Raw genomic sequence first — 54,413 nt, 5'->3', positions numbered from 1 at the left:
CACCGACTTCACCGTCGGCGGCATTCTGTCAGGCGTCGGGCCGATGGCCGGTTCGGTCCTGCTGGTCCTGTTCGCCTTCGGCATCGGCAAGGCGGCGCTGATGCCGGTCCATCCCTGGCTTCCGAACGCCATGGTCGCGCCCACCCCGGTCTCCGCGCTCTTGCACGCCGTGGCCGTGGTGAAAGCGGGCGTGTTCTCGATCCTGAAAGTGGTCGTCTATATTTTCGGCGCCGATTACATGCAGACCCTGCCGGCCGCCGACGTGCTGGCCTGGGTGGCGGGCGGCTCCATCGTGGTCGCCTCGATCTTCGCCTTCACCAAGGATAATCTGAAGGCGCGGCTGGCCTATTCCACGGTCTCCCAGCTCAGTTATATCACGCTGGGCGCCATGCTCGCCAGTCCGCTGGCGCTGCTCGGCGCGGCGCTTCAGATCGTCATGCACGCCTATGGCAAGATCACCCTCTTCATGACGGCGGGCGGGATCTATACCGGCGCGAAAAAGTCTGAAATCTCCCAGCTCGACGGTCTCGGCCGCTACATGCCGGTGACGTTCGCCGCCTTCACCATCGGCGCCCTGTCGATCATCGGCGTGCCGCCCTTTGGCGGGGTCTGGCCGAAAGTCTTCCTGATGGAGGGCGCGGCCGAGGGCGGCCAGCCCTGGTTGATCGTCATGCTGATCGGCTCGACGCTTCTGAACATCGGCTATCTGTTGCCCATCGTTATCCGCGGCTTCTTCAAGCCCAAGCCTGAGCCCAGCCCGATGCGCCCTGGCCAGCCGCCGGCGCTCGCCTGGATCGCGCCGCTGATCACCGCGGGCGGCACCATCGTGCTGTTCTTCGCCATCGGCCCGCTGATCGACTTCCTGTCGCCTGTCTTCACCACGGAGATGACGCCATGACCGCGCCCCGCGACGCCAAATCCGATATCCATCCGCTGGTGCGTCCGATCACCGGGCTGACCAGCCCGCGGGCGGGTCTGATCACCGTGATCGTTCTGGCGGTTCTGGTGGTGGCGGGCTTCGGCCTTGAGACCGTGTTGTCTGAAGACGGCCTGTCCAAATACCCCGAGGTGTATGGCGCGTACGAGCTGCTGCCGCTGGCGGCGGGCGCTGTCGCCATTCTGGCGGGCTGGGCGCTGGTCTGGCTGCTCAGCCGTCCGGGTGATTTCTATTCTCGCGCCGCTGGCGATGTGAAGGAGGGCGAGAATGACTGACGCCCTGTCATTTCTGAACGGCGTCTCGCCGGCCTGGTTCCTCATTCTCGCTGGGATTCTGGCCTGGGCCTCGCCCCGGTCCGAGCTGCGCAAGGCCTTGATGCTGCTAGGGCCGATCGGCGCCCTGTGCGCCTGGTTCGCCACCGGCGAGACCGGCGTTTATGGCGTGATCGATCTTGGCCCTGTGGTGCTGGAGACTTTCCGTCTCGACAATCTGTCACGCGTCTGGGCGCTGGTCTTCATCCTGATCAGCTTCATCAACGGCGTGTACGCCCTGCATGACCGCAATCGCATGACTGACGGCGCGGCGCTGATCTATGCCGGCGCGGCGGTGGGCGCGGTGTTTGCGGGCGATCTGCTGACCCTGTTCTTCTTCTGGGAGCTGACGGCGCTGGCCTCAGCCCCGCTGATCTTCGCGGTGGGCACGCCGGAAGCGCAACGCGCAGGCCTGCGTTATCTGGCGATCCAGGTGCTGTCGGGCGTGGCGCTTCTGGGCGGCGCGACGATCTGGGCGAGCCAGACCGGTTCCTGGGCGTTTGACGCCCTCGGGACAGAGAGCTGGGCCGGGATCATCATGCTGCTGGCCTTTGGCCTGAAAGCGGGCTTCCCGCTGCTGCACATGTGGCTGCCGGACGCCTATCCCAAAGCCACCGGCGTCGGCTCGGTCGTCTTGTCCGCCTTCACCACCAAGCTGGCGATTTACGCGCTGGCGCGCGGCTTTGCAGGCGAGGAGGCGCTCATCGCCATCGGCCTCGTCATGGCGGTCTTCCCGATCTTTTTCGCAATGACCAGCAATGATCTGCGCCAGACCCTGGCCTACGCCCTGATCAACCAGCTCGGCTTCATGGTCGTGGCGGTGGGCGTCGGCGGCGATCTGGGGCTGAACGGCGCCGCGGCGAACGCCTTTGTGGGCGTCATCTACATGGCGCTGATGTTCATGGTTCTGGGCGCTGTGCTGCTGCGCACGGGCACGCTGAAAGTCAGCGAACTGGGCGGGCTCTACAAATCCATGCCGGTCACCGCGCTCTTCGGGATCATCGGCGCTCTGTCGGTGGTCGGTGCGCCATTGTTTTCCGGCTTTGTCGCCAAGACTTTGATCCTGTCCGCGACCCATCACGCGCACCATGACTGGGCCTATACGATCCTGGTTTACGCGTCGGCCGGCGTGATGGAGCTGAGCGTCCTGAAAGTCGTCTACTTCACCTTCTTTGGAACCGATCGCGGCATCCGGGTGAAGGAAGCGCCGCAAACCATGCATCTGGGCATGGCGCTGGCGGCGTTCCTGTGCGTCTTCCTGGGCGTGAACTACCAGGCCCTGTACGGCATCCTGCCGTTCGACATGGAGTATTCGCCTTACAAGCTGTCGAGCGTCTTCGGACAGGTCCAGCTGCTGCTGGGCGGTCTGCTGGTGTTTGCGCTGGCGCTCTATTTCAAGCTGTTTCCGCTCAAGGGCGACCGCACGATCCTCGATGCGGACTGGCTCTATCGCCGCTTTGGAGACGCCTGCGCGCGCTGGGGCGCCGCCATGGGGCAGCTTCTCTTTGACGCGATCGGCAAGGGGCTGAGCGCTGCGATCACGCGGATTCGCGGGCGATTGTTCAACCTGTTCAGCCCGGCGGGCGCCCTGTCCAAGGAATTTCCATCCGGTTTGATGGCGCTTTGGACGGCGATTATGCTCGCAGGTGTCGTTCTGGTGGCATACTTTTCCCCCAGTTAGGGTGCTGAACGCGGTTACCCACAACTAGCGTGATAAGGGAATTCACGCGCTCCCAATAGGAATGTTATCCTCACCCCGCAGCGCGATCCTATACTTCACAGAAGGATCGATAAGGGAGGGGATAACCCGATGCGTACCAACACGCTTGTTCTGGACCAGGCCCGCGCCCGGCTGGCGCAACAGGCCGCCGCTTACGCCTTTGGCGTGCCGGTCGAGGAAATCAGCAGCCCCACACGGGGACGAGCGCGCGCTGCGTTGGCGCGACAAGCCGCCATCTATCTGACCCATGTGGCGTTCGAGTTGAGCCTCAACCGGGTGGCGGATGCGTTTGGCCGCGATCGTTCCACCGCCGCCCATGCCTGTCACCGGATCGAGGACGCGCGCGACGACCCCGCCTTTGACGCGGCGATGGAGGATCTCGAAGCCTGCTTGCGCTCCGCGCCGGGGCCGGACCTCATTCCCTTCGGCATGACCCAATGAACGCCGCTGTTCCTGGCTGGCTGCGGCGTCTGGCCCGGCCGGGCGCCCGGCTGGCGCCTCGGAGCGGCGGGCGGTCGGGCTATGGCGTCTACGCCGGCGCCGACCGTCGCCGCCGGCCGTTGGCGAGCGTCAGCGACGCCGCTCTGACGCAGGCGCTGGAGCAGGGCTGGCTGGCCGAGGGGCAAGAGGGCTCATTCATACTGACGCAGATGGGGCGGCGCTGTCTTGATGAGGGCGAGGCCGCGGGCGCCCGACCCGCCCTGACCCTCGCCCGCAAGACGCTGCCCGACCCTGAGGGCGGGCTCAGGCTGCAGACGGTGAACCCGACAACGCTCGACGGCCCGCTGGCGCGCTATGCCCGGCCTCAGAACGGACGTCCCGCCTTGCTGGAGCCTGTGCATCTCAATGCGGCCGACAGCCTGATGCGCGATTATGAACGCTCCACCCTCACAAGCCGCGTCACGCAAAGCTGGAGCGGCGTGCCCGGCGGCGGCGCGCGTTCCGCGCCAAGGGACCGCAGCGAGGCGCCGATCCAGCGCCTGAACGCACAAGAACGCGTGATGGACGCGCTCGCTGCCGTCGGCCCGGGACTCGATCACTGGCTGGTGGAAATCCTGATCCGTCAAAGCGCCATGACCGAGGCCGAACGCCGCCTCAACTGGCCGTCACGGTCCGGCGCGCAAGCGCTGAAACTGGCGCTCGATCGGCTGGCGGTTCACTATCGGCTAAAGCCGAGGGGGGCGGGGGTGGAGTTGTTTGAGCGCTAAACGCGCGCCTGCGCCTCGGCCTGGATACGCTTGATCATCGAGGCGAGCCCATTGGAGCGTTGCGGCGAGAGGTGTTCGGCGAGGCCGATGCGGCCCAGAACCTCTTTGGGATCAATGGAGAGCGCCTCTTGCGGGCTGCGGCCGTCATAGAGCCGGCTTAGCAGCGCCACCAGGCCCTTGACGATATGGGCGTCGGAATCCCCGCGCAGCTCCAGCGCATGATCCGGGCCGTCATCAATCACCATCCAGACCTGGCTGACGCAGCCTTTGACGCGGGTGTCGTCGGTGCGCTCGGCCTCGGGCAGGCCGGGCAGGGCCTGGCCCATCTCGATGAGATAGCGGTAGCGCTCTTCCCAGTCGCCCAGGAAGTCGAACTCGTCAACAAGGGCGTCGATGTCAGCTTGAAGATCGGTCATGAACGCTGAGGTAAAGCGCACGCCGAGGCAGGGCAAGACCAGCGCCGCGTCTATCGCAGGTCAGAGGTCTCGCGGGTGACGTCCGCCAGAAGCGCGTCGAGGCTTTGCGCCGGAGCGTCTTGAGGCAGGGCGCCGGGGGCGAGGGGCGCCTGGTCGCGTTGATCTGCGGCCCAGGTCTGGGCGCGGTCAGAGACGACGCCCACCACAAGCGAGGAGAAGCTGGCGAGTTGTTGGCCGACGGCGCAGGCTTCAGACTGTTCGTTGCAGAACTCACGCGTCTGTTGACCCGCCTGGCGGGTCAGACCCCGAGAATTGTCCAGAGCATCAGTCGCTATGATCAGCTCGCGGGTTTCACGCGCAAACGCTCCATCCGGCGCGGCGCTAAAGCCGGCAGGGATGAAAGCCGCCGTCACGGCGGTCCAGAAAATGGCGCGTAGCACGGTGCGGAGCATGCCAGCCTCTTTTCAACTCACTTCAGGTCTTGAAGCAATTCTGAGGCTAGAAAATAGTTCCCGGAAATACCAGCCGATGTGCAATTAAGGGTAAAGTGTGTGTTAACGCTGAACACTTACCCTTAACTTCGGCTTACGTTACCGATCAAACTGTCTCAATTTGACACAGCTTCATCCGGCGCTCGCGTCGCGGTCAGGCAATCGGCCACGTCATTGAGCGCATGTTCGGCGATGCAGAAGCTGTCTTCATACTTGAAATGCCCCGCCGCCACGCACTGGGCGAGATCCAGACGCACCCATTGCATGCAGCGCTCCACAGCCGGATCGTCGAGCAGGCGGTCCATGAAGGTCATGTCGCCGTCTTCAATGGCGTCCAGCGCCGCCAGCGACAGCATGCGGCCCACACGGCGCTCATCGGGCTGGAGCTGGCTCTGGCCCACTTCCACGCTCAGCTCAGGCAGGTTCAGATCCACGGTTTCAGGTTGGGCGAACAAGGTGGATGCCGATCCCATGGGGGCAGCGGCGGGCGAGTCAGGCGCGCGGAACTGCACGTCCAGTCGCTCCGAGGCGCTTTCCAGCGAGGACAGGCGTTCCGCCCGGTCGCGGGCGCGGGTTTGGGCCCAGCGCTCGTGCTGTAGATCATAGGCGGCCTGGCGATAGCGGGCGCCGACTTCGCGGATTTCAGTGACATCGCCGTCAATCGCCTGGGCGACATCCTGCCCGGCCGTGTCCGCACCCATGAAGCCGGTCACATACATGGGGTCATGGGTCAGGGCGGCGGCGGCGGTCTCGGTGCCGTAATAATCGGCGACGGCGCGAACGGCGTCGATGAATTCGGGATTGCGCGCCGCGACGAGCGCCGCATAGGCGATCTGTGCGTTCACCAGCCGATCGCCGTCATAATAGCGCGACAGCGCGTCCATGGTGGCGTCGAGATCGGCGCCGGAGAGAAGCTCGCGCTCCCCCGCCAGGGTCACATCGGAGCGATAGGCGGCGTAGGTCTGCGCGTTCAGCAGAACTTCGGGCTCGGTGGTGTCCGGCGTGGTTTGCGCAGCCTGGGGCGCCGGCAGCGTCAGGACGGGGCCGGACGGCTCCTGTGGCGCAGGCTCCTGAGTCGCAGACAACAGGGCGAAGCTGAGGGCGGCAAAAATCATGATGTCGTGATCCCGGCGAAAAACCTGCTTTCGATCATGACCTAGTGCAGCGGCCGCGCCAAGGGGGCTCGCACTCTTTGACGCGAATTCAGTAATTGTTAACGGCCCCAGACGAGCGTGCGGTTCTATTCTCATTTTTGAGTCGAGATTCGCTTTCATGCGCCCAGCCATCGCCTCCGTCGCCCGGTTTATGGATCAACAGGCTCCGCGCCTGATTCATGGCGGCTGGCTGGGGCTGGTCGCCTTGATCGGTCTGGGCGCGCAAACCCCTCTGGCGCAATCAGATTTGGCGCTATTGTCTGTGGCCGCCGCGCCGGGTTTGCTGGGCCTGATGCTGGGCGGAAAGCGCAAGGCGCGCCTGGATTCAGTGCGCTTCATTCTGGCGCTGGCCTGGACGCTTCCCGGTTTCGCTGCGGCGCTGGCCGTGGGGTCGGCCCTGTCGCCGGCGGCTTTGGCGTTTCTGATCGGGCCGGCGGCTCTCTCTGCATCGGGACTGCATAAAGATGTGCGCCTGAGCGCGACCATGAACACGCTCGCCTTCATCATGGTCGGACTGGCGAGCCTGTGGGGACCGCTTGCGTCGGGATCCCAGGTCCTGACGGCGAGCCCGCTGACCGGGCTGGTCTTGGCGGTGTTCTTTGCGATTTGCGGCTTTGCGGCGCGGGTTCAGCTGGTGGGGCAGCTGGAGCGGACGCAGACAAAGCTGGAGGCGTTGGAGCCGGCGGCGCAGGGCTTTGAGAACGCGCCCGCCGCTTTGCTGGCGCTGGACCGGACAGGCCGCATCGCAGCGGTGTCTCAACGCATGCGCGGCTATGCGCCTGGCGCGCCGCGCGATCTGGGCGGTTTGTGCGTGAAGGGCCTGGCGTTTGACGATGCGGGCCGCGCCCAGATCGACGCCGGGCTTCAAACCGCGCTTCATGACGCCCAGGGCCTTGAAAGCGCTTTCACCTTCCCCGTGCGCTCTGCGCGCGGCGCCCGGCATGAACTGGACGCGCACGCCCTGGCCACGGATACGGGCTTTGTGATCCGGCTTGACCCGCCGCGCGCCGAAGTCGCCGAAGCGGACACGCTGAGCACTCAAGAGAGCGCGCGCCTGAAAGCGGAACGCGATGCGGCGCTGGCGGCCAGCCGGTCCAAGTCTGAATTCCTCGCCGCGGTCAGCCATGAACTGCGCACGCCGCTCAACGCCATTATCGGCTTCTCCGACATCATCAAGCAGCGCCTGTTCGGCCCGCTGCCGGCGCGCTACGCCGAATATGGCGATCTGATCCATGAAAGCGGCGAGCATTTGCTGGAGCTGATCGGCGACGTTCTGGACATGTCCAAGATCGAAGCGGACAAATATGAACTCAGCCCTGAAGAGTTTGACGCCCGCGACGTGGTTTCGATCTGCGCCAAGATGATCGGTCCGCGCGCCAAGGATCGCGGCATTGCGCTGTATTGCGAGCCGGGCGATTCAGATCTGGCCGTGAACGCAGATCGCAAGGCGATGCGCCAGATCCTGTTGAACCTGTTGTCGAACGCCGTGAAATTCACCCCCGAAGGCGGCGCCGTTGTGGTGATGGCGCGTCAGGACGGGGCAGATCTGGTGCTGGCGGTCGGCGATAGCGGCGTCGGCATCGCCGCTGATGAGCTCGATGAACTGGGCACGCCCTATCATCAGACCCGCTCGGGCAAGGAAACCTCTGAACGTGGCACCGGCCTGGGCCTGTCGCTGGTTCAGGCGCTGGCGGACATGCAGAACGGCGAAGTCCGCCTGCAAAGCGCGCCGGGCCAGGGCACCACGGTCACTGTGCGCTTGCCGGTGATGGGACAGGCCAAAGGCGAGGTGACGGACTTCGTCCCGCTGGAAGTGCATCAGCGCATCGCCGCTGCGCAACAGGCCGGTGAAGTCATCATCCAGGCCAAGGACGGCGCGGCGTAAGCTGGCCTGGGCTGTCTGCTTTCAAACACAGATGAACTAGTTGGACGCGGTCAGGTCCGTCGTGGCCGGGCTTTGCGGCGCCATGCGCGGCAGGCGCATGAAGCCCATGGCGGCGTCCAGCGCCCCGATCTCCACCCAATAACGCTCGATCACCACGCCTGTGGCGTCGTAAAGATCAATGCGAGCGCCTTCGCGCGGCGCCAGGCTCGCCAGTTCGGCCACCAGCGTGTCGGGGAATTGAAAGCCCACAGCGGGCGCCCCCGCGGCGGGCGCCAGCTCACCGGCGCGCTGGGCGCTCAGCGCTTCAGTGGCGAAGACGCGCACCAGCCGGTCTGAGGGCGCGCTCCAGGCGCTGACAGGGTCGTTGTCGGGCGGAGGCAGCAAGCCGCCCGCCGTCATGTCCACAGGATAAGGCTCCCGGCTAGTGTCGCGCAGGAACGCCACCGCATAGGCGGGGCGCAAGGGTGTGCGCAGGCTCAGGGCCAGTCCGGTCTCGTCGCCTTGCTGGAAAACGCCGAAATTCGCGTCGCCCTGACCGAGGCTCTGGACGATGCTCCATCGGGCGTAATCGTCAGAGACGCCGCCGCGCTGGGCGGTCCAGCTCTGTTCGCGGCCCTGAAAGCGCGCCTGATCAAACCCGGTCAGCCGCAACACTTCATTGCGGTGGTTCTCAACGCCGGGCAGGTCGAACGCGGCCCGGCATGAGGTTTCAAACGCATCGCTCTGGCGGGTTTCGAACTGGTTGAGCTGGGAGGGGCTGGCGCCTTGCAGCACCGCATCGTCCCGGCTGCGCTTGATGGCGGCGTTCAGAAGGTCGCGCTCCACCTCGGTGAACACGGCGCAGGCCTCGTCCGCCGACCGCGCTTCAAGACGCAGTTCATAGGCGTCAAACGAGGCGTCGATATTGGCCGCGGATTGCGCGGTCAGAAGGGTGAGGGATGCGAGCCACATCCCGTCATCTTACGAGGTGCGTCTTGACGTCCGGTTTACATTGATGCTGCCCAGCAAAAGCAGCACAGCCAGAGAGAAGGCGCCCAGCGCCAGCCATTCGTCATGGGCGCGCAGCTCGCCGCTGATCCATTCCGCCGAGAAACGTGGCGCGGCGGACGGGCCGAAATGGGTCACATTGCTGGCGTCCCACAGGGCGGCGCGGCCATCGAGCTCGGTCCACATTTCCGACCGGGCCAGTCGCTTGGCGGCGCGGGCGAAATCAGCGCCGTCAGGGGCGGTGAACAGGGCGACCTGGCGGCCTTCGGGCGTGACGAACAGGGCGGCGACGCCGGTGATGCGCGCATCGCGCTCACTGGGGTCGGCGGCATAGGCGGTGGAGCCGTAATAGCGTCGGCGTTGCGGCGTGCGATTGGCGGCGGCGTTGGCGGCGGCGCGCACTTCACCTGGAGCCGCAGCCAGAAGGCGCGGATCCAGCGAGGCCTGCGGTCCCAGAACCATCAGGTCATAGCGTTCAGGCGCCGCGTCGACATCATCGCCGAACCAGGCGTACAGCCAGGCCGAGCCCGAGGCGAGACCGGCGCGCGCGATCACCGACAGTGCGGCGTTGCGCTGGTCTTCGTTAGAGGCGGCGATGACCACGGCGGCGCGGCCCCCCTGATCAAGACCAAAGGGCGCGCCAAGATTGGCGAGGCCCGCCAGAGCGTCGCGATCGGCGCTGACCGGCGTCGGGGTCACTTCAAGCCGCGGCGCGCTCAGGGCTGCGGCCATGTCAAAGCGCACGGTGTGCGCCTGCATGGAGCGGGCGGCGAACAGGCGCGCCGAGGCGATCAGCGCCGCAGGGGAGGCGGCGGACAGGCGCACTTCAGACGGGCCGGTCAGATCAATGGCCGGCGCGCCGGAGCCGCGCACGAAAGCGGTGACCACCAGCTCGGCGACGTCTGCGTCGCTGACCAGGATCGGCGCTTCACCCATGCGCAGGGCCAGGCCCTGGGCGATCAGGGCGGCCACGGCCAGCTCGTCATCACCGGCGGCTTGCGCATCCACATGCACCCGGCGCGGCGCGGCGAAGTCTGCGTTCAGCGCGGCTTCCACTTCTGACAGGGCCGAATAGCCCAGGGGCGGGGCGGCGGAGATGCGCAGGCGGCTAGCCTGGGCGGACAGGGTCCAGCCGTCTTCGCCTGGCTCGACGATGCGCAGGACAAGCGTGTTCTCGCCGGCGCGCAGATCATCGGAATACAGGGAGAAACGCGCTTCAAAGGATTCCGCGCGCGGTTGCAGGACCACGGCGCGCGAGCGGTTCACGAACGCCTCGATGCGACCGCCAGAGCGGGCGCTGTCAGGGATGGCGTTCATCAAGAGTTCGATCCCGGATGGATCGGCGCTGGGGGCGATGGTGAAGGGGATCCGGATTTCGCGGTGATCCGCGTCGAGGCGGAGATCGGCGCTGGCGCCTGTCAGCTCGGTCAGCAACACTTCTTCAGAGCGCGCGGCCCGGAAATCCTGAGCCGCAGCCTGCGTCTGAACGGCGACAAGGCTCATGAGACCTATAACAATAAGACCCAGTGGACGAATTTGTGTCAGCATGAAACGTTCCCCTCAATTAACAGACTATTAAGCAATTGCCCTGCCAGCAAGTGAATTGACGATGACGGATCTGAGAGCGCGGTTTTGGGTGGACGCCTTGCGCTGGCGCGCGGAAAGCGCTGGCGCCAGCATTTACGTGGCCCATAAAGGGGATCCCGATGCGGGCGTTATCTTGTTGAAAACCCTGTTGCCCGAGCGCATGGCGCAGCTGTATGCGCCGATGCGGAATTTCGAGGGCGAGCGGGTCTGGATGACGCCGCTGGGGGCTGATCCCGTCCCGGAACAGGACGCGGACGCCTATGCCAGGCGGCGTCTGGAGGATGATCCGGATCTATGGCTGGTGGAGGTCGACGACCCGCATGGTCGACACTTCCTTAACGAGGCGATTGATAAATCTTAAGACCGTTCAGGCATGCTAATCGCCAGTTGGAAAACCGCCGACGGAATAATGTACAATGCTCTTCTTGTTCAACGATGCCGTCTATGATCTGGGCGACGCAAACCAGACTGCGCGAGAGCGTGGCGAGGCTTTGGGAATCAATGCGCTGACGCTGCGCAACATGCGGATCGGGCAAGTCATCAGAATGGTGCGTGAGTGGGTGCATGAGCGCCCGGGCCTGGCCAAGACCGATCCTGAGAGCGCGACCTTCCTCTCAAGTCTCATCGCCTTGAAGACTGATGAAGCCAATGCTCTGTTGGCTGTTTCGCCTCAGGGCGCCAAGACGTCCGCCGATGTCCAGGTGAGACTGGCCTCAGTGTCGCTGGTGACGATGAAACAGCTCCTGGATCTTCAGGCGGAAAATCGTCTTTCAGGTCAGATGGCGAACATGGCGGTCTGGTCTCAGGTTCCCGCGCGCATGCAGGCCTGAAGCCTCGGCGCTTGCGTGCGCCTTGCGCCTCGGCTACCTCGCGGGTCTGAAGACTTTTGCAGGATATGCCGATGACCTCCGCCGCTGACGGCGCGCAATGGGCGCGCCGGCGCACATACGCCATCATCTCTCACCCTGACGCGGGTAAGACGACGCTCACCGAGACGCTGCTGTTAGAGGCGGGCGCGATCCGCCTGGCCGGACAGGTGCGCGCGCGGGGCGAGAACCGCCGCACCCAGTCAGACTGGATGAAGATCGAGCGCGAGCGCGGGATTTCGGTCTCGGCCTCGGTGATGACCTATGAATATCGCGATCTGATCTTCAACCTGCTCGACACGCCGGGTCACGAAGACTTTTCAGAAGACACCTATCGCACGCTCACGGCCGCCGACTGCGCCATCATGGTGCTGGACGCCGCCAAGGGCGTCGAGCCGCGCACCCTGAAGCTGGTGGAGGTGTGCCGCTTGCGCGACATCCCCATCATCACCTTCATCAACAAGTTCGACCGCGAGGCGATGGAGCCGTTCGAACTGCTTGATGACATCCAGGACAAGCTGGCCCTCGACGTCAGCCCGATGCAATGGCCGTGCGGGTCCGGCAACCGCTTCAAGGGCGTCGCCGACTTCAGTACCAATGAGTTCGTGCTCTACAAGCGCCCCGATGACAGCGAGGTCAGCCGTTCTGAACGCGTGCCGCTGGACAGCGAGGCGATCCACAAGGTTCTCAGCGAGGAAGAGCTGACCGAGGTGAGCGAAGGCGTCGACATGGCGCGCGAGCTGTTGCCCGCGTTTGACCGAAAGAGCTTTGAAGAGGGCCATCTCAGCCCGGTCTATTTCGGCTCGGCGCTGCGCCGCTTCGGGGTGCATGAGCTTCTGGACGCCCTGGCCGATCACGCGCCGGGCCCGCAGCCGCAAGCGGCCGCCAAAGGCCCGCGCGACGTGCTGGAGCCGGGCGACAAGGAAGTCGCGGGTTTCGTCTTCAAGGTGCAGGCCAATATGGACCCCAACCACCGCGACCGGGTGGCCTTCGTGCGTCTGAGCTCCGGTCAGTTCAAACGCGGCATGAAGCTGAAGACCGAAGGCGGCAAGACCCTGTCGGTTCACAACCCGATCCTGTTCTTCGCCTCTGACCGCGAAATCGCCGACGAGGCGTTCGCCGGCGATGTGATGGGCGTGCCCAACCATGGCGTGCTGCGGGTGGGCGACACCCTGTCTGAAAGCGGCAAATGGCGGGTGTCGGGCATCCCCAACTTTGCGCCGGAAATGCTGCGCCGGGCGCGGCTGAAAGACCCGCTCAAGGCCAAGCACCTCAAGAAGGCGCTCGAATCCCTCGCTGAAGAAGGCGTCACCCAGCTGTTCCGCCTGCAGGTCGGTGGTGAGTTCATCATCGGCGCCGTGGGCGCGCTGCAGATCGAGGTGATGGCTCAGCGCGTGGCCGATGAATACGGCATCGACGTGGTCTTTGAAGCGAGCCCCTATGACACAGCGCGATGGATTTCGGGCTCGGACGCCGACCTTGAAGCCTTCATCGACCGCCACAAGACCGCCGTCGCCGAAGATATCGACGGCGACCCGGTTTTCATGGCCAAATCAGCCTGGGAGGTGAATTACTCTCAGGAGAAATTCCCCAACATCACCTTCAGCGCCACCAAGGAGCGCAGCTGATGAGCGTGCAGGCCGTCACCGAACAATTGCCCGAACCGGTTCGGGCGTCGATGTCGGAGTTTTTCGCCCTGGCGGGTCAGGTCTGGGAGACGAGCTTTCTGGGATATTCAGTGGGGCAGGGGCTCAGCGCGATCGGCGTGCTGGCGATTTCGATCGTGTTCCGCGGCCTGTTTTCCTCGGTGATCATCGCCCGGGTGCGCAAGGCGGCCACCAAGACCGAAACCCAGCTTGACGACAAGCTGCTGGAAGCGCTGTACGGCCCGATCAAGCTGATCCCGGTGATCATCGGCCTGTTCATCGCCATGACGATCTTGGGCCTGAGGGCGGAAGGCGCGCCGATCAATGGCGACCGCGTGGTCCAGACCGCCATGGTGATCGCCTTGTTCTGGGCGCTGCATAATGCGGTCGCGCCGGTGGCGCTCTTGTTTGCGCCGCTGCGCCGCGCGCTCAATCCGGTGATGATTGACTGGATGGCGAAAGCGCTGCGCATCCTGTTCCTGATCATTGGTGTGGCGACTGTCCTGTCGCTGTGGGAAATCCCGGTTGCGGGCGTCATCGGCGGCCTGGGGCTTCTGGGCGTCGCGGTGGGTCTGGGCGCGCAGGATTTGTTCAAGAACCTGATCGCGGGCATTCTGATCCTCACCGAAAAGCGGTTCGTGCCGGGCGAGTGGGTCAAGGTGGACGGCGTTGTGGAAGGCACGGTCGAGCAGATCAATTTCCGCTCAACGCTCATTCGCCGGTTTGACAAGGGCCCGGTCTATGTGCCCAACGCCTTCCTGTCAGATCAGGCGGTGACCAACTTCTCGCGCATGACCCATCGCCGGATCTCCTGGGTGATCGGGGTGGAGTACAAGACCACGACCGAGCAGCTCGCCTATATTCGCGACAATGTGCTCGACTGGGTGCTGAACCATCCTGAATTCGCCAAGCCGCCGGAAGTCTCCACCTTCATGCATGTGGACAAGTTCGGCCCGTCCTCGATCGACTTCTTCCTGTATTGCTTCACCACCACCACGAACTGGGGCGAGTGGCTGCGCATCAAGGAAGAGCTGGCGTTCGCGATCAAGCGCATTGTGGAAGAGGCCGGCACCGGCTTCGCCTTCCCGTCCACCACCATCTACATGGATGACGGCGCGGAGCTGTTCGTGCCGCCCAAGGTGAAAAAGCACGAGCCTCAGGACGACCCCGACAAGCAGAACCGTCAGATCGCCCGCGGCGAGAACCATGATGGGGAAATGGGCGAGGGCCGTTAGGCCGCAGCGGCGGCCTGTTTGCGCAGCTTCCAGAATCGCAGGGCGCGTTCGGCCTGTTCCGGCTCGAGCTTTTCATAGATGACGCCGATCTCGCGCGCATCGTTGAAGGCGTTGTCGGCGGCCTGGCTGCGCAGGACCGCGAGGGTGACGAACAGCGCTTTTTCAATGCCTGAGGCCTTGCAGATCAGCGCCAGCCCGTCGGGGCTCTTATGCTCCAGCGCGCGCTTGGCGGTGAAGTAATCCACCCCCGTCAGCTCGGCGAGGCCCAGGGCGCAATGCACGGGTTTCTTTTCGCGCAACAGGCTGACCAGAAGGGCGCCGTCGAGTTCCTTGCGGACCTGTTTGGAGGCGAGGTAGCGCCGCGCTTCATTCAGTGCCTTGTCTTCGGACATGCGCTTTTCAAGCCGGGCCTGGGAGGCGGCGAGCGCCGCTTCCAGAACGCCGGGTTCAAGCTTGTCAAAGCGCTGGGAAATCTTGTCGCGCAGGGTGCGGCTGACCACCACCATCAGATCGTTCAGCAGGTCTGCGGGGGCGTCGGCGCGCTCCACCAGCGGGCCTTGCAGGGTTTCGCTGTCTTCAGCGCGCCGGGCCACTTCTTCATAGGTGGTGCGCGACAGCTGGGCGCCGTCATTGCGGATCAGGGTGGCGACAGTGTCGTCATCGCCCTTTTCGACGATGGCGTGCGACAGGCGTTCAGACACGCTCTCGCGTTTGGCGATGGCCTGGATATGGGCCTGACCGGTTTCGTGCACGATGGTGACCAGGTCTTCGTCGGTCAGCACAGACGAGCGGGACAGGATCGGCGCGGCCACTTCAATGGCGTCCGCGGCCAGTTGCCGGATCAGGCCCTTGGGGGCGAAGGGGGTGTCGGCGAAGCGGTCCGCCAGCTCGGCGCGGGCGTCCTGGGCGGTTTCGTTCGCGAGGGTGCGCAGGATATCGTCGAACTGGCCCTGCGCCGGAGAATCGCCGGCGGGCGGCGCGTCAAAAAACAGATCCGTCACCTCGCGCAGCAAATCGCGGCGGCGATCGGATGATTTTTCTTTCGCAAGTTCGGTCAGCTTATGAAGCTTGGACGAAACCGTCATGCCGGCCTCCGCAGTGAGCGGCTCATCATGCAGGCAATGATGTAAAGAAAGCGTGGCGCACCGTGGTTAACACCCGGTTCAGTTGTATTTTCTAGCCGCCCGCCAGCTCGTCCGAGCGGGGCGGCGCTGCAGGGGCGTCTTCGTGCGAGAGCGCGCGGCGTTCACGCACGCTCGGCGCGCGTTCGGCGCCGGCTTCGATCCGCGCGGCCAGCGCCGGCGACAGGCCGGTGATCGCACCGGGATCAAAATGACTGGGCCCCGCGATCGGGTGCAGATCACAGCGCGGCGCGCGGTCGGCTTCGGGACGGTGATAGGTCCAGGCCTGACAGTTCGGCGTCAGATCACAGGCGCTGATGCACGCTTGGGGGCTTTGCGCGGCGGCGCCGTCCAGCCGCATCAACACCCCGCGGCGGGCCTGCGCGTCCAGGATCGCACCTGGCGGCAGGGTGAGCGGGGCGGGGCTGGCGCTTTGCACCATCATCAGCAGGGCGATCATCATGGCTGCGAATATGCCGTCATGAGTTTGACAAACCGTTGCGCCGAACCTGTGGCGCGGCTAACCAAGCGGCTGATCTCCTGCTTTGAGGCCTGTGATGAGCGACGTGACACCTGAGGCGAGCAAAAACTCCGTGGCGCGGCTGCTGGACAGCGCGGCGTTCCGCAACACCATCACGACGCTGATCCTGGTGAATGCGGCGATCCTGGGCCTGTTGACCTATCCGTTGCCCGACATCGTGGTTCAGGTTCTGAGCTATGCCGACAAGGCGATCATCGCCGCCTTTGTGGTCGAGATCGCTCTGAAGGTCTTCGTACACAGGCTGAACTTCTTCAAGTCAGGCTGGAACTGGTTTGATTTCCTGGTGGTCGCCATTTCTCTGGTGCCGGCGGCGGGCGCGTTCACCGTGCTGCGGGCCCTGCGGGTTTTGCGCCTGTTCCGCCTGTTCTCGGTCATTCCTGAAATGCGCTCGGTGGTCGAGGCGCTGGGCAAGGCGATCCCCGGCATGGGCGCGATCATGTTGGTTCTGGGCGTGATTTTTTATGTGGCGTCAGTGATGGGCGCAAAGCTGTTTTCGGGCACCCATCCGCAGTTTTTCGGCGATCTGGGCGGCTCGGCCTACACGCTGTTTCAGGTGATGACGCTGGAGAGCTGGTCCATGGGCATCGCGCGTCCTGTGATCGCCGAGCATCCGTTCGCCTGGATCTATTTCGTCGGCTTTGTGATCGTCACCAGCTTCGCCGTGCTCAACCTGTTCATCGCGGTGATCGTGGACTCCATGCAGTCCAAGCATTTTGACGCCGAGACCGAGCGTCAGGCTGAAGCGCATGACGAGCGCGAAGTGCTGATCCATGAAGTGCGCGCCCTGCGTTCAGAGCTCGCTGATATTCGTGAGCTGTTGGCGAAAGAGGGCGCTAAGGATCAGTCGTCAATGCCGTCCTTGAGCGATTCAAATCGCGCCGACAAAGCCGAATAATACGCCGCCAGCCGTTCTTCGCGGGCGCCGCGTCGTTGCGGCGCGGGGGCGGACAGCGGGGCGGCGGGCAGGCCCTCATGGGCTTCGCTCATGAAGCGGCGCCAGATCTCGGCGGGAAGTTGACCGCCCGTGACGCCGTCGGTGGGCGTGTCGTCATCATTGCCGACCCAGACGCCGGCGACCAGCTGTCCGGTATACCCCACAAACCAGGCGTCGCGGCTCATCTGGCTGGTGCCGGTCTTGCCCGCGGCGCGGCGGCCATTGATCTGGGCGCGCTGGCCGGTGCCTTCAATCACAACGCCTTGCAGCAGCGTCGACATCCATTGCGCCTGCTCGCGCTCGATCACCTGACGGCCTTCGGTCGCCTCAGGCGCCTGATACAGAAGATCACCGCGCGAATTGCGCACCTCCAGCACCAGAACCGGTTCAGGACGGCGGCCGTCATTGGCGAACACGGCATAGACCCGCGTCATGTCGATCAGGCTGACCCCGGATGCGCCCAGCGATAAGGACGGCACGGCGTTGAGCGGCGTGGTGATCCCCAGACGCTGGCCCATTTCTGCGACCGCGTCCGCGCCCACTGCGGCGCCCGCCTGGGCGGCGACGGTGTTGATCGAGCGTTTGAGCGCATCGGCGATGGTGATCCGGCCGCGATAATCGCCGCCATAGTTTTCAGGGCTCCAGCCCTCGATCTCGATGGGTTCGTCGTTAAAGGCGGTGGCGGGCTCCATCCCGGCTTCAAACGCGGCGGCGAAGACCACGGGTTTGAACGCCGAGCCGGGTTGGCGGCGGGCCTGAACGGCGCGATTGAACTGGCTGGCGGTATAATCGCGTCCGCCCACCATGGCGCGCACCCGGCCCTGATGATCCATCGCCACCAAGGCCGCTTCGTCGGCGTTTCGCGCTTCGGCCTGCAAATCCATCACAGCGGCGACGGCGCGTTCGGCGGCGCGCTGGGCGGCGACGTCCAGACTGGTGCGGATCACCAGATCAGGCGTGCTCGCCGCGTCGCCCAGATGCTGGCGCGCTTCGGCGACCGCCTGATCAAAGACATAGCCAAAGGCGCCCGGCTCAAAGCTTTCATCGCCGGCCGCCAGCTCTGTCGGGTTTTCAAGGGCCGTCTCATAGGTCGCCTGATCAATGAAGCCGGCGTCCAGCATGCTGAATAATACCGATTCAGCGCGGGCGCGGGCGGCGGGCAGGTTGGAGGTCGGCGCCAGGCGCGACGGCGCCTTGGGCAGCGCCGCCAGAAGCGCCGCTTCGGAGACGGTCAGCGCGCTGGCGGATTTGTTGAAATAGCGCTGGGCCGCAGCTTCCACCCCATAGGCCTGATCGCCCAGATAGACCCGGTTGAGATAAAGCTCGAGGATTTCCTGCTTGGTCAGATGACGCTCAAGCTCGGTGGCGATGCGGATCTCCTGCAGCTTGCGCCTTGCGGTGCGCTCGGGGCTGAGGATCAGGTTTTTCACCAGCTGCATGGTCAGGGTCGAGCCGCCCTGGACCAGAGAGCCGGCGCGCAGATTGGCCCACATGGCGCGGGCGAAGCCGCGCTCGTCAAAGCCGTCATGCTGGTAAAAGCGCCGATCCTCGATGGCGAGGAAGGCCTGGGGGACGTGATCGGGCAGATCATCAAGCCGTACCGGACGCGCATACAGGGGGCCGCGCTGGCCCAGAATGGCGCCGTTTTCCGCCAGCACCGTCACCGCCGCTTCGCGCCGGACGCTCCACAATTCCTGTGCGTTTGTTGGAACCGACGGCAAGTCGTGGTAGGCCCACCGCCAGATTACAACCCCGCAGGCCAGACCCGCCAGCAGCACCAGTTGCACGGTGACGAGCGCGATGAGGCGCCAGCGGGCTTTGAGCCGGGTCACAAGGGAGGGCGATTGATCGGCGCGGAATGTGATGGCGGACCTCAATAGAGTTTCGCAGCCCGTACGGGCTTTGGGACATGTCTCAAAATCAGCCGATCACGGCTAAACTTAGGCCATGAGCGATAATCGTCCCTTTTACGAACGCAAGTCGCTTTCTGAAATGAGCGACAGCGAATGGGAGTCGCTGTGCGATGGCTGCGGTAAATGCTGCGTCGTCATTCTAGGCGATGAAGATGACCCTGACACCTTCTGGCGCACCAATGTGGGCTGCAAGCTGCTGGACCTGAAAACCGTGCGCTGCTCGGACTACGCCAACCGCCAGACCCATGTGCCCGGCTGCGTACGGCTGAGCGCAAAGAATATCGACCAGCTCAAATGGATGCCCGACACCTGCGCCTATCGCTTGCTCAATGAAGGCCAGAGCCTGCCCGACTGGCATCCGCTGAAGACCGGTGATCGCGAAAGCGTCGTGCGCGCCGGGCATTCGGTCAAAGGCGCGCTTGTCAGCGAAAATGACGTCGATGAAGCCGATTTCGAACGCCATATCGTCAGCCGTCAGGACACAAAGCGGGGATAAAGCCTCGCCTATCCTTCATCCCTGAACCGACCGTCCCTGACGCCGCAAGGCGTTGGGCGAAACCGTGTGCGATCAATCCGACCGAGGCGGTTATCGGCTAGTGTTCAGGCATGGTCGAAATGAACACGAAGACGCCCCTCCCGGCGCCGGAACGGACGGGTGGGGGGCGGCGCTTTGACTGGATCGCCATTCATGAAGGCTGGCGGGCCGGGCAGGGCGCCGAACACCTGGCGGCGACCTTTGGGCTGAAGCCGAAAACAATCACCGACAGATGCGGCTGGATTGATCAGCATTTCCCGCCCCCCGCGCCCGCAAGGATGATCGCAGAGCTGAACCGGCGCCTGGAAGCGGCGTTGGCGGCGCTCGACGACGGGGATGCGGGCAAGGCCGAGCGACAGGCGAAGACCATCGCCGCGCTGATCAAGGCGGGCCGCGATCTCAAACACTGGAGTGAAACCATGACCCAGACCGAGACGGGCGGCGCCCCCGCCCTGCATGCTGAGGAGTCGGCCGGTGACGAACGAGACTATTACGCCGAACTCGATCGCCGGCTCGATCGCCTCGCAGAGCATCTCAGAGCGAAGGGCGTGGGTGCGCAATCAGACGCCTCAGGAGGTGAAACGCCTCGCGACTAGCTGGCGCTTCTGGGCGCGCACGGATCAGCTGCCGCCTGACGGCGACTGGCGCACCTGGCTGTTTCTCGGTGGGCGCGGGGCGGGCAAGACCCGCGCCGGAGCCGAGTGGGTGAGGGCGCAGGTGAAGGCGGGCAGACGGCGCATCGCGCTGGTGGCGCCGACCTTTTCCGATGTGCGCGAGGTGATGGTTTCCGGCCCGTCGGGCTTTCTCAATATCGGCGAGGATGAGGACCGTCCCCGCTATGAAGCCAGCCGTCATCGTCTGGTCTGGCCGGACGGGGCGATGGCGTACGGGTTTTCATCTGAAGACCCGGACGGCTTGCGCGGTCCGCAATTTGACTGCGCCTGGGCGGATGAGTTCGCGGCCTGGACCCGGCCTCAGGAGACGCTCGACATGCTGGGGCTGGGGCTTCGGCTGGGCGAGCAGCCGCAATTGATGATCACCACCACGCCGCGGCCCTTGCCAGCTTTGAAAGCGCTTCTGAAACAGGCGGGCGTGGTGATCAGCCATGCTGCGACCGATGCGAACGCGCCCAATCTGGCGCCGGGTTTCGTCGCGGCGATGACCGAACGCTATGGCGCCAGCCGTCTGGCGCGGCAAGAGCTGGAAGGCGTTCTGATTGACGATCCCGAAGGCGCGCTGTGGACGCGTGGCCTGATTGATCAGGCGCTGGCGCTTTCAGAGTTCGAGCCCGAGCGCGTGGTGGTGGCGGTGGACCCGCCCGCCAGCGCGACCGGGGATGAATGCGGCATCATCGCCGCCGGGGCCTCAGGTCAGGGCCGCGAGGCTCGTCTGGTGATCCTGAAAGACGCGAGCTTTCAGGCGCGTCCTGAAGACTGGGCGGCGCGGGTGGCGGAAACCTTTGACGCCCTGGACGCAGACGCTGTGATCGCCGAGGCCAATCAGGGCGGGGACATGGTCCGCGCCGTCTTGCAGGCCGCAGCGCCGGATCTGCCGGTGCGGCTGGTTCACGCCAGCCGCGGCAAGCGGGCGCGGGCTGAACCCGTCGCCGCGCTCTACGCCCGCGGCCGCGTTCGCCATGCGATGCGCATGCCGGCGCTGGAAGACCAGATGTGCAGCTTTGGCGCCCCCGACCAGAGCGGCAGCCCGGACCGGGTGGATGCGCTGGTCTGGGCGGTCGCCGCCCTCACGCCTTCCGCCGCCAGCCCCCGGCTGCGACGGCTCTAACTCAACAGGAGAACGCCATGCTCAAGCATTGGCTGGGTCTCGGTCGCAAGGCGGCCGGGCGAACCCTTGCGCTCGGATTCGGGACGGGGGCGAGCTGGAGCCCGCGCGGTTACGCCGCCTTCGCCACCGAAGGCTATGCCCGAAACGCCGTCGCGCATCGCTGTGTGCGGCTGATCGCGGAAGCGGTCGCCGCGACGCCTTTGAAGACCTCTGGCGAGGATCGCGCCAGCCAAGCCGCGATGGCGTTGATCCAAGCGCCCAATCCCGACCAGTCCGGCGCGGAGCTGATGGACAGCGTGCAAAGCCATCTTCAGGTGGCGGGCGACGCCTATCTGCACCTGTCCGGTTTTGAGGCGGGAACGCCGGGGCTGTACGCGCTGCGGCCTGACCGGGTGCGGGTGATGACCGGCCCCAAGGGCTGGGCGGAGGGGTGGGAGTATCGCACAGCGTCCGGCGCGCTGGTGTTTCAGCGTGATCGCGCCTCGGGCCGGTCGCCGGTCCTGCATCTGAAGCTCTTTAACCCGACCGATGACCAGTATGGCCTGTCGCCCATGGAGGCGGCGGCGCGGGCGGTGGATGTGCACGCCTCAGGCGGCGCCTGGGCGAAGGCGCTGCTGGATAACGCCGCTCGCCCGTCCGGCGCTCTGGTGATGAAAACCGGATCAGAGGGGCAGGGGCGTTTGACGCCGGATCAGTTTGACCGGCTGAAAGCTGAACTGGAAAGCCTTTACACCGGCCCCGACAATGCCGGGCGCCCCTTGCTTTTAGAAGGCGGGCTCGACTGGAAGCCCATGGGGCATTCCCCCGCCGAGATGGATTTCATCCAGGCGCGGCGCGAGGCGGCGCGCGAGATCGCGCTGGCGTTTGGGGTGCCGCCCATGCTGCTGGGGCTGCCGGGCGACAACACCTATTCCAATTATCGCGAAGCCAATCAGGCCTTTTACCGCCAGACCGTGCTGCCGCTGGCGAAGAAAACCGCCGCCGCGCTCAATCGTTTTCTGGCGTCCTGGTTCGGGACCGATCCGAAGCTCTGCGTGGATGAAGACGGCCTGCCCGCCTTCACCGAGGAGCGCGCCGCGCGCTGGGCGCAGATCTCCGGCGCGGACTTCCTGTCGCCCGATGAAAAGCGCGCCCTTCTGGGCCTCGCGCCGCAGATACAAGGAGAGTCGGCATGAGCCTTGGAGATCAGGTCGCCCAAGGGTGGCGGCTCGAACGTTCAATCACGCTCGGCGTCATTCTGGCGCTGACGCTGCAGACCGCCGGCGCCCTGATGTGGACCGGCGCCGCCAATGAGCGCCTCGACCAGCTGGAAACCCGCGCCGACGCCACCGCGCCGGTGGCCGAGCGTCTGGCGCGGCTGGAAGCGCACGCAGCGTATTCGCGCGCTGCGCTGGAGCGCATCGAGCGTCGCCTCGAACAGGACTGACCGGTCCGACATTTTCACAGTCAGGGGAGGCGCGCATGCAGGCGCTGAACAACTCCGGCGAACCGCTGGAGGTGGCTGGCTACGCCAGCCTGTTTGATATCGAGGATCAGGGCGGTGATCTGGTCCGCGCGGGAGCCTTTGCAGAAGGGCTCAAGGCGCGAGGCCCCACAGGGGTGCGCATGCTGTTCCAGCATGACGCGGCGGAGCCTGTGGGCGTCTGGGACGAGATCGCCGAGGACGGCCGCGGGCTTTATGTCCGCGGTCGCATTCTGTCCACCGCCCCGCGCGGGCGCGCCGCCCTGGGACTGGTGCGCGAAGGGGCGGTGGATGGCCTCTCCATCGGCTTTCGCACCCAACGCTCCGCGCCCCGACCGGGCGGCGGACGCGATCTGTTGCAGCTCGATCTGTGGGAGGTGTCCATCGTCACCTTTCCCATGCTGGCCCAGGCGCGGCTTCGCGTCCTTGGGGCTTCTGAGGCGCGGCTCGCCGCGTCGGCGGCCTGACCGCTTTGACTATGCATCATGAACAGAAAGGATTTTCATGAGCCGGGAAACCAAGATGGCGGTTCCTTCCGCTGACACGCGCGTGGCCATGGCGGATATGCTGGCCGCGTTTGAACATTTCAAACAGGCCAATGACGACCGCCTGGAGGCGATTGAATCCAAGACCGGCGCCGATCCGCTGATCACCGACAAGGTGAACCGCATCGACGCTGCATTGAACGAGGCCCAGTCCCGCCTTGATCGTCTGAGCCGGGAAGCGGCGCGGCCCGACCTGTCCGGCGCCGATGTGAAATCGGCGGGCTGGTCGGGCTTTCTGCGCACTGGCGAAACGCCGGCGCTCGATCAAAAAGCGCTGTCGGGCCAGACCGGCGCGACGGGCGGCCATGTGGCGCCGGCGGAGCTGGAAACGCGTATCGAACGTTTGATCCGCGAGGTCAGCCCGATCCGCTCCATCGCCAGTGTCAAACAGACGCGCAGCCACACCTTCAAGAAACCGGTCAGCGCGGGCGGCGCGGTCGGCGCCTGGGCGGCGGAGACGGCGAGCCGGCCTGAAACCGACGCGTCCTCGCTGGAGCTGCTCGAGTTTCCGACCGCCGAGCTTTACGCCATGCCCGCCGCCACCCCGGCGATCCTCGATGATGCGCTGGTCGATCTTGAGCAATGGCTGGCCGAAGAAGTGCGCGATGTCTTTGCTGAAGCCGAGGGCAAGGCCTTCGTGTCCGGCGATGGGGTGAATAAGCCGCGCGGCTTCCTCAGCTACACCATGGCCGAAGTCGGCACGGAAAGCTGGGGCGAGATGGGGTTTGTCTCGACCGGGGTGTCGGGCGGGTTTTCCGTGTCAGACCCTGCTGATGCGCTGATTGATCTGATCTATGCGCCCAAGACCGCCTATCGCTCAAATGGCCGCTTTGTGATGAACCGCTCCACGGTGTCCGCCGTGCGCAAGTTCAAGGATGCGGACGGCCAGTATATCTGGCAGCCCGCCCAGGGCGCGGGTCAATCGGCCAGCCTGATGGGCTATCCCGTCACCGAGGCCGAGGACATGCCCGATATCGGCGCCAACAGCTTTTCGATCGCCTTTGGTGATTTCGAGCGCGGCTATCTGGTGGTCGACCGCCAGGGCGTTCAGGTGCTGCGCGATCCGTATTCGGCGAAACCTTATGTCCTGTTTTACACCACCCGCCGCGTCGGCGGCGGCGTGCAGGATTTCGACGCGATCAAGTGTCTGAAATTCGCCGCCTGATCCGAGCCTTCTCTCCCCCACCTCAAAGCCCCGGCCACAGCGCCGGGGCTTTGCTTTTTTGAAAAGGAGGCGGCGCGATGTCTCTCACTCTTCTAAGTCCGCCCGGGGCGGAACCCGTCAGTCTGGAAGCGGCGAAAGCCTGGTTGCGCGTCAGCCATGAAGACGACGATGCATTGATCACCGACGCGATCATCGCCGCACGCGAACATGTGGAAGCGCGAACTGGCTTGGCGCTGATCACCCAGAGCTGGCGTGAGCGGCTCGATGACTGGCCGCGCGCAAGGCTTAGCGCGTCCGGGCTGGCGGTCAGCCTGGCCAAGGCGCCGCTTCTGAGCGTCGAGGCGGTGCGCGGACGCGAGCGCGACGGGACGCTCTCGGTCTGGGATCCGGCCGAATACCGGGTGGAGACCGGTGAGCCGGGGCGTTTGGTGGCGATCCTGCCCTTCTCCTTGCCGCGCCCTGTGGTCAAGGCGGGCGGGATCGAGATTGAGTTCACCGCCGGGTTTGGCGAGACGCCCGACGACGTGCCGGCGCCCTTGCGCGCGGCGATCCTGCATCTGGTCGCGGCGCGCTATGGCGCGGATCGGGGCGAGGGGGGCGAGACGCCGCCTGCGCCTGAGATCGTGGATCGTCTGTTAGCCCCCTATACGCCGGTGCGGCTATGAGTGCGGAAGCCGCGTTCCAGAGCGGTCTTCTGGAGCATTTGCGCAGGGATCCAGGCATCACGGCCCAGCTGGAGGCGCGCATCTTTGATCAGCCCAGATCCGGCGTGCGCTATCCGTTCTTGTATCTGGGACGAGCGATAAGCGAGGCGGCGGACGCCAGCGAGACAAAGCTGATAGAGATGCGCCAGACCGTGCTGATCCGCGGGCGGCGCGATGACAGCGAGACCATCAAAAAGGCGCTGGGCGCGATCCGCTCTGCGCTGGAGACGAGCCCGCTGGTGCTGGAAGCGCCCTATGCGGCGATCCATCCGCGCCTGGTCTACGCCGACCTGTTCTCCACCTCAGACAGCCGCATCGTGCAGGGGCTGGCGCGGGTCAGGGTGATGGTTCACCAGGTTTAAACCCTGTCGCGGTTCCGGGCGCAGGCAATTGCACGCCGGGTCAGAATCAGACCCAATTCAGATCAGATCAGCTTGACGTCACGTCTCAGCTTGCATGGCCTGATTTCCATGCCTACTTGATTGTTCTGGCGGAGAAGCTAATCTCGCAGCCGCTTGTGAAGCGTCAGAATGAGAGCTTTCTACGGCTTTTCATACCTGCGCCGTACACGACTGCATCGTAAGGGTTTATTTATCACGGCTCGTCATGATGACGCCGTGATTTTGTAACACTGTGAACCTTGGCGCACGTTATGCGTTGCGTGAACAGGGAAGCAACTGGAGACAGACTATGTGCCGTTTGGGTGCGAAAATTGAAGGTGCCAGCCGTATTGAAGGCACGAGCCGTGTCGAAGGTACGAGCCGTATTGTCAGTGTTTCAAAGGTTGAAGGCACGAGCCGTTAGGCTTTCCAGTCTGCGTTCAAGCCCGGGAAATCCCGGGCTTTTTTGTATTCACCATAAAGTTCGCGTTTGGGGGGAATATTGGACGCGCTCATCAATTATTTCCGCGAAGTCTCAGCCTTCGGCCCGAATGCGGCGGACTGGTGGCTGGTCGGCATTGGCGGAGCGACGCTGTTTCTGCTGATCATCACGGCGGCGTTCGCCGGAATCCAGATCTGGCATTCCGGACGGACGACGAAAAAGAACAATTCCTTCTTTCATATCGCCATCCAGACGCGCGATCATGACCTGATCCAGATGTTCGAGCAATTTCGCCTGGCGCGCCGGAAATTGCGCGACGGTCATATCGGATCATTTGGCGTTGAACAGGTCGATGAGCGTGAAATTTCCTATGCCGGGAAAATGCTCATGGCGGAAGACGTCCTCAAGAAAGTCTTCAATTACTATGAGGCCACCGCGATCGGCATCAAGAACGGGGCCTTGAACGAGCCGATTCTCAAAGACTGGTGGCGGCGCAGCTATGTTCTCGATTTCATTGATTTCGCGCTTTACGTCTATCAACGGCGCTTGAGAGACGACGCTGAGAAGTTGTTCAGCGAGTATGAGCAACAGGCGATCAATTGGGCTGAAGACGACGAAAAACAGCAAATTGAAGACGCCCAAGCCAAGGCGCGGTCCTGGTGGCGTGAAGAACAGGCCAAAGCGTCGGACTGACCCGAAGACTGACGCGCTCAACAACGCACAGAAGCCGCCCTCAGGGCGGCTTTTTTCATGTCTGAATTCAGGCGTTCAAACACAAGGAGACACGCCATGACGGCGCAGGCGGGCAAGGATGTCTTGCTGAAAATCGGCGACGGAGGCGCGCCGGAAAGTTTCACCACCCTTGCGGGGCTCAGGGCGAAGACCCTGTCGCTGAACGCTCGCGCGGTCGAGGTGACCCATGCCGACAGTCCGGGGCGCTGGCGCGAATTGCTGGACGGCGCCGGGGTGCGCACTGCGGCGATTTCGGGCGCAGGGATTTTTGTCGACAGCGCGGCGGATGAGACCGTCCGCGGCGTCTTCTTTGATCAGGCCAAGCGCAGCTGGCGCGTGATCGTGCCGGACTTTGGCGTCATCGAAGGCCCGTTCCTGGTGACGGCGCTGGAATATTCGGGCCGTCATGACGGCGAGGCGAGCTATTCGCTGTCGCTGGCGTCCGCCGGCGCGCTGAGTTTTTCAGCTCTCTGAGCTGCGCTCGTCGATCCGGCGCTGGCGCTGCATGTCCTCAAGCTCGTTGAGGCAGGCGCGATAGGCGTCGGGGTTGCGCAGCGTCTCGCACTCTTCCTCATAACGCTCGTCATAAACGTCCTGGAACAGGCTTTCACACCCGCACAGAACCAGCGGAGAGGCGAGGGCGAGACAGGCGAGGAGGCGGCGCATGGGTGATCCCTTCACGTTGATCCGCGCCCAGTCTAGCGGCGCAAAAAGACTGTGGTCATGACAAATTCTCAATCTGGACAGGTGCGCGCCCATTTGGGCGATGCGCCAGTCACTCTGCGTCTCAGCCTTGCAGCCCTGATGCAGATCGAACAGGCGCTGGAGGTCTCTGGCCTTGAAGCGCTTTCAGAACGATTTCGAAGTCTCAGCGCGACCGATCTCAGCCGCGTTCTGACCGCTTTGTTGACCGCGGGCGGCCATGAGAACGCGCAGGCGCTGGCGGACGCGGCGGCGCCGGCAGACGCCGCGCGGGCCGTGCTGAGCTGTTTTGAAGCGAACCTCACATGACCGGGCGCTGGCCGGGCTGGTTCGCGCTGGGCGTGCTGCGCTTCGGGCTGAGCCCTGACGCCTTCTGGGCGCTGTCGCTGGCGGAATGGCGGGCGCTGTGCGCGGCGCTGGGGCCCGATGCTCCGCCGCCGCCGCCCGACCGTCAGGCGCTCGACGCCCTGATCAAAGACTTTCCCGATGGAGGTTCATAATGACGGACACCTTTGATTTGTCGGATCTCGCCGCGGACGCCGGTGCGGCGCGGCGCGCCATCACCGAGACGGCGCGTGAGGGCGAAAGCGCGGCGCGGGCCTTGTCAGACGCATTTGAAAGCGCGGGCCGCGACATCGCCTCAAGCCTTGAGGGCGCGGCGCGCTCCGGCGAGCTGAGCTTTTCAGACATGGCGGAAAGGATCGCCCGCACTTTCGCCGAGCTGGCGCTTGATCGGTTCATCCTGCAGCCCTTGCCGGGGCTTCTGGACAGCGCCGCCGGGCAATTGGGCTCGCTTCTGGGCGGGGTGCTGGGCCAGCGGGCCGAGGGCGGGCCGGTGATGGCGGGCGAGCGCTATCTGGTGGGCGAGCGTGGACCGGAAGTGTTCACGCCCGGCCAGTCCGGCGCGGTGTCGCCGCTGGGCGGGGCGCCGGTCAACATCACCATCATCGCTCAAGGGCAAACGCTGGACGGCGTTAAACGCTCTGAAAGCCAGATCGCGGCGGCTGTGGCGCGCGCCGTCCAAAGGGGAGGACGCCGGTTATGAGCGGGTTTCATGATGTGCGCTTTCCGCTGTCGATCGGGCTCGCGGCGCGCGGGGGCCCCGAACGGCGCACCGAGATCGTGACGCTCAATTCAGGGCGCGAAGAACGCAACGCCGTCTGGCGCGACTCGCGACGGCGCTGGGATGCGGCGCCCGGCGTTCGGTCCCAGGCGGATCTGGCGCGGCTGACCGCCTTCTTTGAAGCGCGGCTGGGCCGGCTGCACGCGTTTCGATTCACTGATCCCTTTGATCACGGGTCGGCGGGACCCGGCGCGGCGCCGGGACCCGCCGACCAGGTGATCGGAACCGGGGATGGCGCGACAGACCGGTTTTTACTTCTCAAAGCCTATGGCGACGGCGCCGGGCGCTGGGACCGCCCGATTACGCTGCCTCAGACCGACAGCGTTCGCGCAGCGCTCGACGGCGTTGAAACGCCGGTCAGCGTCGAGCCCGGCGGCGCCATCGCCTTTGACGCGCCGCCGCCTGAGGACGCGCTGATCACTGCCGGATTCCGATTTGACACGCCAGCGCGGTTTGACGCCGATCAGCTGGAGGCGAGCCTTGAGACCGGCGCCGCGATGATCAGCTCCGTGCCGCTGATCGAGGTGCGGCTTTAGGGCTGGACAGGCGACGTTTGGCGCGCCCTGATGGTTGAGATCAATCGGGGAGGATCACATGATCGCCATGCTTGCCGCCGCCCTTCTGGCGCAGTCATCGCCAGAGTTGACGCCGTTCGAGGCGCAAGGCTTTCGCACGCAGATCGTGGTGGAGATCGCGGCGCCACGCGACGAGGTGTTTGACACGGCCACGGGCGATGTCTCGCCCTGGTGGGACCACACCTTCTGGCCCGGCCCTGCCGAGCTGGTGATCGAGCCGGAAGTCGGCGGCCTGTTCTATGAACGGTTCGAAGCGGACGCGCCGGATGGCGTCGTGCATGCGCGCGTGATCTTCGTGCAGGCGCCCGAGCAATTGCGCCTCGACGGCCCGTTGGGCCTGAGCGGCCGGGCGGTGCATATGGTTTCGAGCTGGACGCTGGAGGAGGGCGATAGCCCGCATGAAACCGTCTTCACTGTCGACCTGGCCATGACCGGCGAGGTGGATGAAGCGCTCGCCGGCGTCGTGCGTTCGGTCTGGGTGCATTTCATCGAGGGGCGGCTCAAGCCGTTCATGGAGGCGGACTGTCACCTTGAGCCCGAAGCGCCCTGCGCCGCGTTCGAGAGCGACTGACGACCGCCACTGATTTGTAGGACACCGCCCCGGCTTTTCGCCGGGGCTTTTTTTATGGAGGCTCGTGATGATCGAGATTCCGCCCGAGTTGCAGGCGCGGCTGGATGCAGGGGTGACCACGCTGAGCTGGGCCTGGATCCTGACCCGGCGCGACGGCGCCCGCTTTGGCTTCACCGACCATGACCAGATGCTGCAAGTGGATGGCGTAAGCTGCGAGCCCGCCTCAGGTTTCAGCGCCGGAAATTTGCGCAGTGAAACCGGAACAGCGCCTGCGCGCGGCGCCGTCTTCGGGCGGCTCGACAGCGGCGTGATCACCAGGGACGCCATCAAGGCGGGCGCCTGGGACGGCGCCGCTTTGGCGCTCTATCGGGTCGACTGGTCAGACCCGACGCTGAACTATCGCACCTTCACCGGAGAGCTGGGCGAAATCCGCTATGGCGATCAGGGCTTTGAAGCGGAAGTCTCAGGTCTGTCCGCGCGTCTGAACCGCACGATCGGCCGGGTGTTTTCGCGCCAATGCGACGCCGAGCTGGGTGATGCACGCTGTCAGGTCGATCTGGCCGCGCCGGGGCGGCGGGTCAGCGGCGTGCTGGCGGGGCAGATCACCCGGCGCGCTATTCGGATAGAGGGGCTGGACCCGGCGCCGGGTGACGTCAGTGTGTTCTCTGAAGGCGTGCTGGCCTGGACGGATCAGCAGTCCTGGCCGGACCAGCGCATTGTCACGGCGCGCGCGGACGGGACAGGGCTGATTGTTGAACTCGACAGTGCGGCGCCCGCCGCCGAGGCGGGCGAGGCGCTCAGGCTGACACTCGGATGCGACAAGCGCTTTGAGACTTGCAAGGCGCGCTTTTCCAACGCTGCGAACTTTCGCGGCTGCCCGCACATGCCCGGCAATGACGCCCTGATCCGTCCGGTGAGCGCGCGCTGATGAGTGAGCTGGAACACCGGTCGCGCATCCTTCGCGAAGCGCGAAGCTGGACTGGCACGCCCTATCATCACCAGATGAGCGTGAAGGGGGCGGGCTGTGATTGTCTGGGCCTCGTGCGCGGCGTCTGGCGTGCGCTTTACGGGCCCGAACCCCAGACCCTGCCGCCCTATACGCCTGACTGGGCCGAGCGTAGCGCGCGCGATCTGCTGAGCGAGGCGGCGGCGCGCTGGTTATCTCCTGTCGAGATCGTCTCGGCGGCGCCGGGCGACGTCTTGCTGTTTCACTATTCCCCGAACGGCCCGGCGCGCCATTGCGCGATCCTGAGCGCGCCTGATCGCATCCTGCACGCCTGGCGGGGTCAGCGCGTGTGCGAGACCGCTTTAGGGCCTTGGTGGCGCCGACGGATCGCAGGCGCCTACGCCTTCCCCCTTTAGCCAGAGCGAGGATCATATGGGTCAGCTTCTCCTGTCCGCCGCCCAGCAGGTCGGCGCGTCATTCCTGCAAGCGGGGGTGGGCTCGCTGGTTGGCGGCCTGTTTGCGTCAGACCAGCAAGGCCCGCGACTTGATAGTTTCAACGTCCAGACTTCAACCGAAGGCGCCTTCGTGCCGATCGTCTATGGCCGGATGCGCCTCGCCGGGCAGGTGATCTGGCTGGGGCCGGTCACCGAGACCGCCAACACCCGCAACGCGGGCGGGGGCAAGGGCGGCCCCGAGATCACCGAGTATGAGTATGCCGCGAGCTTCGCGGTCGCGCTGTGCGAAGGCCCGGTCTCCGGCGTCGGACGCATCTGGGCGAATGGCGAGCTGCTCGCCCATGATACGGCGGTGATGCGGCTTCATGCCGGCGCGCCGGATCAGGCGCCGGACCCTTTGATTGAAGCGGTGGAGGGCGCGGCGCCCGCTTATCGCGGCCTTGCCTATGTGGTGTTTGAGGATTTCCCGCTCGACGCCTATGGCGCGCGTCTGCCCAATTTGAGCTTTGAAGTGCTGGGTGCGGGCGAGGACCAGAGCGATGAGCCGCAGCTTGAACACCTGGTTCAGGGCGTGTGTCTGATCCCGGCCTCGGGCGAGTTCGTCTATGCCACTGAGCCGGTTTATCGCCAGCTGCGCGAAGGCGAGGAGCTGGCCGAGAACGTTCACACCAGCCGCGCGTTCACCAATCTCGAAGCGGCGCTGGATGATCTGGCCGCGCGCCTGCCGCAGGTGAGGTCAGTGGCGCTGGTCACCAGCTGGTTCGGCGATGATCTGCGCTGCGGCGCCTGCCAGATCCGGCCGGGCGTGGAGACGCGTGAAAAGACCACACGACCGCTGGACTGGTCTGTTGCAGGCCTGTCGCGGGCGGACGCGCATCTGGTGTCCCAGCGGGATGACGCGCCGGTCTATGGCGGCACGCCGTCAGACGAGACCGTGATCCATGCGATCCGGGCGCTCAAACAGCGCGGCTATGCCGTCACCCTCTACCCTTTCATCCTGATGGACATTCCTGAGACCACGCGCGCTGACGCCCCTTATGGCGCGCCCTATCAGGCCGCCTATCCCTGGCGGGGCCGGATCACCTGCTCGCCGGCGCCGGGGCAGGCCGGTTCGCCCGATCAAAGCGCGCAAGCGAGCGTGCAGGTGGATGGTTTTTTCGGCGGCGCGCGCGTGACGGACTTCCAGGTTTCCGGCGATGCGGTGCGCTATGACGGCTCTGCTGGGGATTGGGGCTTTGACCGCTTCATCCTGCACCATGCCGCGCTGGCCAAGGCTGCGGGCGGTGTAGAGAGCTTTCTGATTGGATCTGAAATGGTCGCGCTCAATCAGGTGCGCTCAAGCCGGACGACCTATCCCGCCGTCACGCGCCTGAAAGCCTTGGCGGGCGAGGCGCGGGCCTTGCTGGGGTCGTCGGTAAAGCTGTCCTATGCGGCGGACTGGTCTGAATATTCCGGGCATGCGCCCCAGGACGGCAGCGGGGACCGCCTGTTTCATCTTGATCCGCTCTGGTCGGACCCCAACGTGGATTATGTGGGGCTCGACTGGTATGCGCCCTTGTCAGACTGGCGAGACGGGGAGACCCATGCCGATGCGGATTTCGGCTCGATCCATGATCGCGCCTATCTCAGCGCCAATGTGCAAGGCGGTGAAGGCGGGGAGTGGTATTATGCGTCGGACGCCGACCGTCTGAGCCAGTCCCGGACCCCCATCCTCGACACGGCCCATGGCGAAGACTGGGTCTGGGCGTATAAGCGCCTCGCGGACTGGTGGTCCAATCCCCATCAAGACCGGGTGGGCGGACACCGTGCGGCGACGCCAACAGGCTGGGCGCCGGGCGGCAAACCGATCCGCTTTGTGGAGCTCGGCTGCCCGGCGGTGGACAAGGGCTCGAACCAGCCCAATGTCTTCCTCGATCCCAAAAGCACGGAAAGCCGGGCGCCGCATTTTTCCACCGGCGCGCGTGACGATCTGATCCAGCGCCGGGCCATCGAAACCGTGCTGGATTATTGGGACCCAGGGCAGGGGCGCAATCCGGTCTCACCGGTCTATGGCGGCCCCATGCTGGACCTGGAACGCAGTCATGTCTGGTGCTGGGACGCCCGGCCGTTTCCTGAATTTCCCGCCCGCACCGATATCTGGAGCGATGGCGGAAACTGGCGGCGCGGGCACTGGCTGACGGGACGGGCGGGGCAGTCTTCGTTGAGCGCGGTGGTGACCGATATCGCCCGCCGCGCCGGGCTGGACGCGCTGGACGCCCATCAGCTGGACGGCGTGCTGGCGGGCTATGTGATCAACCGTCCGCAACGGGCGCGTGATGTGATCGCCAGCCTGGGCGCGGTGTTTGGCTTTACGCTGGTGGACCAAAGCCGGGGCGCGGCCTGTCTGCCGCTGTCTCCGGTCAGCGCGCCGGTCATGCTGGAGGCCGATCAGCTGCCTGAAGGCGCGGATGGCGCCGTTTACACCCGTGCCCCGCTGGAAGACGCCCCCGCAGACGCCCAGCTCGTCATTATTGGCGATGAAGGCGATTATGCGCCCGCCGCCGTCAGCGCGCGCGGGCTGGACCATGTGACCGATGGCTTGATTTCAGTTCAGGCGCCGATCCTGGCCGATCGTGGTCTGGCGCAAGGCTGGGCGCGTGATCTTCTGGCCCGCGCCCGGACGCAGGGCGAAAGCCTGAGCACAGCCCTGCCGCCCTCGATGGCTCGGCTTGAAGCAGGTGATCCGGTGCAGATGAGCGGCGCTGACGCTCCGCTTTGGCGGCTGGATGCGCTGGAGGGTGTCGCGTCGCGCACCGCTCAGCTTGGCCCGGCGCTGGGCGGGCTGGCGCCAGTGTCCGGCCCGGAGCCGCAACTCCCTGCGGCGCCGGTCGCGGCGGGACGCCCGCTTGTGCGTTTGCTGGACCTGCCCCTTGGCGGGGATGAAGAAACGCCGCGCAACGGCCTTTTGGCGGCGGTGTGGAGCCAGCACTGGGCGGGGGCGGTGCAACTTTATGCCGGCGCCGATTTTGAAAGCGCGCAGGTCAGAGCGCGCATTGCCGCGCCAGCGCAAACGGGCGTTTTGCTGGACGATTTGGCCGCCGGCCCCGAGGGACGCTGGCGCCAGGATGAGGCCTTGCGGGTCCGGCTCTATGACGGCGCCTTTGAAAGCCGCTCGCGTCTGTCGGTTCTGGCGGGCGCCAACCAGCTTGCGGTTGAAACGCCAGAGGGTTGGGAAGTGCTGGCGTTTGAACACGCAGCGCTCGAACCGGACGGCGCCTGGCGGCTGACGGGGCTTTTGCGCGGTCTGGGCAGCTCGCCCGCGCCCGGCGCCTCTGCAGGCGCCAGCGTGGTGACCCTTGATGGCGCGCTGGGCGTGCTGCCGGTGACCGATGCGGAACGCGATGCCGCGCTGTCTGTCATCGCCGTGCCCCAAGGCGCCCGGCGCAGCGATGGTCGCGCCCGCCAGCTGCAGGCGGTCTATCAGGCGCGTGATTTGCGTCCGCTCTCACCGGTTCATCTCAAAATGATGAGGAGCGAGGCGGAGCTGACGCTGAACTGGATTCGCCGCACACGGATCGGCGGGGACCGCTGGCAGGGGGTGGACGTGCCGCTGGGTGAGGCGCTGGAGGAGTATGATGTGGAGTTGCGAGACCTGAACGGCGCCGTCATCGCGCGTTGGTCGGCGTCTTCCCCGCAGCTTGTCCTGTCTCTGTCAGAGCTGCCGGTTGATCTGAGCGGTTGCAGCTTCAGCGTCCGGCAAATCTCAGAGCGATATGGCGCTGGGCTGGCGTCGGTCTTGCAGGTCTGAGGCGGAACGCACAGATGTGACCCGTTCGGGTGCGGCCCGGTGCTCGCCCGACCTGCAAGAGACTGCTATCACAACGGCCATGATGACTGACCCCTATGCGATTCTGGGCGTGTCCCGCACTGCGAGCGCCGACGAGATCCGGCGCGCCTACCGCAAGCTTGCGAAGGCCTTGCACCCTGACGCACGTCCGAATGACAAGGTGTCCGAAGACAAGTTCAAGCAGGTCACCCAGGCCTTCAAGCTGTTGTCAGACCCTGAACAGCGCGCCCGCTTTGACCAGGGCGAGATTGACGCCGCCGGGCAGGAACGCCCGGCCTATCATTTCCGCTCGCGCCCCGGCGGCGCGCCCGGCGAGCGCGGCCCCAGCGGCCGGTTCGAGGATCTGGGCGACATGTTCTCTGATCTGTTCACCGATTTTGGCGCCTCCCGTTCCCGTGGGCAGCCCATGCGCGGCGCCGAGATCAAGGCGCGCCTCACTGTCAGCTTTGAAGACGCCATGCGCGGCGCGAAAAAACGCGTGAGCTTGTCCAACGGCAAATCATTGGAAGTGGCCGTGCCCGCGGGCGTGGAGAGCGGCAAGGTGCTGCGCCTGCGCGGTCAGGGACATCCTGGTCGCGATGGCGGCCCGGCGGGGGATGCGCTGATCGAGATCGTGATCCAGGAGCATCCCTGGTTCCGGCGTGAGGGCGACAATATCCGGCTCGATCTGCCGATTTCCCTGAAAGAAGCGTTGTTCGGCGGCGCCGTGCGCGCGCCTACAATTGACGGCATGGTCGAGGTTCGCGTCCCGGCGGGCGCCAATTCCGGAGCCCAGCTGCGGCTGCGCGGCAAGGGCGCGCCCAAGGGAGAGGGCGAGCGCGGTGACCAGATCATCCGTTTGGTCATCGACGTGCCGCTGAACGACCCTGACCTTGAAGCGTTTATCGAAGATTGGACGCCTCCGACGGATTATGATCCGCGAAAGCGTTTCATGTCATGATGCCCCTCAGCCACGTTTCTGAATACCGTTCAGCGTGCGTTCAGCCCGGATCCGTCATTAAGCATGTCATGACACGAATTCTCACACTTCTCCTGACGCTTGTTTGCGCCTCCTCCCTGACAGGGGCGCCCGCCCATGCCCTGGTCCACAAGGATCAGAGCTATAGCGTGGCGCAATCCATCGTGCCTATGTCGGTGGCGGTCGCCGCCGTGCGTCAGGCTTATCCGGGCGCCGAGGTGTTGTCCGGCCGGCTCGTGAATGGTGAGAACCCCTATTATATGATCCGGATACTGACCCGTGAGGGCCGTCGGCTTGATGTGCGCGTGGATGCGCAATCGGGCCGGGTGCGCCGATAACGGGAGGAGGCAGACATGCGAGCGCTTATCGTCGAAGACGACCCTGACCTGCGTCGGCAACTGGCTGATGTCCTGACCCATTCCGGCTATGCGGTGGACACCGCAGCGGATGGCGAGGACGGCCTGTTTCTGGGCGAGACCGAGCCTTATGACGCCATTGTGCTCGATCTGGGTCTGCCCAAACTGGATGGCGTGACGGTGCTGGAGCGCTGGCGCGAGGCGGGCATGGCCTCGCCGGTGCTGATCCTGACCGCGCGCGACCGCTGGAGCGAGAAAGTCGCCGGGTTTGACGCTGGGGCGGATGATTATCTGACCAAACCCTTCCATCCTGAAGAATTGCTGGCGCGCCTGCGCGCCCTGACCCGCCGGGCGGCGGGCCACGCCACCTCCACCCTGATGTGCGGTGATCTGAGTCTCGACACCCGCGGTTCCCGGGTTTTCCTGGGCGATCAGCTCATCAAGCTGACCTCGCATGAGTTCCGGATGCTGAGCTATCTGATGCATCACCGCGACCGCGTCATCTCGCGCACCGAGCTGGTGGAGCACATCTACGACCAGGATTTCGATCGCGACTCCAACACGATCGAGGTGTTTGTGGGTCGCCTGCGCAAGAAGATCGGCTCCAGCCGCATCGAGACGGTCCGGGGCTTGGGCTACCGGCTGGTGGATCCCGGCGAATCCAAGAGCTCGGCGGCTGAGTGAGCGAAGACGCCTCAGCACTGCGCCTTGTCACTCAAGGCTCGATGGTGCGCCGTCTGGTTTTGACGGCGCTGGGGTGGGCGCTTGTGCTGCTGGTTCTGGGCGCGGTGTCATTGACAGCGCTGTTCCGACAGACGGTTCTCAGTGATCTTGAGGACCGCTTGTCAGGGGTTGCTGACGCTCTGATCGCCCATGTGGAGGTCAGCGATTCCTTGAACCTGCGTCTGGACGAGGACCTGATCGATCCACGCTTCTCCCAGACCTTTTCAGGCCGCTATTGGCAGGTGTCGCTGGACGCGGCGGCGGATGTCGCCCCCTTGCGTTCGCAATCGCTGGCCGACGCTCTGCTGATGGCGCCGGACAAGGCGACGCGTGAAGCGCTCGACAATCCCGGTCGCCCCGTCAGCGCCATGAGCAAAGGCCCCGATGGGGAACCCTTGCGCCTGGTGATCCGCGCCATTCTGGTCAATGACGTTGAGACGCCCCTTCTTGTGATCGCGGCTGAGGACCAAAGGCCAGCGAACGCCCGCATCATGCGCTTTGGTCTGGCCTCGGCGGGATTGTTTCTTCTGTTCGCCGTCGCGCTGGGCGTGGGCGTTTTCGTACAGGTGCGGGTCGGCCTCGCGCCGGTCTTGCGCATGGGACGCGCAGTGGCCGACGTCCGCGACGGGCGCAGCGAGCGCGTCAGCGGGGTGTATCCGGCGGAACTGATCGCTCTGGGCGGAGAGCTGAACAAGCTGCTCGATCATTCCCAGGAAGTGGTGGAGCGCGCCCGCACGCATGTGGGCAATCTGGCCCATGCCCTGAAGACGCCTTTGACCGTCTTGTCCAACGAAGCGCGGGACCAGGACGGGGCGCTGGCCCGTCAGGTCGACCGCCAAACGCGGCTAATGTCTGAACAGGTCGAGCACCATTTGCGCCGGGCGCGCGCGGCGGCTCATGCCCGCACGATCGGCGCTCGGGCGCCTGTGGAGCGCACGCTCGACGACCTCGGCCGTACCTTGCAGAAAATCTATGGCCGCCAGGGGATCACGCTGGACTGGCGCTGCGAAGGTAAGATCGTCTTTCGCGGAGAGAAGCAGGACCTTGAGGAATTGCTCGGCAATCTCATCGACAACGCCTGTAAATGGGCGGCCAGCAAGGTCAGCATCATCGCCAGCCTGCGTGATGGTCAGCTCTATCTCTGTGTCGAGGATGACGGTCCCGGACTGACGCCTGAACAAAGCCAGGCCGTGCTGGCGCGGGGCGTGCGCCTTGATGAACAGGCGCCGGGAACTGGGCTGGGCCTCGCCATCGTCGTGGATCTGGCGCGCGCCTATGACGGCGCGCTGGAGATTGAACGCTCCGACCTTGGCGGGCTCAAGGCCTGTTTATGGTTGCCAGCACTTCTGGAAAGCTGACATTAACTGCGTTCAGTTATTTTTGAATCCAATGTGTTTGCCTTGGTGATGACATGGGGCCGCTCTCCGCGGGGAAAGTCGAAAAACTGTCTGTTCTGCTTGCTCACATGTCTGTGGAGCGAGTGGACGGTCTTGTCGACCTTGCGCTGGAGCTTGATCCGGGCTTGGCCCGGATGCTCGAATATTGCCGCTATGGCGCGGACGGCGCGGCCAGTCGACTTTTCTTTCTGCCTCTTCAGGACGTAATTGGCGACTCAACGTGTATCGAGCCGTCAAAGGCGCTTATTCCCGAAAACCTGCTGGTGCCGTTGTGGAACTGGATCAGTGATCTTGATCCTGAAGCGGCGCAGGAAGCAATGGACGCCGCGTCATCCTTTACGGACAAACCCGTGGATGAACCGCTGGATGAGACTCGTGTGCGTGTCGCGGCGGGCATCGTCAAAGCGCTGGATGAGCTTGAGCACGAGCCCAAGGAGAACAAACGTCTGCGCCAGCAACTGGGGGTGACCCGGTTTGATGATGTGCGCAGCATCGCCGGCATGCTCAACAGCGTCCCTGCGCTGCGGGAAGCGCTCGACGGATTGCCTGACGAGATCGAGGAGATGGGCGACGAGGTCTGCGCGGAATTGCGCGACCGCTACGAGCAGGCGATCGAGGAAACTCCGGAATCGGGCGTCTGGGTGCTCTTGATGATCATGGCCAAGGTTCACAAGCCCTGGCGCATGCTGCGTATCTTTGAACGGATCGCGCGGCGCGAGGATGATTTCCTGCTGACCCATACCGACATGTCGAGCATCGGCGACGCGCTGCTCAGTGATGCGGAATTTTATCTCAAAGGGTTTCAATCCGCGCCTCGGACCGAAACCGAGATGGAGGCCGCCGTTCGATCCGTCACGCAGTTCGCCGCTGTCACCGTCGGCATGACGCGTGAGATCGGCATCCGCAAGGACGGCGCCTGGGGGCAGAGATTGTTCGAACTGAGAAACGCCGCCAGCCAGCAGATGGAGCGCATCCATGAAGAGGCTCGGCGTATTTTTGAACTGGCTTTGCCGGAAACCGGGCCCAGACGGCGGACGCGTGAAATTCCGCACCCTGGCGAGCCGGCGTTCGACCAGGCCGAGATTGTGTGTAACTTCCTGTATCGCGTGAAGGATGACGCCGCCCGCGCCGCCGTCGGCAATGCTCACGCCTTATTGCTGGAAGAGTTCAAGGACGCCACCGAAAAACTGGGTGAAGGCATTCTCGCCAGACTGCGGCGCAATGTCTCTGATGATGAAGAGGCTGACCTGGTCCGATTGCGCGAAGTCACGCGTATTCTGGATATTCTGGGCATGAGATCGACCGGTGAGGTCCTCCTGCGCCGAGCCGCCGCAGCCCAAGCCGCGTAATGCGCCTTCAAAGCGGGCGGGGGACAGTCTATCTACCCCTGCATGACCGATAAAACTGCTCCCATCGCATTGGAAGACCGTGACCAGACTGGCGCGCGTCTGAGCTCGCCGAGCGCCGCACGCAATCGCGGCCCGATCATGACTGCGCTCAGCATGCGTTTGTCTGAAGGCGCGCGTATTCTCGAGATCGCCAGCGGCACGGGCGAACATGCTCTTGCCCTGGTGACCCACCGTCCCGATCTGAGCTGGACGCCGAGTGATCCCGACCCGCAATCGCGCGCCAGCGCTGACGCCTGGGCCGAAGACGCTCAAGGCCGGATGCAGCCTGCGTTGGACCTTGATGTCTGCGCAGCGACCTGGTGGGACAAGGTTGAGCCCGTGGATGCGATTTATTGCGCGAACATGATTCATATTGCGCCCTGGGAAGCTGCGCAGGGATTGTTCGCCGGCGCCGCGCAGCTGTTGATTCAAAACGGCGCGCTGCATCTTTACGGACCTTACCAGGAAGGGGAGGCGACAGCGCCCTCAAATCTCGCCTTTGACGCCAGTTTGAAACAGCGAGACCCGCGCTGGGGCGTTCGGCCGTTGGTCGATGTGGACGCACTGGCTGGCGCGCATGGATTTGTTCGAACAGAACGCGTTGAGATGCCCTCCAACAATCTTTTGCTGACCTTCCAGAGAGGCGCCGCATGATCGGCTTCATTCTGATCAGCGCCGTGATTGGCGCGCTTGCCGCCTGGCGTCTGGCCATGCCGTTTCTCAAGGCTTCAGGAGCGGAGACGGCGAACCGGATTTTGGCGCTGGCGGCTGTCCCGGTCGTGTTGCTCGGCGCGCTGGGGCTGTACTTCGTCAATGGCGAGCCCGATGCGCCCGGCGCGCCCTATCGCGAAGTCGCGGCGCGTCTGAGTGCGACAAATCCCGAAGACCTGACGCCGGACGAGCAAGAGGCGCGCTTGCGCGCGATCTTGCGCGAAGACCGTGATGATTTGCAGGCTTTGACCCTGCTGGGCCGGTTTCTGGCGCGCACCGAGCGCGAACTGGAGGCGGTGACGTTTTTCACCCGGGCGCTGCAGATCGAAGAGGACCCGCGTATTCTGTCAGATCTGGGTCAGGCGCTGGTCGTGCTCAATGACGGCCAGGTCACCCCTGAGGCCGAGCGCGCTTTCGACGCCGCCTATGCGCTGGACCCGACATTGCCGGAACCGGCGTTCTTTCTGGGCGCCGCCTATTATGCGCGCGGGGAACGCAATGAAGCCGCCCGCGTCTGGTCTGATATCATTGCCCGACTGGATGCGGGCGATCCGTTTCGCGCCGCGATCGCAGCACGCGCCGCAGATCTGTTGTCACGGCCTCAGGGCGGGCCTGGCTCAGGCGGCGCCGCGCCTTTTGCGGACGCCATCGCCGCAGGCGCTGCGCCTGAGGATCTGGCGAACATGATGGTGGACCGTCTTGAGATGCGGCTCCAAGACGATCCTGACGATTTATCAGGCTGGCTGACGCTGGCGCGGGCGCGCTGGATGCAAGACGAGCCTGAAGCCGGGGCTGCGGCGCTGGAACGCGCGCGGGCCCGATTTGAGAACAATCCTGGCGCGCTGGTCCTGATTTCGGCCATGCAAGGCGCATTTTCCGGCGAGGAGAGCGACGGATGAGAAAAGCCCAGCGACGACTGATGATCACGCTCGCGGCTGGCGTGGTTCTGGTGGGGGCGGCGGCGCTGGCGATGACCGCCATGCGCGACGCCATGGTGTTTTTCTATTCTCCCGCCATGGTCGCAGACAATCCGCCGCAACCGGGCCAGCGGGTCCGCGTGGGCGGACTGGTGCTTGATGGATCGGTGGAGCGCCCCGCTCGCGGCGGCGCGAACTTCACCATCACTGACGGCGCGGGCGAAATTCGTATCGCGTATGACGGCTCGCTGCCGGATTTGTTCCGTGAAGGGCAGGGCATTGTCGCCGAGGGCGCGTTCAGCCCTGAAGGCCAGTTCACCGCCGACACCGTCCTCGCCAAGCACGATGAATCCTACATGCCGCCAGAAGTCGCCGCCGCCTTGCGCGAGTCGGGCATGTGGCACGAAGAGACCGGCGACCATTCCGGCTATGGCGGCGCGAGCGGCTATGGCGACGTGGAGACGGAGCAACCCTCATGATCGCCGAACTCGGTCGTTATCTCATCGCGTTGGCGTTGCTGGCGAGCTTCGTGCAGATGCTCACCGCCTGGCGCGGCGCGGACCAGGGCGGGCGCGGGGCGTTCGCTCAGGCGAGCCGGGCGGCGTCGGAAATCGCGGTTCTGGCGGCAGGCGCAGCGATGATCTTGCTGATCGCCAGCTTTCTGCGGTCTGATTTCTCGATCGCCTATGTGGCCGCCAATTCCTCGGTCGACAAACCGCTCGCTTACAAGATCGCCGCCAGCTGGGGCGGGCATGAAGGCTCGATGCTGTTGTGGTGCCTGATCTTGTCGGTGTTTGGCTACGGCCTCGCTAGTCTTGGGCCTCAGGAGCCGGGATTGCGGGCGCGCGCGGTGAGCTTTCAGGGGCTGCTTCAAACCTTGTTCTACGGGTTCCTGGCGTTCGCCTCGAACCCGTTTGAGCGTCTCTCGTCCGTCCCGCTTCAGGGCGCGGAACTGAACCCGATCTTGCAAGACCCATTGCTCGTGATTCACCCGCCCATGCTCTATGTGGGCTATGTGGGGCTTTCGACCGCCTTCGCCATCGCGGCGGCGGGCCTGATGCAGAAAACGCCGGGGCGGGCGCTGGCGACGGCGATCCGTCCCTGGGCGCTGGGCGCCTGGACCGCGTTGACAGCAGGCATCGCGCTGGGCGCCTTCTGGGCGTATTACGAGCTGGGTTGGGGCGGCTGGTGGTTCTGGGATCCGGTCGAGAACGCCAGCTTCATGCCCTGGCTTCTGGGCGCGGCGTTGATCCACTCCTCCATCGCCACCGAAAAGCGCGGCGCCTTTCCGGGCTGGACCGTCTTCCTCGCGCTCTTGGCGTACATCCTCTCCATTCTGGGCGCCTTCCTGGTGCGCTCGGGCGTGATCACGTCGGTGCATGCCTTTGCGCTCGATCCTGAGCGCGGGGTCTGGATTCTGGGCATGCTGGGCGTGTCTTCGGTCGCGGGCTTCCTGTTGTTCGCGCTGCGGGCCGGATCCCTGGGCGAAGGCGATGGGTTTGAACCCACCAGCAAGGAAGCGCTGATCGGCGCCAACAACCTCCTGCTCGCCGCCACCTCAGGCGTGGTGCTGGTCGGCACGCTCTATCCCATGCTGCTGGAGATGATGGGCGGCGCCACGATCTCGGTCGGCGCGCCGTATTTCAACGCCGCGGCGACGCCGCTCCTGCTGATCGCGGCTTTGTTGATGCCTGTCGCGCCTTTCCTGCCCTGGGCCAATGGCGGGTTGAAGAACGCGGTGTCGCAAATGCGTGCGGCGCTGATGCTGATCCCGGTGGCGGCGGTGATCGTGGCGCTGCTGATGGCGGGCGCCAGCCCGCTGGCGATTGTGGGCGGCGCCATTGGCGTCTGGGCGATTTCCGGCGCCGTGATGGATCTGGGCCAATCGCTGCCGGTCGCCATGGCGCGAGGCCAGAAACTGATGGTGACGGGCCGAGTTCTGGCCCATGCCGGAGTCGGGTTCATTGCCCTGGGCGCTGCCGCGGACGCCTCGCGTCCGCCCGACCAGAATCTGGCGTTGGCGCCGGGGGAAAGCGCCGTGATCGCTGGCCGAACCCTGACGCTGGACGGCGTGCGCCGAGCGGACGGGCCGAACTATATGGCGGATCGGGCGCGCATCCTTGTGGATGAAGGCGAGGGCGGCGTGATGGAGCCCGAACGGCGCTTTTACGCCGGCGCCAACCAGACCACGCGGGAAGTGGCGCTCAAATCCTCCGTGGCGGGCGATCTTTACGTCTCGGTCGGCGAAGCGCGCATGCGCGAAGACGGGACGACCGCCTTTGAGACCCGCATCGCCTTTCATCCGCTGGTCTGGGCGCTTTCTTTGGGGGCGATCTTCATCGTGCTCGGCGGCGCGCTGTCGCTGAGCGGACGTTTGCGCGCCCGCGCGACGCTTCGCGTCCAAGCTGACCCTGCGCCTCAATCCGCGATGGAGGCCTCAAGATGAAGGCGTTGATCCTGGCCGCAGCGCTTGCGGCGCAAACCGCCTCGACGGGGCTCCCTGCGGATGAAGAAGCCCGCGCCCAGGCCCTGATGCGCGAAGTGCGCTGCATGGTGTGCGCGGGGGAGTCGATCCTTGATTCCAACGCCGGACAGGCGCAGGACATGCGCCGCTTCGTGCGCGAGCAGGTCGCCCTGGGCGCCGATGACGATCAGGTGCGCGAAGCACTGGTGGACCGGTTCGGCTATGCGGTGCTGATGCGACCGCCTGTGGATTCCAGCACCGCGATCCTCTGGGCGACGCCGGTATTGTTATTGGTGCTGGGCGGCGGCTTGCTGGTCACATCCATGCGAAAGCGGCCCTCGAAAACGTGAGCGCCGCGGCCTTGAAGGCCGCGGCGGAAAACGCCACCTCATCGCTCACGCATAACGCATGAAAGAGGCAGGCATGGCGCAATCAGAGAAAGTCACGTTCGAGGGCGCCTATGGCGACACTCTGGCCGCTCGTCTGGAACGGCCCGTTGGCCCGGTCCGGGCGTTCGCGCTGTTCGCGCACTGTTTTTCATGCTCCAAGGATGTCCACGCGGCTCAGCGTATCGCCCGGCGCCTGACCCAGCATGGCTATGCGGTCTTGCGCTTTGACTTCACCGGTCTTGGCCAGTCCGAAGGTGAGTTCTCCAACACCAATTTCAGCTCCAACGTGGCGGATCTGGTGAAGGCGGCGGACTTTCTGCGTGAGCAGTATGAGGCGCCGAGCCTGTTGATCGGGCATTCGCTTGGCGGCGCGGCGGTGATCGCGGCGGCCCCGCAGATTCCCGAAACCAAAGCGGTGGCGACGCTCAACGCGCCGGCGGACGCCGATCATGTGCGTCACCATTTCACGGCTGATGATGTTGAACAGATTGAGGCGAACGGCTCCGCGACAGTGGCGCTCGCAGGCCGCTCTTTCACCATCAAGAAGCAGTTCCTGGATGATATCGGCGAGCACAAGCTCGAAGACATTGTCGGGGACATGAAGGCGGCGCTTCTGATCGCGCATTCTCCGGTCGACGAGACCGTTGGGATTGAAAACGCGACCCGCCTGTTCGTTGCGGCGCGGCATCCCAAAAGCTTTGTCAGCCTGGATGACGCCGATCATCTGCTCAGCCGCGAGGCGGACGCCAATTACGCGGCAGACATGATCGCTGGATGGGCCAGTCGTTACGCGCCGCCCGCCAAGGTCGGCCCGCCGCCGCGGCTTGCCGGTGACGACACGGCGGTCGTTGAAGAAACGGGACTGGGCGGGTTTCACAGCTGGGCGGTGACTGGCGACCATAGTTTTATCGTCGATGAGCCTGAGGCTATGGGCGGGCTGAACGGCGGGCCGGCGCCCTATGACATGCTGTCGGCGGCGTTGGCGGCTTGCACCACCATGACCCTGCGGATGTACGCCAACCACAAAAAGATCGAGCTGGGCCGCATCCGGACACGGGTGCGCCACAGCAAGGTGAAGTCGGACGGTCCTTCAGATCTTTTTGAGCGCCAGATCGTCGTGGAGGGGCTGGAGGACGAGTCCCTGCAACTGAAATTGCTGGAAATCGCCAATAAATGCCCGGTTCACCGCACGCTTGAACACGGCGCTCAGGTGAAAAGCCACTATAATACAGACGCCTAGATTTTATCTTTGAAAATTACGGAACCGTAAGGTTGCCGTAATGGTCTGGTCAGCCGCACCCTGTCATCAAATTCCTGTTCCCATGGATCGGCGCATGCCGGTTCTGACACGCGTAAAGGACTGTGATTGTCTGCCATGAAACTCACCAAACGTTTGATCCTGTCCGCCACTGTCGCCGCTTTGTCGCTGGGCGTCGCCACAACGGCGGTCGTCAGCGCCCAGGAGGCGCCGTCCGCCTATGCTTATGGGGCGCCCAATGGCGCGCCGATGAGCTTCGCCAGCCTGATCGAGCGGGTCAGCCCGGCCGTGGTCTCCATTGAGGCCGAAGGCAGTGTGGATGCGGGCGACGCGCCAGACTTGTCCCAGCTGCCGCCGCAATTTCGTGAATTCTTCGAGCGTTTTGGCGGCATGCCTGAACAACCGCGCGAACGCCGCGCACAAGGCTCGGGCTTTTTCATCTCCGCGGACGGGTATGTGGTCACCAACAACCATGTGATCGACGGCGCGGACACCATTCGCGTCGTGCTGACCGATGGCCGGTCTCTGGTCGCAGAGGTGGTGGGAACCGACGTCGCGACCGATCTGGCGCTGCTGCGTGTTGAGGAAGAGGACGAGCCTTTCGCTTTTGTGGAACTGGACCGCGATCTGGAAATCCGCGTGGGCGACTGGGTTGTGGCGGTCGGTAATCCGTTCGGTCTGGGCGGCACTGCGACTGCGGGCATCATTTCGGCCACCGGGCGTCAGATGGGCGCCCGCCAAGCCTATACTGATTTCCTGCAGATCGACGCACCGATCAATCGCGGCAATTCGGGCGGTCCGGCCTTTGATCTTGATGGTCAGGTCGTGGGCGTGAACTCCGCCATCATCAGCCCGACCGGCGGCAATGTGGGCATCGGCTTCGCCATTCCCTCTGACCTCGCCGCGACTGTGATCGACCAGCTCATCGAAAACGGCGAAGTGCGCCGCGGTTATCTGGGCATTTCTCCGGCGGTTCTGACCGATGATCTCAAGGACGCCATGGGGCTCGACGCGGATCTGGAAGGCGTTCTGATCAATCAGGTTCTCGACGACACTCCGGCGCAGGCCGCCGGCCTTGAGAACGGCGACATCATTTTGCAGATCAATGGCGAAGCGGTGGATGATCCGCGTGAGCTGACGCGCGTCGTGGGCGCCTTCGCGCCGGGTGAGCGGGTTGCGTTCCGCATTCTGCGCGATGAGCGCGAGCGCACCATTCGCGTCGAGCTGACCGAGCGCCCGGAAAGCACCGCTCCTCAAGAGAACGCACAGCGCGAAACCGGCGCCGCGGCGCAGTTCGGCCTGGCGCTGAGCGCGCCGACCGCAGAGGAATCCGAGCAGCTTGAGCTGGAGGGCCGCGGCCTTCTGGTTCAGGGCGTGCGTCCGGGCTCTGAAGCCGCGGAAAAGGGTTTGCGTCCCGGTGACGTGATCCTGGAAGCGGGCGGACGCGATCTGGTCGCGCTGTCAGATTTTGAAGCGGCAGTCGAAGATGCGCGCGCGCGTGAGCGCCGGGCGCTTCTGGTTTTTGTGGTCTCCCAGAACGGTCAGCGGCGCTACGCCGCCCTCGAGATGCCGTCTGATGAGAGCGACGAAGAATAATAACAACAACAGGCGCCGGGTCGGGAAGCCCGGCGCCTGATCTGGTTCGGGAGAGTGAGATGCGAATTCTGATCGTGGAAGACGACCGAGAGGTCGCCGGCAACATTGCGAAAATGTTGCGTGAATCCGGGCATGTGGTCGATGCCGCCCATGATGGCGAGGATGGACTCGCCATGGCGCGGGACGGCGCGTTCGATGTGTTGATCGTGGACCGGATGATGCCGCGCCGCGACGGGCTTTCGATGATCTCCATCCTGCGTGAAGAAGGCGACAAGACGCCGGCGCTCGTCCTGTCCGCGATGGGCGAGGTGGATGATCGCGTGGCCGGCCTGACGGCGGGCGGCGATGATTATCTGGTCAAACCCTATGCGCCCTCCGAGCTGAAGGCGCGGGTGGACGCCCTGGCGCGCCGGCGCGACCCGGATGCGCTGAAGACCCGGCTTCAGGTGGGTGATCTGGAGATGGATCTTCTGGCCCGCACCGTGAAGCGCGGCGAGGAAGCGATCCAGCTTCAGCCGCGTGAGTTCCGTCTGTTGGAATTTCTCATGCGCCACGCCGATCAGGTCGTGACCCGCACCATGCTGCTTGAAAAGGTCTGGGACTATCATTTCGACCCCCAGACCAACGTCATCGACGTGCACATTTCTCGCCTGCGGTCGAAAATCGACAAGCCTTTTGACACCTCGATGCTGCACACCGTGCGCGGAGCAGGCTATCGTCTGTCGAGCTGAGACAGACAGGCGGACGAACACTGATTACCAAGCTGAATAAAGGCTGGCGGGCGCCCGCATTCCTGCGGACGACCGCCTTTCGCCTCACGCTGCTGTCCGCGGCGCTTTTTGCGTTGTCGAGCTTCGTCATCCTGGCGCTGGTCTACGCCGCGTCCGTCAGTGCGGCCATGCGCCGGGCGGATGCGTCGGTGTCCGCCGAGGTCGCCGAGATCCAGCAGCTCTATGAAGAACGCGGCTATCAGGGCGCCTATCGCTATCTGGTGCAGCGGTCTGTCGGCGGCGGCGAGTTCTTCTACATGCTGCTCGACCCCAATGGCCAGCAGCTGGTGGGCAATATCTATGGCCTGCCCGAAGCGCCCACCGATCCGCAGGGCCGCGTGCGCTTCACCTATGACCGCCAGCCGGTGGAAGGGGTGAATGATCGCGCCGAAGAGGGCCGGGAAGCCCGCGGCCAGATTGTCGAGCTGGGCGATGGCTATCAGCTCTTCGTCGGGCTCGATGTGGAAGAAGAAAACCGCTTCGTCGCCAATACCCTCAACTCGGTTCTGATCGCCTCCGGGCTCTCACTGGCGCTTGGGATCGTGTCCGGCGCCGTGGTCAGCCGGCGGTTCGCCCGGCGCCTGGACGGCATCAACGCCGCCGCGCGGGCGGTGATGACCGGGCGCCTCGAAACCCGCGCCCCGCGGACTTATTCCGGCGATGAGCTGGATGAGCTGTCGCAGAATTTCAACGACATGCTCGACCGGGTGGAAAACCTGATGCACCGCATGCGCACGGCGGGCGATTCCATCGCCCATGATCTGCGCTTGCCTCTGACCCGTATGCGCGGCCGCATCGAATCCGCCCTGGTGGAGGAAGGTGATGTGGAGGCGCGCGAAGCCGCGCTGATCCAGGCTGTCAGTGATGTGGACGAGCTTTTGAAGACCTTTAACGCTGTTCTGTCGCTGTCGCGGCTTCAGACCGGTGAGCGCCGCCGCGCCTTTGACCCAGTCGATCTCAGCGTGCTCATGGAAGACATGTGCGAGCTCTACGAGCCTGTGTGTGAAGATGCGGGCACCGATTTCAAATGCGAGTGCGAGCCCGGTCTGACCGTGATGGGCGACCGCGAGCTGATCGCCCAGTCCATGGCGAACCTGATCGATAACGCCATCAAATATACCCCCGATGGCGGCGCCATTGCGCTGCGCGGCCGCAAGACCGGCGAGGGGCGGGTCGAAATTTCCGTCACCGACACCGGCCCCGGCATCCCGGCGGAGGACCGCGAGCGGGTGCTGGAGCGCTTTGTGCGCCTTGATCGCTCCCGCAATCAGCCCGGCGTCGGGCTGGGCCTGTCACTGGTGAACGCCATCGCGGAAGTGCATGGAGGGGTGTTGAGCCTCGATGACGGCCCCGGCGCCGTGGACGGCTCCGGCCCCGGTCTCAGGATCGCTCTGACCTTTCCGAAGCGGAAATAGGCTCGGCCTTGTCATGGCCCTTTGTGCGCAAGGTCTGGAACTTGCGCAGCAGGGGACGCAGTCGGAAGCCGAAGAAGAGCAGGCCGAATCCAAAAACCGCACGGATGAGGTTCTCCTGAAGCCCCGGTGAGTACTGATCACTCCAAACTACTGACAGATCTATGGCTGAGTGGTGGTTGTCCGTGAGGGGGGCTGTTGCAACTGCTAAATCAATCAGTATGTTAAATATGTTGGGAAGACTGTCTATGAGTGCCGCTGCGCCCAACAAGCACAAACCGATCAGCACAAAGTCCTGCGCATCCACAGCTATGGTCTGACTGGTATCCGGGGCTGGCGCGATCCGATTTGCTATCACTCCTGAGAACACCCATAGCGCGATAGCCAGAGTAATCGTGATGCCAAGCCCTATGAAGTTCTGAATTTCGTATGAGTTATCCGAGAATGGGTAGCTCCTATCGAACAACCGCATCAGACTGAAAAACAGATTTGGAATAGTAATCGCTACCAAATACAAGGCGAGCAGGCGGATCGCCGCCACACAGAGATTTTTGATCATGGATTCCCCTCCAAAGTGAATCGGACGGTAGGGGAAGCCGAACCGCCTCGCAATCTTGCAGCCGCCCGCAACGCTCTGCACTCTGGGTCCATGACCACGCCCCTTATCGACCGCCTCGCCAAGACCCTGCCCAATATCGCGCCGGACCGCGCCCGTCGGGCGCGCGAGCGGATCGGCGCGGCGGCGTTTGACGCCTGGGGCGAGGAGGGGGCGGCGTTTCTCGACAGCGTGTTCGCGGCTGCGCCCTATCTGGCGCGCACGGCGGCGCGGCGGCCTGACACGCTGCTTCAGCTCGCCACGACCCCTCCTGAAACCCTGATCGAGCGCCTGTGCGAGACAGCGCGCGATGCGGCGACGCTTGAAGACGAAGCCGAGGTGAGGGCGGTGCTGCGCCGGGCGAAGCTCGATCTTCATCTGGTCACGGCGCTGGCGGATCTTGCGGGGGCGTTCAGCCTGAAGCAGGTGATGGGCGCGCTGACGGACTTCGCCGACGCCGCCGTGCAGGCGAGCCTCGCCTCAGCCGCGCGCAGTTATGGCGTCGCGGTGAGCGATCCGCTCAACCCGCTGCCGGGTTATTTCGTGCTGACCCTGGGCAAGCACGGCACGCGCAGCCTGAATTTCTCCTCCGACATTGATCTTGTGATCGCCTATGAGCCCGAGATCATCGAGGCGCCGGAGGGCAAGGACCCCCTGAAACTGTTCTCGCGCATCGCGCAAAAGCTCAGCGCGATCATGCAGGACGTCACCGCGGACGGATATGTCTTCCGCGTGGATTTGCGGCTGCGCCCGGATCCGGGCTCGACGCCGGTGGCGGTCAGCGCGGACATGGCGCGCTATTATTTTGAAGCGCTGGGGCAGAACTGGGAGCGAGCGGCCTACGCCAAGGCGCGCGTCTGCGCCGGCGACCGGGCGGCGGGCGAGGGGTTCTTGAAAGACCTGACCCCCTTCATCTGGCGCCGGACCATGGATTTCGCCGCGGTCGAGGACATTCGCTCCATCGCCAAGCAGATCCAGGCCGTGGGCAAGCGCGCCGAAGTGCGCGCGGCGGGCCATGACGTGAAGCTGGGACGGGGCGGCATTCGAGAGATCGAGTTTTACGCCCAGTGCCTGCAGCTGGTCTTTGGCGGCCGCATGCCCGCCGTGCGCGCGCCCGCGACGGTGGATGCTTTATCGGCGCTCGCCGCCCATGACCTGATGGACTCAGACGAGGCGGACGCCCTGATCGCGTATTACGTCGCCTTGCGGGATGTGGAGCACCGCATCCAGATGCTTGAAGACGAGCAGACCCAGACCCTGCCGCTGCAGTCGGAGACGCGGCGGGCGGTGGCGGCGTTGTCGGGCGCGGATGATTTGTCAGAGTTTGATGCGCGCATGACCGCGCTGTTCGGCGCCGTGCATGCCGCCTTCTCCGCTCAGTTTGATGACGGTGACAGCCTGGCGACGGAGGCGGGCAGCCTGGTCCTGACCGGGGTCGAACCGACGCCGGACACGGTCGAGACCCTGGACCGGTTGGGTTTTTCACAGCCCGACCGGGTGTGGGAGCGCCTGGCGGGCTGGGCGGCGGGGCGTGCGCGCGCGGCGCGCACCGAACGCGCCCGGCGATTGTTCTCGCGCTTTGCGCCGCGTCTGATCGAGGCCTTGGCGGCCACGGGTGATCCTGACGCCGCCTTCACCCGGTTCTCAACCTTCTTTGAAGGGCTGCCGAGCGGGGTGCAGCCCTTGTCGCTGCTGGTGAACCAGCCCGAACTCGCGCGGGAGCTGATCGCCATGCTGGGGCTGGCGCCACGGCTTGCGGAAACACTGGCGCGGCGTCCGGCGCTTCTGGACAGCTTGCTCGATCCCGCTTTCACGCGGCCTCTGAGCGAAGACCCGCCCGCGTATCGGATCGAGCGCTTTTCAGGGCTGGAGGCCCTGGACTACGAGCAGGCGCTGAACGCGGCCCGTCGTCTGGCGCGTGAAGAGAAGCTTCGCATTGGCGGTCAGTTATTGCTGGGGCGGTCGCGCGCGCAGGACGCGGGTCAGGCGTATGCGGATCTTGCGGACGCCTCTCTAGGCGCTATGGCGCAGGCGGCGCTCATGGAAATGAGCAAGCGTCACGGCCCGCCGCCTGGCGATTGGGCGGTGCTGGGCTTGGGCAAGCTGGGCGGGCGTGAGCTGTCGGCGACGTCTGATCTCGACATCATGCTGGTCTACGAACCGGGTGCGGAGCAATCGCAAGGGCCGCGCCCCTTGGGCGCGCAAACCTGGTTCATCCGCTTCACCCAACGCCTGGTCTCGGCGCTGACGGCCCCGACCGAGGAAGGCGAGCTCTATGAGGTGGATCTGGCTTTGCGGCCCTCAGGTTCGGCCGGGCCGGCCGCGGTCAGCCTGTCGCGCTTTGAAGACTATTATCAGACGTCTGAAGCCTGGACTTGGGAGCGTATGGCGCTGACCCGCAGCCGCATCGTGGTCGAGGGCGGCCTGGCGGCGCGACTGGATCGCGCCATCTCCACCGTGATCGAGACGGCGGGGCCAGCGGATACGCTGAAGTCGGACGCGGCGAACATGCGCGCGCGCCTGGAACGCGATAAGCCCGCGCTGTCTCCCTGGGACATGAAAATGCGAGCCGGCGGGTTGATCGACATTGAGTTCGTCGCCCAGATTGGTCAGCTGGTGTTGAACAAACGCCTGGGCGCCGACACCCAGGGCGCGCTGGACCGGCTGGTGGAAGCGCAATGGCTGGACAAGGCGGATGGAGAGGCGCTCAAATCAGCGCACGAGCTCTATGCCGACCTGACCCAGATCCTGCGCGCCGCGCACGGCGCCGCCTTTGACCCGGGCAAGGCGAGCGAGCCTTTCGCTCGCCGCCTGTGTCAGGCGGCCCATTGCGAGGATCTGGGGTGCGCCGCCGACGCGCTGAACGTCAACGCGGCGCGCGTGCGCAGCCTGTTTGAGCGCTATGTTGGGGAGGTGGTGTTCTCCGCGACGGAATAAAGCCATGCCAAACGTACCACAGGTATCAGCGAGGGAGAGAACAAGCCCCGCTTGGACACAGGAGATTGGTACGATGAAGAGATTGATGAGCGCTGCAGCCGCATTGTTGGTTCTGGGATCTGGCGCGGCCCTGGCTCAACCCATGGGATCTGACGGGCCGGGCGCTCGCGGTTTCGGGCATCATGAGCGCGGGGCGCACGGTCGAGGCCATGGCGGTCGCGGCATGCACGGCATGATGCTGCTCCAGGTCGCCGATTTGAATGGCGACAACACCGTTACGCGCGCTGAAATGGAACAGCTCCAGACTGAGGAGTTTGCGTATCGGGACCGCAATGGCGACGGCTTCCTGGATCAGGCGGATGCTTCCCCGGCCCACCAGCGCATGATGGCGCTGCGTGAAGCCCGGGGTGTCGAGCGTGAGGATCGCCCGCGCAGGGGCGGACGCGGTCGGGATCGCGAGGGCATGATGGATGGTTTTGACGCCGATGAGGATGGCCGCATCTCGCGTGCAGAATTCCTGGCGCGGCCTCAAGGAATGTTTGATCGCCTGGATGCTGATTCCGACGGCTCCATCACGCCTGAGGAACTCGACGCGCACATGCAAGACCGGGCGGAACGGCGAGACGAACGCCGTGCGCGCTGGTGGCGCGACTAGCCTGCTCGAACGAAAGCTGCGCGCGTGTCCCGCCCCGTCCTGAAAGTGATTGAAGGTTCCCCCCGCCGGACAGGCGGAGGCGAGGAGGCGCGCGCGGCTGACGCAGCTCTGGCGGTCGGCGTCGCTCGTGGCGACGCGGCCGCCATTCAGGCGTTGACCCAACGCTGCCTGCCCAGGGTGCATGCTGTGGCGGTGCGCTTGCTGGGCGATCGGTCAGAAGCCGAGGATGTGGCGCAGGAGACCTTCTTGAAGGTCTGGCGCAAGATCGGACTTTATGACTCTGAGCGCGCAAGGCTTGAGACCTGGGTGACCCGGATCGCCATGAACGCGTGTTATGATCGCCTGCGCAAGAAGCGCGAAAGCCAGTTCAATGATGATGCGCCTGAACTCATTGATGACGCGGTCAGCGCGGATGCGAGGCTGACCGGAGAGGACGCGCTGACGCGGGTGAGGGCGGCTGTCGCCGCCTTGCCCGAGCGTCAGAAACTGGCGCTGGAATTGTGCCATTTTCAGGAACGGACCAATATCGAGGCCGCCCAGATCATGGATGTCAGCGTCGAGGCGATGGAATCGCTTCTGGCGCGCGCCCGCCGGAGCCTGAAAAAGTCACTGGCGCGCGATCGCGACGAGCTGATCAAGGACGCCGCTGGATTACATGGATCGGGAAGAGAGCTATGAGCAAAGACATCATGATGACCCCGGACCGGTTTTCTGAACTTGCTGACGCCTATGGCGGAACGCTGGAGCGCTGGCCCAGTGACGTGCAAGCTGCGGCCCGCAAATTCTGCGATGCCGAGCCTGCATTTGCGCAGGCCTGTCTGGAAGAGGCGTCTGCGCTCGACGACTTGCTTGATCTGGACGCTGGCGCGCTTCCAGCGCCGGCGCTTTATGAAACCATCACGGTGTCGGGTTTGCGCCGCGCCTATGCGCCGCCGCGCTGGGCCGGGATCGCGGCCGCGCTGGCGCTGATGTTTGGCGCGGGCACAG

At 64.8% G+C, this 54,413-nt stretch carries 58 protein-coding genes (2 of these 58 only partly in view); 48 read left to right on the top strand and 10 right to left on the bottom strand.

Annotation, left to right across the window (positions count from 1 at the left end):
- The 5 genes from ACTIGF_RS13685 to ACTIGF_RS13665 all read left to right on the top strand — a co-directional run.
- A protein-coding gene (locus tag ACTIGF_RS13685) for a proton-conducting transporter transmembrane domain-containing protein (RefSeq protein WP_439637403.1) crosses the window boundary here: on the top strand, window positions 1-898 show its 3' portion. The gene continues 572 nt to the left of window position 1, outside the view; the window shows 898 of its 1,470 coding nt (coding positions 573-1,470); its start codon lies off the left edge, out of view; it ends in the stop codon at window positions 896-898.
- Window positions 895-1,212, top strand: a complete 318-nt coding sequence (locus ACTIGF_RS13680; RefSeq protein WP_439637402.1) for a hypothetical protein — start codon at window positions 895-897, stop codon at window positions 1,210-1,212. The genes ACTIGF_RS13685 and ACTIGF_RS13680 overlap by 4 nt, the downstream gene beginning before the upstream one ends.
- The gene (locus tag ACTIGF_RS13675; protein WP_439637401.1) at window positions 1,205-2,929 is read left to right on the top strand and encodes a Na(+)/H(+) antiporter subunit D; all 1,725 of its coding nucleotides are present in this window, start codon (window positions 1,205-1,207) and stop codon (window positions 2,927-2,929) included. Before ACTIGF_RS13680 ends, ACTIGF_RS13675 begins: the two co-directional genes overlap by 8 nt.
- A 129-nt stretch (window positions 2,930-3,058) precedes the next feature.
- Entirely contained in the window at window positions 3,059-3,409 is a 351-nt protein-coding gene (locus ACTIGF_RS13670) for a helix-turn-helix domain-containing protein (RefSeq protein WP_022701794.1), read from the top strand.
- Complete coding sequence (locus ACTIGF_RS13665) at window positions 3,406-4,176, top strand: DUF6456 domain-containing protein (protein ID WP_439637400.1); 771 nt, start codon at window positions 3,406-3,408, stop codon at window positions 4,174-4,176. Before ACTIGF_RS13670 ends, ACTIGF_RS13665 begins: the two co-directional genes overlap by 4 nt.
- On the opposite strand, the gene ACTIGF_RS13660 is transcribed toward ACTIGF_RS13665, so the two are convergent.
- From ACTIGF_RS13660 to ACTIGF_RS13650, 3 genes are all read right to left on the bottom strand, one after another.
- Window positions 4,173-4,592 (bottom strand): SufE family protein, encoded by a 420-nt coding sequence (locus ACTIGF_RS13660; protein ID WP_439637399.1) that lies wholly within the window; start codon window positions 4,590-4,592, stop codon window positions 4,173-4,175. The two genes, ACTIGF_RS13665 and ACTIGF_RS13660, sit on opposite strands and share 4 nt — an antisense overlap.
- Before the next feature lie 50 nt (window positions 4,593-4,642).
- Window positions 4,643-5,044, bottom strand: coding sequence for a hypothetical protein (locus ACTIGF_RS13655; protein WP_439637398.1), 402 nt, complete (start codon window positions 5,042-5,044; stop codon window positions 4,643-4,645).
- 155 nt (window positions 5,045-5,199) lie between these two features.
- Complete coding sequence (locus ACTIGF_RS13650; protein WP_439637397.1) at window positions 5,200-6,198, bottom strand: hypothetical protein; 999 nt, start codon at window positions 6,196-6,198, stop codon at window positions 5,200-5,202.
- 157 nt (window positions 6,199-6,355) lie between these two features.
- Here ACTIGF_RS13650 and ACTIGF_RS13645 point away from each other — a divergent pair, with 157 nt between their 5' ends.
- Entirely contained in the window at window positions 6,356-8,122 is a 1,767-nt protein-coding gene (locus ACTIGF_RS13645; RefSeq protein ID WP_439637396.1) for a sensor histidine kinase, read from the top strand.
- A 36-nt stretch (window positions 8,123-8,158) separates the two neighbouring features.
- Here the strand turns inward: ACTIGF_RS13645 and ACTIGF_RS13640 are convergent, their stop codons facing one another.
- The gene (locus ACTIGF_RS13640; RefSeq protein ID WP_439637395.1) at window positions 8,159-9,073 is read right to left on the bottom strand and encodes a hypothetical protein; all 915 of its coding nucleotides are present in this window, start codon (window positions 9,071-9,073) and stop codon (window positions 8,159-8,161) included.
- Window positions 9,074-9,082: 9 nt separating this feature from the next.
- The gene (locus ACTIGF_RS13635; protein ID WP_439637394.1) at window positions 9,083-10,612 is read right to left on the bottom strand and encodes a hypothetical protein; all 1,530 of its coding nucleotides are present in this window, start codon (window positions 10,610-10,612) and stop codon (window positions 9,083-9,085) included.
- Between the two features lie 106 nt (window positions 10,613-10,718).
- On the opposite strand from ACTIGF_RS13635, the gene ACTIGF_RS13630 reads away from it, so the two are divergent.
- From ACTIGF_RS13630 to ACTIGF_RS13615, 4 genes are all read left to right on the top strand, one after another.
- Window positions 10,719-11,057: a DUF1491 family protein gene (locus ACTIGF_RS13630; RefSeq protein WP_439637393.1), complete on the top strand. Its 339-nt coding sequence runs from the start codon at window positions 10,719-10,721 to the stop codon at window positions 11,055-11,057.
- A 55-nt stretch (window positions 11,058-11,112) separates the two neighbouring features.
- Window positions 11,113-11,526, top strand: a complete 414-nt coding sequence (locus ACTIGF_RS13625) for a hypothetical protein (RefSeq protein WP_439637392.1) — start codon at window positions 11,113-11,115, stop codon at window positions 11,524-11,526.
- A 65-nt stretch (window positions 11,527-11,591) separates the two neighbouring features.
- Window positions 11,592-13,190, top strand: a complete 1,599-nt coding sequence (locus ACTIGF_RS13620) for a peptide chain release factor 3 (protein ID WP_439637391.1) — start codon at window positions 11,592-11,594, stop codon at window positions 13,188-13,190.
- The gene (locus ACTIGF_RS13615) at window positions 13,190-14,443 is read left to right on the top strand and encodes a mechanosensitive ion channel family protein (protein WP_439637390.1); all 1,254 of its coding nucleotides are present in this window, start codon (window positions 13,190-13,192) and stop codon (window positions 14,441-14,443) included. The genes ACTIGF_RS13620 and ACTIGF_RS13615 overlap by 1 nt, the downstream gene beginning before the upstream one ends.
- Here the strand turns inward: ACTIGF_RS13615 and ACTIGF_RS13610 are convergent.
- Window positions 14,440-15,528 (bottom strand): DUF2336 domain-containing protein, encoded by a 1,089-nt coding sequence (locus tag ACTIGF_RS13610; RefSeq protein ID WP_439637389.1) that lies wholly within the window; start codon window positions 15,526-15,528, stop codon window positions 14,440-14,442. The two genes, ACTIGF_RS13615 and ACTIGF_RS13610, sit on opposite strands and share 4 nt — an antisense overlap.
- 91 nt (window positions 15,529-15,619) lie before the next feature.
- Entirely contained in the window at window positions 15,620-16,027 is a 408-nt protein-coding gene (locus ACTIGF_RS13605; RefSeq protein WP_439637388.1) for a PAN domain-containing protein, read from the bottom strand.
- A gap of 94 nt (window positions 16,028-16,121) precedes the next feature.
- Between ACTIGF_RS13605 and ACTIGF_RS13600 the strand changes: the two genes are divergently transcribed.
- Window positions 16,122-17,000, top strand: coding sequence for an ion transporter (locus ACTIGF_RS13600; RefSeq protein ID WP_439637387.1), 879 nt, complete (start codon window positions 16,122-16,124; stop codon window positions 16,998-17,000).
- Here ACTIGF_RS13600 and ACTIGF_RS13595 read toward each other — a convergent pair.
- Window positions 16,946-18,916: a transglycosylase domain-containing protein gene (locus tag ACTIGF_RS13595; protein WP_439637386.1), complete on the bottom strand. Its 1,971-nt coding sequence runs from the start codon at window positions 18,914-18,916 to the stop codon at window positions 16,946-16,948. The two genes, ACTIGF_RS13600 and ACTIGF_RS13595, sit on opposite strands and share 55 nt — an antisense overlap.
- A gap of 70 nt (window positions 18,917-18,986) precedes the next feature.
- Between ACTIGF_RS13595 and ACTIGF_RS13590 the strand changes: the two genes are divergently transcribed.
- From ACTIGF_RS13590 to ACTIGF_RS13540, 11 genes are all read left to right on the top strand, one after another.
- Entirely contained in the window at window positions 18,987-19,448 is a 462-nt protein-coding gene (locus ACTIGF_RS13590; RefSeq protein WP_439637385.1) for a YcgN family cysteine cluster protein, read from the top strand.
- Between the two features lie 119 nt (window positions 19,449-19,567).
- Window positions 19,568-20,083, top strand: a complete 516-nt coding sequence (locus tag ACTIGF_RS13585; RefSeq protein ID WP_439637384.1) for a hypothetical protein — start codon at window positions 19,568-19,570, stop codon at window positions 20,081-20,083.
- Window positions 20,040-21,272, top strand: coding sequence for a DNA-packaging protein (locus ACTIGF_RS13580; RefSeq protein ID WP_439637383.1), 1,233 nt, complete (start codon window positions 20,040-20,042; stop codon window positions 21,270-21,272). The genes ACTIGF_RS13585 and ACTIGF_RS13580 overlap by 44 nt, the downstream gene beginning before the upstream one ends.
- Before the next feature lie 17 nt (window positions 21,273-21,289).
- Window positions 21,290-22,447, top strand: coding sequence for a phage portal protein (locus ACTIGF_RS13575; RefSeq protein WP_439637382.1), 1,158 nt, complete (start codon window positions 21,290-21,292; stop codon window positions 22,445-22,447).
- A complete protein-coding gene (locus ACTIGF_RS13570; RefSeq protein ID WP_439637381.1) occupies window positions 22,444-22,698 on the top strand; it encodes a hypothetical protein in 255 nt (84 codons plus the stop codon). The genes ACTIGF_RS13575 and ACTIGF_RS13570 overlap by 4 nt, the downstream gene beginning before the upstream one ends.
- Window positions 22,699-22,733: 35 nt before the next feature.
- Window positions 22,734-23,201 carry an HK97 family phage prohead protease gene (locus ACTIGF_RS13565; protein ID WP_160092026.1) on the top strand — a complete coding sequence of 156 codons (468 nt, stop codon included), beginning with the start codon at window positions 22,734-22,736 and terminating at the stop codon, window positions 23,199-23,201.
- 55 nt (window positions 23,202-23,256) lie between these two features.
- On the top strand, window positions 23,257-24,444 hold the full coding sequence (locus tag ACTIGF_RS13560) for a phage major capsid protein (RefSeq protein WP_439637380.1): 1,188 nt from the start codon (window positions 23,257-23,259) through the stop codon (window positions 24,442-24,444).
- Window positions 24,445-24,521: 77 nt separating this feature from the next.
- Window positions 24,522-25,109: a head-tail connector protein gene (locus ACTIGF_RS13555; protein ID WP_439637379.1), complete on the top strand. Its 588-nt coding sequence runs from the start codon at window positions 24,522-24,524 to the stop codon at window positions 25,107-25,109.
- On the top strand, window positions 25,106-25,510 hold the full coding sequence (locus ACTIGF_RS13550; RefSeq protein ID WP_439637378.1) for a DUF3168 domain-containing protein: 405 nt from the start codon (window positions 25,106-25,108) through the stop codon (window positions 25,508-25,510). Before ACTIGF_RS13555 ends, ACTIGF_RS13550 begins: the two co-directional genes overlap by 4 nt.
- 520 nt (window positions 25,511-26,030) lie before the next feature.
- Complete coding sequence (locus ACTIGF_RS13545) at window positions 26,031-26,663, top strand: DUF4760 domain-containing protein (protein ID WP_439637377.1); 633 nt, start codon at window positions 26,031-26,033, stop codon at window positions 26,661-26,663.
- 96 nt (window positions 26,664-26,759) lie between these two features.
- On the top strand, window positions 26,760-27,176 hold the full coding sequence (locus ACTIGF_RS13540) for a phage major tail protein, TP901-1 family (protein ID WP_439637376.1): 417 nt from the start codon (window positions 26,760-26,762) through the stop codon (window positions 27,174-27,176).
- On the opposite strand, the gene ACTIGF_RS13535 is transcribed toward ACTIGF_RS13540, so the two are convergent.
- Window positions 27,165-27,368 carry a hypothetical protein gene (locus ACTIGF_RS13535; RefSeq protein ID WP_439637375.1) on the bottom strand — a complete coding sequence of 68 codons (204 nt, stop codon included), beginning with the start codon at window positions 27,366-27,368 and terminating at the stop codon, window positions 27,165-27,167. The two genes, ACTIGF_RS13540 and ACTIGF_RS13535, sit on opposite strands and share 12 nt — an antisense overlap.
- 57 nt (window positions 27,369-27,425) lie before the next feature.
- Here ACTIGF_RS13535 and ACTIGF_RS13530 point away from each other — a divergent pair, with 57 nt between their 5' ends.
- The 22 genes from ACTIGF_RS13530 (at window position 27,426) to ACTIGF_RS13425 (ending at window position 49,242) form a co-directional block, all read left to right on the top strand.
- Window positions 27,426-27,713 carry a GTA-gp10 family protein gene (locus tag ACTIGF_RS13530; RefSeq protein WP_439637374.1) on the top strand — a complete coding sequence of 96 codons (288 nt, stop codon included), beginning with the start codon at window positions 27,426-27,428 and terminating at the stop codon, window positions 27,711-27,713.
- Window positions 27,710-27,904: a phage tail assembly chaperone gene (locus ACTIGF_RS13525; protein WP_439637373.1), complete on the top strand. Its 195-nt coding sequence runs from the start codon at window positions 27,710-27,712 to the stop codon at window positions 27,902-27,904. Before ACTIGF_RS13530 ends, ACTIGF_RS13525 begins: the two co-directional genes overlap by 4 nt.
- Complete coding sequence (locus tag ACTIGF_RS13520; RefSeq protein ID WP_439637372.1) at window positions 27,904-28,449, top strand: phage tail tape measure C-terminal domain-containing protein; 546 nt, start codon at window positions 27,904-27,906, stop codon at window positions 28,447-28,449. The genes ACTIGF_RS13525 and ACTIGF_RS13520 overlap by 1 nt, the downstream gene beginning before the upstream one ends.
- On the top strand, window positions 28,446-29,063 hold the full coding sequence (locus ACTIGF_RS13515) for a phage distal tail protein, Rcc01695 family (RefSeq protein WP_439637371.1): 618 nt from the start codon (window positions 28,446-28,448) through the stop codon (window positions 29,061-29,063). Before ACTIGF_RS13520 ends, ACTIGF_RS13515 begins: the two co-directional genes overlap by 4 nt.
- Window positions 29,064-29,121: 58 nt before the next feature.
- Window positions 29,122-29,673 carry an SRPBCC domain-containing protein gene (locus tag ACTIGF_RS13510; protein ID WP_439637370.1) on the top strand — a complete coding sequence of 184 codons (552 nt, stop codon included), beginning with the start codon at window positions 29,122-29,124 and terminating at the stop codon, window positions 29,671-29,673.
- 67 nt (window positions 29,674-29,740) lie between these two features.
- Entirely contained in the window at window positions 29,741-30,601 is an 861-nt protein-coding gene (locus ACTIGF_RS13505) for a DUF2163 domain-containing protein (protein WP_439637369.1), read from the top strand.
- On the top strand, window positions 30,601-31,035 hold the full coding sequence (locus tag ACTIGF_RS13500) for an NlpC/P60 family protein (protein WP_439637368.1): 435 nt from the start codon (window positions 30,601-30,603) through the stop codon (window positions 31,033-31,035). Before ACTIGF_RS13505 ends, ACTIGF_RS13500 begins: the two co-directional genes overlap by 1 nt.
- Before the next feature lie 16 nt (window positions 31,036-31,051).
- Complete coding sequence (locus ACTIGF_RS13495) at window positions 31,052-34,861, top strand: baseplate multidomain protein megatron (RefSeq protein ID WP_439637367.1); 3,810 nt, start codon at window positions 31,052-31,054, stop codon at window positions 34,859-34,861.
- 79 nt (window positions 34,862-34,940) lie between these two features.
- Window positions 34,941-35,840 carry a DnaJ C-terminal domain-containing protein gene (locus ACTIGF_RS13490; protein ID WP_439637366.1) on the top strand — a complete coding sequence of 300 codons (900 nt, stop codon included), beginning with the start codon at window positions 34,941-34,943 and terminating at the stop codon, window positions 35,838-35,840.
- Between the two features lie 68 nt (window positions 35,841-35,908).
- Window positions 35,909-36,196, top strand: coding sequence for a PepSY domain-containing protein (locus tag ACTIGF_RS13485; protein ID WP_439637365.1), 288 nt, complete (start codon window positions 35,909-35,911; stop codon window positions 36,194-36,196).
- A gap of 15 nt (window positions 36,197-36,211) precedes the next feature.
- Window positions 36,212-36,898: a response regulator transcription factor gene (locus ACTIGF_RS13480; RefSeq protein ID WP_439637364.1), complete on the top strand. Its 687-nt coding sequence runs from the start codon at window positions 36,212-36,214 to the stop codon at window positions 36,896-36,898.
- Window positions 36,895-38,295, top strand: coding sequence for a sensor histidine kinase (locus tag ACTIGF_RS13475; protein ID WP_439637363.1), 1,401 nt, complete (start codon window positions 36,895-36,897; stop codon window positions 38,293-38,295). Before ACTIGF_RS13480 ends, ACTIGF_RS13475 begins: the two co-directional genes overlap by 4 nt.
- 107 nt (window positions 38,296-38,402) lie before the next feature.
- Complete coding sequence (locus ACTIGF_RS13470; protein ID WP_439637362.1) at window positions 38,403-39,683, top strand: hypothetical protein; 1,281 nt, start codon at window positions 38,403-38,405, stop codon at window positions 39,681-39,683.
- Window positions 39,684-39,725: 42 nt separating this feature from the next.
- Window positions 39,726-40,376, top strand: coding sequence for a DUF938 domain-containing protein (locus ACTIGF_RS13465; protein ID WP_439637361.1), 651 nt, complete (start codon window positions 39,726-39,728; stop codon window positions 40,374-40,376).
- A complete protein-coding gene (locus tag ACTIGF_RS13460; protein WP_439637360.1) occupies window positions 40,373-41,332 on the top strand; it encodes a tetratricopeptide repeat protein in 960 nt (319 codons plus the stop codon). The genes ACTIGF_RS13465 and ACTIGF_RS13460 overlap by 4 nt, the downstream gene beginning before the upstream one ends.
- The gene (ccmE, locus tag ACTIGF_RS13455; RefSeq protein ID WP_439637359.1) at window positions 41,329-41,829 is read left to right on the top strand and encodes a cytochrome c maturation protein CcmE; all 501 of its coding nucleotides are present in this window, start codon (window positions 41,329-41,331) and stop codon (window positions 41,827-41,829) included. The genes ACTIGF_RS13460 and ccmE overlap by 4 nt, the downstream gene beginning before the upstream one ends.
- Entirely contained in the window at window positions 41,826-43,796 is a 1,971-nt protein-coding gene (locus ACTIGF_RS13450; RefSeq protein WP_439637358.1) for a heme lyase CcmF/NrfE family subunit, read from the top strand. The genes ccmE and ACTIGF_RS13450 overlap by 4 nt, the downstream gene beginning before the upstream one ends.
- Entirely contained in the window at window positions 43,793-44,164 is a 372-nt protein-coding gene (locus ACTIGF_RS13445) for a cytochrome c-type biogenesis protein (protein WP_439637357.1), read from the top strand. Before ACTIGF_RS13450 ends, ACTIGF_RS13445 begins: the two co-directional genes overlap by 4 nt.
- A gap of 73 nt (window positions 44,165-44,237) precedes the next feature.
- Window positions 44,238-45,443, top strand: a complete 1,206-nt coding sequence (locus ACTIGF_RS13440; RefSeq protein ID WP_439637356.1) for a bifunctional alpha/beta hydrolase/OsmC family protein — start codon at window positions 44,238-44,240, stop codon at window positions 45,441-45,443.
- Between the two features lie 135 nt (window positions 45,444-45,578).
- Entirely contained in the window at window positions 45,579-47,057 is a 1,479-nt protein-coding gene (locus ACTIGF_RS13435; protein WP_439637355.1) for a Do family serine endopeptidase, read from the top strand.
- A 59-nt stretch (window positions 47,058-47,116) separates the two neighbouring features.
- The gene (locus tag ACTIGF_RS13430) at window positions 47,117-47,788 is read left to right on the top strand and encodes a response regulator transcription factor (protein WP_022701839.1); all 672 of its coding nucleotides are present in this window, start codon (window positions 47,117-47,119) and stop codon (window positions 47,786-47,788) included.
- 113 nt (window positions 47,789-47,901) lie between these two features.
- The gene (locus ACTIGF_RS13425) at window positions 47,902-49,242 is read left to right on the top strand and encodes an ATP-binding protein (RefSeq protein WP_439637354.1); all 1,341 of its coding nucleotides are present in this window, start codon (window positions 47,902-47,904) and stop codon (window positions 49,240-49,242) included.
- Here ACTIGF_RS13425 and ACTIGF_RS13420 read toward each other — a convergent pair.
- Window positions 49,208-49,798, bottom strand: a complete 591-nt coding sequence (locus ACTIGF_RS13420) for a hypothetical protein (protein WP_439637353.1) — start codon at window positions 49,796-49,798, stop codon at window positions 49,208-49,210. The two genes, ACTIGF_RS13425 and ACTIGF_RS13420, sit on opposite strands and share 35 nt — an antisense overlap.
- Window positions 49,799-49,888: 90 nt before the next feature.
- Between ACTIGF_RS13420 and ACTIGF_RS13415 the strand changes: the two genes are divergently transcribed.
- The 4 genes from ACTIGF_RS13415 to ACTIGF_RS13400 form a co-directional block, all read left to right on the top strand.
- A complete protein-coding gene (locus ACTIGF_RS13415; protein WP_439637352.1) occupies window positions 49,889-52,771 on the top strand; it encodes a bifunctional [glutamine synthetase] adenylyltransferase/[glutamine synthetase]-adenylyl-L-tyrosine phosphorylase in 2,883 nt (960 codons plus the stop codon).
- Between the two features lie 73 nt (window positions 52,772-52,844).
- On the top strand, window positions 52,845-53,426 hold the full coding sequence (locus tag ACTIGF_RS13410; RefSeq protein ID WP_439637351.1) for a hypothetical protein: 582 nt from the start codon (window positions 52,845-52,847) through the stop codon (window positions 53,424-53,426).
- A gap of 24 nt (window positions 53,427-53,450) precedes the next feature.
- The gene (locus ACTIGF_RS13405) at window positions 53,451-54,104 is read left to right on the top strand and encodes an RNA polymerase sigma factor (protein WP_439637350.1); all 654 of its coding nucleotides are present in this window, start codon (window positions 53,451-53,453) and stop codon (window positions 54,102-54,104) included.
- On the top strand, window positions 54,101-54,413 hold the 5' portion of the coding sequence (locus tag ACTIGF_RS13400) for a hypothetical protein (RefSeq protein WP_439637349.1). Its footprint extends 107 nt past the window's final position; only the first 313 of its 420 coding nucleotides appear in the window; it begins with the start codon at window positions 54,101-54,103; its stop codon lies off the right edge, out of view. The genes ACTIGF_RS13405 and ACTIGF_RS13400 overlap by 4 nt, the downstream gene beginning before the upstream one ends.

The sequence above is a fragment of the Oceanicaulis sp. genome, from assembly GCF_051859625.1.
Classification (GTDB): Bacteria; Pseudomonadota; Alphaproteobacteria; order Caulobacterales; family Maricaulaceae; genus Oceanicaulis.
The sequence above is the reverse complement of the archived record's forward strand: the minus strand, read 5'-3'. Positions and strand labels throughout refer to the sequence as shown.

Excerpts from the sequence above, each read along its gene's own strand:
- ACTIGF_RS13680 (WP_439637402.1), top strand. The coding sequence starts at position 895 with ATGACCGCGCCCCGCGACGCCAAATCCGATATCCATCCGCTGGTGCGT.
- ACTIGF_RS13675 (WP_439637401.1), top strand. The coding sequence starts at position 1,205 with ATGACTGACGCCCTGTCATTTCTGAACGGCGTCTCGCCGGCCTGGTTC.
- ACTIGF_RS13670 (WP_022701794.1), top strand. The coding sequence starts at position 3,059 with ATGCGTACCAACACGCTTGTTCTGGACCAGGCCCGCGCCCGGCTGGCG.
- ACTIGF_RS13665 (WP_439637400.1), top strand. The coding sequence starts at position 3,406 with ATGAACGCCGCTGTTCCTGGCTGGCTGCGGCGTCTGGCCCGGCCGGGC.
- ACTIGF_RS13660 (WP_439637399.1), bottom strand. The coding sequence starts at position 4,592 with ATGACCGATCTTCAAGCTGACATCGACGCCCTTGTTGACGAGTTCGAC.
- ACTIGF_RS13655 (WP_439637398.1), bottom strand. The coding sequence starts at position 5,044 with ATGCTCCGCACCGTGCTACGCGCCATTTTCTGGACCGCCGTGACGGCG.
- ACTIGF_RS13650 (WP_439637397.1), bottom strand. The coding sequence starts at position 6,198 with ATGATTTTTGCCGCCCTCAGCTTCGCCCTGTTGTCTGCGACTCAGGAG.
- ACTIGF_RS13645 (WP_439637396.1), top strand. The coding sequence starts at position 6,356 with ATGCGCCCAGCCATCGCCTCCGTCGCCCGGTTTATGGATCAACAGGCT.
- ACTIGF_RS13640 (WP_439637395.1), bottom strand. The coding sequence starts at position 9,073 with ATGTGGCTCGCATCCCTCACCCTTCTGACCGCGCAATCCGCGGCCAAT.
- ACTIGF_RS13635 (WP_439637394.1), bottom strand. The coding sequence starts at position 10,612 with ATGAGCCTTGTCGCCGTTCAGACGCAGGCTGCGGCTCAGGATTTCCGG.
- ACTIGF_RS13630 (WP_439637393.1), top strand. The coding sequence starts at position 10,719 with ATGACGGATCTGAGAGCGCGGTTTTGGGTGGACGCCTTGCGCTGGCGC.
- ACTIGF_RS13625 (WP_439637392.1), top strand. The coding sequence starts at position 11,113 with ATGCTCTTCTTGTTCAACGATGCCGTCTATGATCTGGGCGACGCAAAC.
- ACTIGF_RS13620 (WP_439637391.1), top strand. The coding sequence starts at position 11,592 with ATGCCGATGACCTCCGCCGCTGACGGCGCGCAATGGGCGCGCCGGCGC.
- ACTIGF_RS13615 (WP_439637390.1), top strand. The coding sequence starts at position 13,190 with ATGAGCGTGCAGGCCGTCACCGAACAATTGCCCGAACCGGTTCGGGCG.
- ACTIGF_RS13610 (WP_439637389.1), bottom strand. The coding sequence starts at position 15,528 with ATGACGGTTTCGTCCAAGCTTCATAAGCTGACCGAACTTGCGAAAGAA.
- ACTIGF_RS13605 (WP_439637388.1), bottom strand. The coding sequence starts at position 16,027 with ATGATGATCGCCCTGCTGATGATGGTGCAAAGCGCCAGCCCCGCCCCG.
- ACTIGF_RS13600 (WP_439637387.1), top strand. The coding sequence starts at position 16,122 with ATGAGCGACGTGACACCTGAGGCGAGCAAAAACTCCGTGGCGCGGCTG.
- ACTIGF_RS13590 (WP_439637385.1), top strand. The coding sequence starts at position 18,987 with ATGAGCGATAATCGTCCCTTTTACGAACGCAAGTCGCTTTCTGAAATG.
- ACTIGF_RS13585 (WP_439637384.1), top strand. The coding sequence starts at position 19,568 with ATGAACACGAAGACGCCCCTCCCGGCGCCGGAACGGACGGGTGGGGGG.
- ACTIGF_RS13575 (WP_439637382.1), top strand. The coding sequence starts at position 21,290 with ATGCTCAAGCATTGGCTGGGTCTCGGTCGCAAGGCGGCCGGGCGAACC.
- ACTIGF_RS13570 (WP_439637381.1), top strand. The coding sequence starts at position 22,444 with ATGAGCCTTGGAGATCAGGTCGCCCAAGGGTGGCGGCTCGAACGTTCA.
- ACTIGF_RS13565 (WP_160092026.1), top strand. The coding sequence starts at position 22,734 with ATGCAGGCGCTGAACAACTCCGGCGAACCGCTGGAGGTGGCTGGCTAC.
- ACTIGF_RS13560 (WP_439637380.1), top strand. The coding sequence starts at position 23,257 with ATGGCGGTTCCTTCCGCTGACACGCGCGTGGCCATGGCGGATATGCTG.
- ACTIGF_RS13555 (WP_439637379.1), top strand. The coding sequence starts at position 24,522 with ATGTCTCTCACTCTTCTAAGTCCGCCCGGGGCGGAACCCGTCAGTCTG.
- ACTIGF_RS13550 (WP_439637378.1), top strand. The coding sequence starts at position 25,106 with ATGAGTGCGGAAGCCGCGTTCCAGAGCGGTCTTCTGGAGCATTTGCGC.
- ACTIGF_RS13540 (WP_439637376.1), top strand. The coding sequence starts at position 26,760 with ATGACGGCGCAGGCGGGCAAGGATGTCTTGCTGAAAATCGGCGACGGA.
- ACTIGF_RS13535 (WP_439637375.1), bottom strand. The coding sequence starts at position 27,368 with ATGCGCCGCCTCCTCGCCTGTCTCGCCCTCGCCTCTCCGCTGGTTCTG.
- ACTIGF_RS13530 (WP_439637374.1), top strand. The coding sequence starts at position 27,426 with ATGACAAATTCTCAATCTGGACAGGTGCGCGCCCATTTGGGCGATGCG.
- ACTIGF_RS13525 (WP_439637373.1), top strand. The coding sequence starts at position 27,710 with ATGACCGGGCGCTGGCCGGGCTGGTTCGCGCTGGGCGTGCTGCGCTTC.
- ACTIGF_RS13520 (WP_439637372.1), top strand. The coding sequence starts at position 27,904 with ATGACGGACACCTTTGATTTGTCGGATCTCGCCGCGGACGCCGGTGCG.
- ACTIGF_RS13515 (WP_439637371.1), top strand. The coding sequence starts at position 28,446 with ATGAGCGGGTTTCATGATGTGCGCTTTCCGCTGTCGATCGGGCTCGCG.
- ACTIGF_RS13510 (WP_439637370.1), top strand. The coding sequence starts at position 29,122 with ATGATCGCCATGCTTGCCGCCGCCCTTCTGGCGCAGTCATCGCCAGAG.
- ACTIGF_RS13505 (WP_439637369.1), top strand. The coding sequence starts at position 29,741 with ATGATCGAGATTCCGCCCGAGTTGCAGGCGCGGCTGGATGCAGGGGTG.
- ACTIGF_RS13500 (WP_439637368.1), top strand. The coding sequence starts at position 30,601 with ATGAGTGAGCTGGAACACCGGTCGCGCATCCTTCGCGAAGCGCGAAGC.
- ACTIGF_RS13495 (WP_439637367.1), top strand. The coding sequence starts at position 31,052 with ATGGGTCAGCTTCTCCTGTCCGCCGCCCAGCAGGTCGGCGCGTCATTC.
- ACTIGF_RS13490 (WP_439637366.1), top strand. The coding sequence starts at position 34,941 with ATGATGACTGACCCCTATGCGATTCTGGGCGTGTCCCGCACTGCGAGC.
- ACTIGF_RS13485 (WP_439637365.1), top strand. The coding sequence starts at position 35,909 with ATGACACGAATTCTCACACTTCTCCTGACGCTTGTTTGCGCCTCCTCC.
- ACTIGF_RS13480 (WP_439637364.1), top strand. The coding sequence starts at position 36,212 with ATGCGAGCGCTTATCGTCGAAGACGACCCTGACCTGCGTCGGCAACTG.
- ACTIGF_RS13470 (WP_439637362.1), top strand. The coding sequence starts at position 38,403 with ATGTCTGTGGAGCGAGTGGACGGTCTTGTCGACCTTGCGCTGGAGCTT.
- ACTIGF_RS13465 (WP_439637361.1), top strand. The coding sequence starts at position 39,726 with ATGACCGATAAAACTGCTCCCATCGCATTGGAAGACCGTGACCAGACT.
- ACTIGF_RS13460 (WP_439637360.1), top strand. The coding sequence starts at position 40,373 with ATGATCGGCTTCATTCTGATCAGCGCCGTGATTGGCGCGCTTGCCGCC.
- ccmE (WP_439637359.1), top strand. The coding sequence starts at position 41,329 with ATGAGAAAAGCCCAGCGACGACTGATGATCACGCTCGCGGCTGGCGTG.
- ACTIGF_RS13450 (WP_439637358.1), top strand. The coding sequence starts at position 41,826 with ATGATCGCCGAACTCGGTCGTTATCTCATCGCGTTGGCGTTGCTGGCG.
- ACTIGF_RS13445 (WP_439637357.1), top strand. The coding sequence starts at position 43,793 with ATGAAGGCGTTGATCCTGGCCGCAGCGCTTGCGGCGCAAACCGCCTCG.
- ACTIGF_RS13440 (WP_439637356.1), top strand. The coding sequence starts at position 44,238 with ATGGCGCAATCAGAGAAAGTCACGTTCGAGGGCGCCTATGGCGACACT.
- ACTIGF_RS13435 (WP_439637355.1), top strand. The coding sequence starts at position 45,579 with ATGAAACTCACCAAACGTTTGATCCTGTCCGCCACTGTCGCCGCTTTG.
- ACTIGF_RS13430 (WP_022701839.1), top strand. The coding sequence starts at position 47,117 with ATGCGAATTCTGATCGTGGAAGACGACCGAGAGGTCGCCGGCAACATT.
- ACTIGF_RS13420 (WP_439637353.1), bottom strand. The coding sequence starts at position 49,798 with ATGATCAAAAATCTCTGTGTGGCGGCGATCCGCCTGCTCGCCTTGTAT.
- ACTIGF_RS13415 (WP_439637352.1), top strand. The coding sequence starts at position 49,889 with ATGACCACGCCCCTTATCGACCGCCTCGCCAAGACCCTGCCCAATATC.
- ACTIGF_RS13410 (WP_439637351.1), top strand. The coding sequence starts at position 52,845 with ATGAAGAGATTGATGAGCGCTGCAGCCGCATTGTTGGTTCTGGGATCT.